The following is a 57,671-nucleotide window of genomic DNA, read 5'->3' on the forward strand; positions in this document are numbered from 1 at the left end:
TAACCGTGGATAACGTCTGCACCTACAAGTAGAGGTATTTTCAACCGACTTTCTTCTACCGCAAGGTGTTGCAGGGCACTAATTTTCTGGATCCCCTTGACATTGAAGAAGCCACCTATTTCCTGTTTGCGAATCATATCGCTAAGTTCACCGTTCATCACCGAACCTGTCACGAGATCACCGCCCGAAGGCAGGTTCAGTTGTCCGAGTTTCTCACGGAGAGTCATCCGCTCCATTAAGTCGGTAATGAAACAGTCCATTTCATTCTCGTAATGATTCTGTGATAACAGAGTCGGTATTAATAATATATTATATATAACTAAAAGACAACATCTTTTCATTCTTCTCATCATTGACATGAATTCTTTAATTAATTACCTTACTTCTAATCAGTGACTTCTTTAAACAGTTCAAATTTATCCAAAATAGGTCCTCCATTCATTCCCGGAGTAATACACAAGACACTTTGTCCTTTGGGTAAATTGATATAGATTTCTGTTTCTTCAAATTTATCATACCAACCACCTGTATTCGGACAACGGATTACCTGACGTGAATTCCCTATTTGCAAATTAAGACCCACATCTTCTCCGCTCGTATAGCGTATCTTAAATAAGTACTCACCAGCATTTTCAGTAACGACATTAAAGATCAAACTACAATTACCAAAGAAATCCTTCACCACCTCACCATTTGAAGCATAAGGGTTGGCAATAATAGAAAGAGAGCTTCCAATCATTTCGCATTTCTCTGCCTCAATCAAACTTTTTTGTTCCCAATCCCTAATATCCTTACCTTGCAGAATAGCGAGAAGAACACCATCTTTTATGGTTTTATCCGTGTTACAAAAACCAAAAATAGATTTGTAATCCCAGCATGCATAAGCAACTTTCTTTTTCTGAAATATGGAGATTAAATCTCTGTACCAGTTATAACGTGAAGCATGGTTTCCAAACGGTAGACAGCCGAATTCTCCACAATATAATCTTACTCCATTTTCTTTAGCCACTTTTAATGCCTGTTCTATTTCATGGGCAATGGTCCTTTTACTATACATTCTTTTATAAGGAGCAACAATCTTTTTCTCTTCATCAGACAATTTCTCAAAATCCTTTTCATTAATTAAATCACCTGGATATGTCAATGCGATATCAAGTTTGGCAAAGTCTGTCCACGACGCACGATAATGGGTCAATAGATAAGGCTCATAACAATGGAATGTCAACATGATATTACGATCACCCTTAGGTATCTGCAAATCTTTTATCGTATTAACACTATTATAAGAATTAGATCCTAATATAAGCATACGCTTGGATGCTACTTCCCGTAACTCCTTTATCAGGCGCTTTGCCAGTTCATTCCAAACCCCATTTTCCGGAGCTACCGGCTCATTCAATAATTCATATGCCAGTAAACTCTCCGGATACTTTTCCAATTCCCTATTTATAAGTTTCCACAAATGAATAAACTTGTCCTGTTCAATGGGATCTGTCCATAGAGGTCTCTCATTGTTACCAAAATGATGAGAACGAAGAATATGAAAATCAACAATTATCCGCATTTGAAACTCACGGCACCAACTAATTGCCTGATGTATCAATCCCATCGTTTCTGTATCTATATCCCCTGAAGGAGTAAATAACTGTTCTTCATCAACCGGCAAACGTAAATGATCAAATCCCATCTTTTTAAGAAAAGCTACTTCGTCCCTGCCAAACTTACTTTTCCGCAACTCACCCCTATCTTTACTTTGAGAAAGCCAGTGGCTAATATTCACTCCCCTCGTAATTTCGAAATTTGACTGTAGACTCTCCATCCGGACATTTCCCCATATTGTATGGTTAGTCCACATCACCGCAACTATAATTAATAATACTGTAACTCTCATTCGAACAATCTGATTCATCATTTTCTTTCTATCTTTACAACATTTACTTTATCCAGGTTAGGTCCTCCATTGGCTTCCGGAGTTATCACGATAGTATTTTCCCCTTTTAATAGTGTCACTGTCATTCCTGCACATTGTAACTTATTCCACCAACTACCGGATGCAGAACAATTCAGATTCTGTTGTACTCCTCCATTTACTTGAATCCGGACGGCAGCATCCACCTCACTCATATAGTAGACACTCAATTCATATAAGCCTTCCTCTTCTACCACTAAATTCAAGTTCAAACGTGCATCTCCATAAAAATTAGTAAGAAGTCGCTCGCCTGAAGCATACGGATTATCGCTCAAAGCCACTGATGTGCCACTTGAAGTTCCACTTTCGACCTCAACCATATAAGTCCCTCCGATATTGCTCTCACCCCTAAAAGGAATCAAGGGTAACCCCGCCTTGTTTCGCATATATCCCAACATAAAATTACGGAAACAATAACGGATATACTTAGGAGCAGCAACCTTATCTGAAGAGACTGTGACTACATCACCATCCCCAAATGATATATCCGATGCCGGATAGAAAACATAACATCCATCGACCAGTGTTTTTCCATCTGACAGCTCGAAATTTTGAAGCACACTATTCTTATCAATGTCCATCCAGCCACCACCTACATTTTTAAAAGTTAGTAGAACTCTACCATCCTCCATACACATTCCCTCAAAAGAAGGACTGGCGGAGATTATTTCACCATGCTCGTAAGTTTGGTTCAAAGCCAAATGTGCCAGACGCATACCTACTCCTTTTTTATTTGCCGGATGTATCTGATTCTCCTCTAATAATGCAACCAAATCATTTGTACAAACCATACCAGCCGGCATAATCTCTTTCTGAACTTCATATTGGACCTCACGCAAAAGAGCAGAAACAATTCCTGTGGCTCCATTATCTTCCGGCAAAGCATACGGTGCTATCTCGGCATAATAAAAAGGCATATTTTCACCCGTCCCCAAAGAGCCTTCCCACAATGAACGCCACGATTTTACCAACTCTTTCATATTCTTCTGATATTCATACCATTTCCAGACATTCGATTCTCCTTGATACCACAGAAATCCTTTAGCTGCATACTTATGGCATGGATAAAGCATACCATTATATTTATCTCCACCGGGTAGCCATGATTCTATATCAGAACCACCCCAGGCAGCAACCACCAGTCCAACAGGAACATTCAACTTCTCCTGTAGCTCCAATGCAAAATAATAAGCAACAGCACTAAATCTTTTTACTTGTCCGGAAGAAGCAACCAGCCAGTCTCCTTTCAATTCATTTTGGGACACAGTTGCACTGTTACGTTCAACCGTCAACATACGAATTTCCGAATGTTTATCAGCATTTGTCACAGCCTCTTCCATATTATCTACAGGACATCCCTCCCAGCCTCCTAAAGGCATCTCCATATTCGACTGTCCGGAACATATCCAAACTTCCCCGATCAATATATTCCGTACGATTAATGGGGCGGAAGCGCCATCATCAAACGAAAGTGTCTGCGTTTCAGGACCACCGGCAGGCGTCATAATAGACGCCTGCCATTGCCCTTTACCATCAACATTCACTACTATATCCTGCTTTATCCAAGAAGCTGATATTGTAACTGTACATTTAGGTGTAGCTTCTCCCCACAAAATTACTTTTGAGTTTTGCTGCAATACCATGTTATCACTAATCAAATGAGGCAATTTTATTGAAGTAGGAGCCTTACTCACAGGGATATCATCATTAACAGATGTCTCCGAATCTCCACACCCATAAGCGAAGCCAGCTATCCATAGAAAAAACAGAAATATATATTTTGCCATATACCTACTTACTTCTTTATTTTACAAACCTCAAATTTATCAAGGATAGGACTTCCCGTTGGTTCCGGAGTGAAAGATATTGTGTTTTTACCAGCCGAAAGATTTACGACAGTCTTTGCATCTGTAAATTCACTCCACCAACCTCCGGAGTTCGGACAAGGTATCATTTGCTTCACCCCGCCATTCACTTGGGAGTAAATCCACACGTCAGTACCACAAACATAACGAATCTTCAAATAATAAACTCCCGCCTCTTCAACAGTCACATCAAATTTTAAATTAGAATCTCCCCAAAAATGATTCACATGTTTTCCTCCTGAAGCCGCAGCGTTGTCTTCTATAATCATAGTACCTCCGCCTTTTTCACAATCCTCTGCCTCAACAGTATAGATGGTAGTCAGTTCCGCTCCTTCTCTCCCTAACAATATATCGACTAAAGTGGCATCCTTCAATCCTCCGTCAGGAGTACAGAAACCAAAGATCGCATTGTATTCCCATACACCATACGAAATCTCGGTCTCATTAAAAATAGAAACTAAATCACGATACCACGCATAACGTGAAGTCAGATTAGAATAAGGCAGGCAACCAAATTCACCACAATACAATTTCACTCCCTTTGCCCGAGCAGCCGTAACAGCCACATTGATGTTATTCAAAATAGATTCACGGGTATATTCCTGTTTATAGGGACGCACAATCTCCTGTTGATCGGCAGGAAGATTATTGAAATCTTCATCTCTGACCAAAAGTCCCGGATAATTCAACGGTAAATTAAGATTGGCAAAGTCTGTCCAACTAGCATGATAGTGAGTCAACAAGTAAGGCTCATAATAATGGAAAGTCAACATTATATTTTTATCTTCACTTGGTATCTGCAAATCACTTATTGTAGACACGCTATTCCACAAGTTAGAACCAATTATCAACATTCTTGCTGGGGCAACTTCACGCAATTCTGTTATCAGGCGATTCACTAACGTATTCCAAATATCACTGCTGGGAGCTACAGGTTCATTCAGTAACTCATACGCTAACATATCATCAGGATATTGTTGAAGCTTGTCATGAATTGTTTTCCACATCCGTACAAACTTATCCTGCTCTTCCTTACTAGTCCATAGAGGTTTATTATCCGCTTCATAATTATGAGACCGCAGTATATGAAAATCAAAAATTAATCTCATATTATACAATTGACACCAATCTGCAGTTTTATATATCAGATTCAAAGTTTCTTCATCGACTTCACCTGATTCTGTAAACAACTGCTCTTCATCCACCGGTAACCGCAAATGGTCAAATCCCTGTTGACTTAAAAATATAGCATCGGTTTCCTTAAACTTATTCTTCCTTTCTTCTCCTCTTGCACTACTTTGTGAGAGCCAATTACCAATATTCACTCCTTTGTGAATTTCAAAACCAGAAAACTCTCCGCCAGTACCCGTTGAATATACATTAAGATTCACTTCCCGAGTGGTTTCATAGCTGGTAGTACTTACAACCAACTTCAAATGATAAATTCCCGGAGTCTCATTACTGTATTTAAATTCATCTCCGGTTCCCTCTTGTACTCCATCCACATACCATACAGCTTCTGCATATTCAAAAGGAGTATAAATAGCCTTTATCGTAATTGTCTCCCCCTGCTTTACATTGAGCTTTCCCAATTCCCCATTTTCACCTTTCATCGGTAATGTAGGGCTTGTCGCAATGATGCGAGGATAATTATCTGCCGAAATAGATTCTTCTGCCGCATCATCATTGCACGCGGCTATTAGTACATAAATACTAATAAAGAAAATTGATTTTATAATATTCCATGTTTTCATAATCATAGTATTTTATTCTTTGTCCCACCAAATTCTACAATTCCAGTTATCTTCTCCTCCCATTCTTCCGACTGCTTCATAATATCCGGTCGGATTATAAGTCTGCTCAAATAACGGGTACTTCAATCTTCTGGGAATAGTACGGGAGTCTTTGACTGCTGCGCCATATTCTGTTGAAGGTTTCAATACAGGATATCCCGAACGTCTCCAGTTAGAATAAGCTTCTGACGGATTAATCAAATGTAAAATCCATAATTGCTCATTGATAAACTGTAATTGTCCATCTTTATCTGATGGTAGCGGATTCCGGGACAGATAACTGGCCATTTCCGTATTGGAGACTTCTTCTCCCAGATCAAAGTTTTTCAGTAATCCCATGGCCGCCTTTACTCCATTTGAATAATGAGTCTCTACTGTTTTACTGTCATTGATGGCCGGCCAGCGTAGTTTTGCTTCTGCCAGTAAAAGTTCAGTTTCTGCATAACTCATAAAGATGGCCGGAGAATCTCCCTTTATAAATCCCTTGTTCAGTTGTGGACGACATTCCTTTCCGTAATACGTATCTCCATCCATAAATCCAGCAGGCCAATTATCCCACCAGTAGAATCCCGGTTTTATTGCTTCTATTGATTCCAGTTGCTTCGGAGCCTTCTCTATAATAAAGTCCGTCAAATCTGTTCTTAAAAATGGATCTGTTGAATCTTCGGCATAACATCTTCCTAAAATCAACAGACGGGGATCATTGGTCGTTTTTAACTTATCCCACATCGTAGTACAGAAATAACACATAGGAGCATTCTCCCGGCTACGCCACAACTGCGCCAAGCCATTACGCCTGAACTCCGTTTCGTCCCAATCCAATAAATCCATATAATGAATTAATGCATCATCTCCAACTCCCAAAAGACCCGATTCAATATTACAAATAGCAGTCACCCATTCTTCTGCAAGCTCCGGAGCTACTTTAACCAATCTCATGGCAATACGAAAGTTTAAAGTATTGGCAAATTTTCTCCACTTCTTTAGATCACCACTATAAATTATATCACCGGTCAGTTTATCAGCTTTTTCATCCAGTTGCTCCTCCGCTTCCAGAAGTTCTTTATGCATGTCTTTATAAATCAGTTCCTGCTCATCAAACTTTGGGGTAACATTTCCTGTTATATACCCCTGCTCTGCCTCAAAATATGGAATATCACCATACATATCAGTCAGGATAAGAAAAAAGTAGCATTTCAGAATCCTGGCCACCGCATTTATATTTTTCTGTTCAACATCTGCCTCCGTTCTCCAAAGAATATCCGCCAGATTTTTCAGATGACAAGTATAAATACGCTCCCATGGTTGTTGAAACTGTGCATCATCAATCAGGTATTCGCCACCAAAATGCGTTGCCGACCAGTCACCTTGCAGTTGTTGAACAAAACCTGAATAATAATAGGCAAACGGTTGTTCCATCAGCCAATCACCACCCATACATAATTGTATGTAGGATAACTGTGAGTTCGGATCGATAGTCGTAGCCACTACTGGATTTTTATTAAAATCCTCATAGTCTATGCAACTACTAAATCCCATCAAAAGGACACTTAACAGCAAAGAGTGCATCCACTTTATATTCAATATTCTTTTCATAGTCGGACAATTTAAAATTTAATATTCACATTCAATCCAAAACTTCTTCTGGAAGGTAACGAACCATATTCCAAACCTATAGCAGAAGTATTATAATTTGAGTCCGGATCAATATTCGGTACATTCTTATAGATAATAAAAGGATTTCGCGCAACAAATGAAACACTTAACGACTCAACATAACGCTCTATCAACTTTTTGGGAAAGGTATATCCGAACGTTAACTCACGCATCTTGACGTAACTATTATCATAGATAAAAGGCGAAGCTGTCTTATCACAGATATATCCCCAATAATCGTATGGAGCAATCGCTTTGGTATTTTTCACCCAAGATACATTGCCTGCGGCATCCACTTGCTTAACAACTCCTTCTGCAACATACCCACCGGTAGATTGCCAGTTTCCTTCAGCAACTCCAGCTTCCAAACGCTGTTCTTCCGATTTATGCCATTCGTCACGTCCCCTTACAGTATATGCTGCTTTACCTGATTTGGCCAAGCCACGCGCTGTCATAGAATAAATATCTGCTCCTACTTTAATATCAAAAATTGCCGATAAAGTAAATTGCTTATATCTGAAAGTAGTCGTTAGTCCCCCTGTCCAGTCCCAGGTTGCTTTCCCTAACTTTTTCATATCACTGGTTATTTCAGGCAAACCGGAATCAGCATTGATAATCACGTCTCCCTGTTCATTTCTCAAGAAGTCCTGTCCCATAATTACTCCGTATTCTTCTCCCGGAACAGCCAGTACTTTTACTCCCAGCCAACGGGCAGCTGCCAATTCCAGACTCTCGATTCCTGTTGACAAGGACTTCACTTTGTTACTATTATTCGAAAAGTTAAAATTAAAATCCCAAGAAAAATCTTTCGTTTGAACCGGTGTCGTATTCAATGCAATCTCTACTCCCGAATTTTCTATTTCCCCTGCATTTATCAGTTTGGTACCATAACCTGATGTTACTGATGTGGCAACATTCATAATCTGGTTATTACTGTTTTGTTTATAGTAAGTAAAATCCAGTCCGATCCGGTTATTCAGAAACTTCAAATCCACTCCAATCTCAAAAGAATTGGTTTTGGATGGTTTCAAATCTTTATTAGGAATAGTACCCGTACTAATATATCCCGTAGAATAATTACCAAAGGTTTTATCCGTCATAATGTAGTTCAAATCCAACATGAAAGGGTCTGCATCACTACCGACTTGTGCCCAGGAAGCTCTTAATTTACCAAATGAAAGAATCGGATTCGGCTTAATCAATTCTGAAAACAAGAAGCTTCCACCAACTGAAGGATAAAAATAAACGTTATTGTTTACCGGCAGTGTGGACGACTGATCCCGTCTTAACGTCACATCTGCATACAATAAATCTTTCCAGGAAAGGTTTACCATTCCAAATAACGAATTAATCTCTTTACGCCAGCTACCTTCAGTAATCTCTTTTTGCAGGAAACTTTGCAGAGCCACCGTCTCACGCATTGACATATTTTTAGCTGTTATGGTATGCGACTTATTATCTACGTGATACACATTCCCTCCTAATGTAATTCCATAATTGAAGCGTTTGAAGCTATTTTGATAATTAGCTATAAACTCCACATTATAAGACTTATTTTCAAAAGTACTTTTTTGTAATTGTCCCAATAAAGTACTAGGGGTAGAATATGGAATATAATCCATAAATGAGAAGTTCACGTTCTCACCACCACCGGTCAATTTGAAATACAGATTCTTATTTACACTATATTTAAATGAAGCGACTGCAAAATACTGGTCTTTCTGTGTCGTATTCTTCATTGCATATTGCACCCAATAGGGGTTGATATTCCAGACATCTCCTCGGTTCCAGTCGTAGTAGGTTCCATCCGAATGCATATAATTATCCTTCAACCATACCTGATCAAAGTTTCCTGCCAGGTTCATCAGATTGTTAGCTACATTCGTTCTTGAGTCTGCTAATGCCGGACGGTTCTTTACATATTCATTTACGTAATTGACTTTGAAATCAACTTCCAGTTTCTCTGCAAGCTTAAAGAATGTTCTTAAATCAATCGTATTCCTGCTTATCTTGGCATTAGGCATAATATCCTTATTAGTCAGATTCGTATACGACAATCTTATGCTATTGTTCTCTTTGGCAGAACTTAGAATCAAAGAATTTGTGGCTGTAACACCTGTGTTAAAGAATCCCTTTATATTGTCTTTCCTGTATATAAAAGGACGAGTCACTCCGTCGAAATACTTAAAAGCAATTCCTTCATCGTATCTGGGTCCCCAACTGGCACAAGCCGATTTTGCATCATCATCATTCAGATTAATTCTTCCATCCCATCCCTGGCCAAATTCTGTCTGAACATCATCATATTCTGTAAGTTGCTTTTCAAAAGTAACAGTTGAGTTTACCTCCACTCCTATCGCCCTGCGATTCTGATTCTTTTGTGCCTTCTTGGTCGTTATAAGAATAACTCCATGTGCAGCACGACTACCGTACAAAGCAGAAGCAGCAGGACCTTTCAACACAGACATGGATTCAATATCATCGGGATTGATGGACGAGATTCCATCTCCCAAATCATATCCTCCATAAGCACCGGCCGAACCGAAATTAGAATTATCCAACGGTACGCCATCTACTACATAAAGAGGTTGGTTGCTACCAGTTAAAGAAGTATTACCTCTAATAATTACTCTCGTACTTCCGGCAGGACCACCAGCCGTTTGAGAAATGACCAATCCCGGAATCTTACCGGCCAATGCGTTTATAACATTGGTCTCTTTCGCTTTTTCGAGTTCTTTTCCTTTCACGTCACTGACGGCATATCCCAAAGCTTTCCTGTCACGTTTAATACCTAAAGCAGTCACTACCACTTCATCAAGTCCGGCAGTTTCCTCTTTCAATACAATATCATAGGTACGCTGTGAATTGATTTTCAGTTCTTGTTCTCTATAGCCGATATAACTTATAATGAGAACACCACCGGGAGGCAGCACGATCTCAAAATTACCATTAACATCGGTTACCGTACCATGTGTCGCATTCTTAATTTTCACAGTCGCCCCTATCAGTGCCTCTCCTTTCTCATCAGAGACTTTTCCTTTAATCTTCCAATATTGCTGTTGCTGGGAACTACCCGTGTTTTCCAGAGTAGTATTTGCATAACTTCCTTCAGACCAAAGAAAAGCCAGCAAGGCACAAGCCATTAAAAATCTTAATTTTTTCATATCGTATTAAATTTATAAGAGTTATTCTATTCTATCACTAACGTAATGCATTACATATCTTCTCATTAATTTTCCGTAAGCGTTCTTCATCAAGCTTTACAACCTTACGGTCATAAGTCAGTAAGCCATTTATTTCAATCTCAACATCAGAGGTTTGTGTGTAAACAGCAGCAGAAAAACCTCTCGGAATAAGTTTATACAGCATATCCGCATATTTCTGATATTCGTCTGTTGCCTCTTGAGAAGAATTGAATTGGACGTATCCCCAATTCTTATCCGGTTCCCACAGATGTTCTTTACAGATCATACCAATTCCACCGAACTCTCCTAAAACATTTGCTCTTTGGGCATCATAAAGATACATTTCAGGAGCCGGATAATTATGTAAGTCAAGCATGTCCCCACATGTATAATGGTTGCCGCCACTTGCCGGATTTACTAAACGAGACGGATCATATTGTTTGGTCCAAGCTGCAATCTCCGGTGTTTTAAACTGTCCCCAAGCCTCATTAAACGGAACCCAGACACCAATACAAGGATAAGAATATAAGTAATCAATGACTTCTTTCCATTCCTTACGATAAACCGCTTCCGATTCTGGCGAACGTTTAAAATCAATACCATCAAAATAAGTCCGGTTCTGCCATTCATAATTACGATCACCACTTGGCATATCCTGCCATACAATAATCCCTAACTGGTCGCAATGTGTATACCATCGGGCCGGTTCCACTTTGATGTGTTTACGAATCATGTTAAAGCCAAAGTCTTTTGTCTTTTGAACATCATAACGCAAAGCCGCATCACTGGGAGCTGTATAGAGTCCGTCAGGCCACCACCCCTGATCCAAAGGACCAAATTGAAATAAATCCTGATTATTCAGCTGCAACCGTACTATGCCATCCTTATCCCGTCGGGTTGAATATTTCCGCATGGCAACGTAGCCATTCACTTTATCCACTATCTTGCCATTGTTCTCCAAAGTCACCTCTGTTTTATAAAGAAAAGGAGATTGAGGTGACCATAGTTTAGCATTTTCGGGCATTGTCAGTTCTATTGCCTGTTTGTTTACGGCCAGCCCTTCGGTAACCAATTGTTCACCATCAAAAACTTTCACTCTTACCCGGTCGGTAAAGTTCTCACTAGTAGTAACGGTCACATTGATCCGGCGTAGATCAATATCAGGCGTAGTACGCACGTTTGTGATGTGACATACAGGCACAGGCTCCAACCAAACAGTCTGCCAAATACCTGTAACTGGAGTGTACCAAACACCTTCCGGACGTTCTACTTGCTTTCCACGTGGTTGTACTCCTTTATCTGTCGGATCCCAGACACGAACAGTCAGTTTATTTCCTCCCTTTTTCAAGGCGGAAGATATATTAAATGAGAAAGGAGTGTATCCACCTGTATGTTCTCCTACTTTCATGTCATTTACCCACACATCGGTTTTCCAATCTACAGCTCCAAAATGAAGAAGAACATTCATACCATTCCATTTCTCGGGTACATTAAATACACGGTTATACCATACTTCCTTTTCACCTCCCACTCTTTTCCCTACTCCGGACAGCGAGGATTCAACGGCAAAAGGGACTAATATCTTACCATCGTATACAGCAGGAGCTTCCATTCCTTTAGGAACAATAGCATAATCCCAACAACCGTTCAGGTTCATCCATTGGGTACGCTCCATGATGGGACGCGGATATTCCGGTAATACATTATTCGGGTCTATCTGCTCTCCCCATTGAGTTTTTATTTTATCGCCAGCCGGCGACCATTGCGCAAATGCCGCAACATTAAAAATCAATATAAATAAGAATAAAAAAATAGGCCGGATGAAGTTCTTCATAAATTGCTTCGTTTAAAGTTAATAATAGATTTGATACTTTGTTCACGTATCCAAAAGTAGCCACTACCCTCTAAATTCAGTAGAATTATTGAAGCTATTCATATAACAATCGAATCAAATGAAGATTTTGATTCGATAATTGCCTATGTAGAAAAGATAATTGCAGTGAAAGGTTGGTTACATCTCTACAAAATCCTTTGGAAGTACTCCAAATTGTTTTTGGAAGCACTTTGCAAAATAAGAAGGAGTACTAAAACCAACAGCATAGCAGACTTCATTTATCTTATAAGATTTATCTTTGAGAAGTACAGCCGCCTTCTTTAGGCGCTCTACCCGGATATAATCATTGGGAGTCATATCAAGTATTCCTCTAATTTTCCGGTTCAAACTCGAACGGCTCATATTCAGCAACTGTGCCATACTATCCAGATTAAAATCCGGATCTTGCAAATTATCATAAACAATCTTATTCAGTTCTTCCAGAAAAATCTTATCGGCGTTCGTCTGTGCCATCGTTGCAGTAAATACAAAAGGAGAATGACAGAATGCCTGCCTTAGCTTCTCTCGGTTACAAAGTAAACTTTCAATGGTAGCTATCAAATATTCTACCGAGAAGGGCTTCTCAATATATGCATCTGCCGCCAGTTTCAATCCCTCAATCTTTGATTCAAGATTTGTTTTAGCCGTCAACAGCACTATAGGGATATGACTATATGTAAGGTCTGTCTTCAATCGATGACATAATTCCATCCCGTCCATCCGAGGCATCATAACATCACTGATTAATAAATCAATATTTGCATCTTCCAATATTTCAAGAGCCTCCACCCCATCTTTTGCTTTCAGAACACTATAAGCCGAAGATAATTGTTTGGCTATGAATGTCAACATATCCTGATTGTCTTCTACCACCAGAATAACAGGGAGATGAGTTCCTTTTTCCTGCTCTTCCGCCATCGGATTTTCAATGCCTGATATCTTATCTTCCTTTTCTGATACATTTTCTTGCAGTTCTTGCACCTCCTCTACATGAGTGACCGGAATTTCCAGTACAAAACAATTGACTCCTTGCATATCCTCAAGGTACACGGTTCCATGATGTAACTCTGCCAAAGAACGTGCCAAGGCAAGGCCAAGGCCTGTACCGGAAGCATATTCTTCGTTATTCTGAACCTGAACAAAAGGTTGAAAGATTTCCTCCCTCATATTAACAGGAATAACAGACCCGTCATTACATACTTTTATTATAAAGCTGCCTGTTGCCTCATTATATTTTACTGTTATAGTTATATAGGTAGCTGCATATTTTACTGCATTACTCAACAAATTACTTATAATTTTAATCAATGCTTCGCGATCGACGGCTGCAGAAATATCTTCCTCCGGCAGATCAATAGAAAGCTTTATATTTTTCTGTCGCGCCAGAGATGTAAAACGAATATAGACTCCAGATACTATTTCCTGAATATTACACTCTGATAAAATTAGTGTGAAACTATTATTGGCCGTTTTGCGGAAGTCGAGTAATTGATTGATAAGATTCAATAAGCGATCCGAATTTTGCCTCATAATAACTAGATCCTCCCGTACGTCATCCGCCAGAGGCTTATCTTTCAAAATACACTCCAAAGGACCTTTGATTAACGTCAGCGGAGTTCGTATTTCATGTGCTACATTCGTAAAAAAGTTTATCTTGGCAGAATAAAGCTCACGTTCTTTCCTTTGCTCAAACTTCTCCATCTGCCTCATGTGCTTGCGAGCCATACGACGTTTGGAATATCGTATAATAAAATAAAAAATGCACAATGATAAAAGAACATAAACAGCATAAGCCCATCCCGTCAAATAAAATGGCGGACGAATATAAATATGTAATTTTAAAGGTGCATCATTCCAGATTCCATCACTATTCACTCCTTTCGCATAAAGGGTATATGAGCCATAAGGCAAATTAGAATAACTGATTAATGATCCTCTTGCTTCATACCACTCTTTATCAAATCCTTCCAACTTATATAATAGTTTATTCTGATCCAAAGTAGAATATCCCAGTGTTGCAAAGCGAAATGAGAAGGAGTTTTGAGATGCGGTCAGTTCTATAGAATCTGACACCGTTATACTCTGTTTCAAAGGTGAATCTTTGGTATTCGGCACTACTTCTTTATTGAATATCATAAAATCCGTAATCACCAGAGGAGATACATAATCATTATCAATAAAAGTAGATGGATCAAAAGATATAAGCCCTGCAATACAACCAAAATAGATTCTTCCATCCACCGTTTGATGACTTGAACGATAATTAAATTGATTGCTCAATAGTCCATCGGCAATAGTAAAGTTTTTAATGACTTTTGTTTCCGGCTGAAAACGAACCAACCCTTTATTAGTAGTCAGCCAGAAAATACCCCGCTTATCTTCTACAATCTGATGAACAACATCACTTGGTAATCCGATAGAATTCGAATCATAGTGTTCGAAAGTCCCAGAATCTGAAACTAACCGGCAGAATCCCCCACCTTCGGTAGTAAACCATAACTGGTGACGGCTATCCTCGAATATACTCAAAACTTTATCATAAGGTAAACTCAATGAGTCATTTTCCTTATGATAGAAATGAATACACTTTCGTTTCTCTGTTTCCAACTTATACACACCATTAAAAGTTGCCAGCCAAAGGTGTCCTTTTAAATCTTCATGCAAATCATAGATCAAAGTCGGTGGAACTGATTCAACTCGCGAAAAGCGGTCATTCTCATTATGATATTCAAATAGTCCGTCAGCAGTTCCCAAATATATTTTGCCGGACGCCGTACGTCGAATCACAAAAATATCATTGGAACTCAATCCGCAGGAATCTTTTTTCCGGTAAGTTTTCACTGTATTTGTCTGCAAATTGATTCGATTAAGTCCTCCTGAAAACGTACCTACCCATAAAAAGCCATTCTCCAGACATAATCCATGGACATTATGGTAAATAGACTGATGATGGAATGGTTTCAATTCCTTCGTCACGGGATTATAATGAAACAAGCCCTTATCCTCCGTACCGATCCATAAATTTCCTTTTTCATCTTCCACGATTTCACGAACACGTTCACCTAATTCTTCCATCCCTTTATGAGGATATATTTTCTCAAAGAACGTATATTGTTTAGGATAATAGTTTATTCCTCCAAAATAAGACCCAATCCACATTCCTCCTTCTTTATCTTTATATAAAGAATAGACAACATTATCCGATAATGCATAGGAAGTTCCCACCAAACTTTGGATATGGGTTATAGCACCATTCTTGATATTATAAGTATAAATACCGGATTCTGTACCAATCCATAACTCGTTTTCAGAGTAAAGTGCTATTTCCCGTACATAAATATCATCTCCTTTATCGTCTACAGATAGTAAAGTGCGGACTTGCCGGGTTGCCAGGTTGATCTCTTTCAATCCTTTAGTCAAACCGACATATAACAGATTTTCTTCCCCTTTAATTATTTTATTGACTACTTCATTCTTAAAGGGCTGGGTACCATCTTGAGCAGCAAAAGGATATACCGTATTGAAATCATCAAGAGTAAAATATAGATTGTCTGCATAAAAAGCTCCCCAACAAGTCCCTTGGTCGAACAAAAAGTTTTTCATACCGGCCCATGGTATTTTCAACTGTACCATTTTTTGTTGTTGTGGATGAAAGCAAAAAAATCCATCGGCAGAAGATATATAAATACACCCTTTATTCTCACCAATCATATATACAGAACGATTGATACCTAAACCATCAGCAGTTTTTACATCAAAAAAATATGAGTTTTCCCTGGAAATAGAATAGATATAAACTCCGGTATCGGTACCTATCCAAATAGATCCCTCCTTATCTTCATAGAGTGCAGTAACACAATTATTCCCCAGCATACCGTTAGCCTTGCAATATACTTGAAAAGAAGTACCATCAAAGCGATTTAATCCGTCCTTGGTACCAAACCACATAAAGCCAAGATGATCTTGCAGAATAGCATATATACTATTTTGCGATAAACCATCGTTGATGTTCCATGAACGAAAATAATACTGATTACTAGTCATTAAATTAGCGAATAGCAATACCGGATAACTAATTAATACTAATAACAAAAGTCTTTTCATAATATTAGACATTTAAAAATAAGCCTCCATCGCATGGCGAAATCACTCTGCATAGTTAATCCCTCACCTTTACAAATATACAAAATATTAGTAACCGACGACTATTTCACTATTATTTCCTATTAAATAATTGGAGAACTCCTTTCCTTTTTTACAAAAAGTCACTACTGACACTTTGTAATTCTTACTCTATCAGGAATCGTTTCTTTCCACCCTTTATCTGGAAAGAATATTTTTCTGTCACTACAGAAGTATTTTCCCAAGTCATTAGTCCAGGATCAAGCGTAACATATCAACATTATGATATATTATTTAGCCTTTATACAACCAAATCATCATCATTTACATTCATGAGACCTCTTTTTGTTCTTTTCTATTTGCTATTACCAAAGATAGAAATAGAGAAATCAAAGGAAAGAAAGTAGAAAATACCAACATTTTTTATAGCATAGCGACACTATCCTAATCGTTTACTTACTTTATCCATAGCTTTTGGTTACACTATCCGCAGCTTTTGCTTACTTTATCCTTATGTTTTTCACAAATATAACGGTGCTTTTTATGCAAATATGCAGCGTTTTTGTAAAAAACAAGCATAATTTTTCAGTAATTCAAAGGTGTTTTCTTGCTAACAGAGGAAAATTATAAAACATACGAGATAGTGAATTTCTCAATTACATATACAAATATCAGGATAATCAGTTTTTTAGCAACTTTATGTTGAAAGCCAGCCCATCCCGATCAATACCCAGAGTTCCAATATACAAAGCGGAAACCACATTGAACATGCCAACCACACCGGAATTCCTTTACACCATTCACTACGGCGATAATGAATCATAAGGGCAGAACGACGTTTGGTTCGATAACGTAACATGCAAAATACGACCGGTGGGATAATACAAAGAAAGAACAGACCAATGATATGCCAACCATCTGTACGTGATACTATTGAAACCGAAGAAAGGTACATACACAATGGCAGGATAATACAAAAACTCCAATATGAAAAGAGTACAATCATTCCGCTCGCCCTTGCTCCTTTTCCTTTCTCACTCCATTTCTCGCCACAATAATATATATAATCGAAAAAGTAATAATGGTACTTCTTTGGATGCAACTTTTTCTGTTGACGTTCAAAATAGTTTAGTGGCTTTTTCTTAGGAGGGTAATATTTCATGTCCGTTCTATGTACAGTTTATATGATGTATATGATGTAAAAAAGACGATTAATATCGGGAAAATCCTTCGTATTAATCGTCTTTCTATATTCAGGAGAATTATATTATACTGATCTTTTATAAAATCAATAGCTTAGTACTTTATAACCTTATCACTGCTTACAGTATTATACCAATCAGTATTTGTACTTTGATCTTGCGCCCAGTTGGTAAATTTAGAATATGCATTCGTTATTACCGTCGTTTCCGTTGGATAAGCAAATTTATCCGGAACACAAAGAGCCCATGTATTATTGATAGCTTTGATCACATCCAGTACAGAACTATCCGCCAACTGACCATTTGCAGTTGCGGAGTTAAATCGATTCAAATGAACTTCCGTTCTCTTCTGACCTGTGGTTGGATATGCAATAAAGAAGTCCAAATCATTCGTCGCACTAGGAATAGATATCGCATTCTTCAGTTTAACTGTCACTTCAAGAGTATATATATCTACAAGAGGTTTAGTCATATTTCCTGTATTTAACATCGGACGCCGCGTTCCTGTAAATCCATATATATGATGGGCATCTCCAAATAAAGGAATCACAAGTTCACTTCCATTTGTTTCGTAAGCTGCATTTTCAAATATACCAGAACTCAAAGAGTTGCTACGTTGAGTAGCACCTGTCCCGAAGCTGACTTCTTCTACATTGCTCTTATTTATTCCTTTTATTCTCAATCCGGCACCCAGTTGCTTCACAGCACCAACTGCCCTAAGAACAACTGTGTATTTCAATTCTTTCACATTATTACCGGCAGCAGGCAAAGTTACATTCAATACAATATCATTGAAGTCATAGTCTCCTGCTTTCGGGTAATTATCTTCAAAAGCATAAGAATAAACAGCATTTCGAATCTCCACATCGTCCGGAGTTTCATCAGAACCATATCCCTCTTTAATACATTCGCCGTCAGCAGGAAGCATAAAGTCAGCCTTACCCGGATTACAATGAGTAGCGCCTTGCTGCAATCCTTTATTCACTAACCACGCAAAAGGAGACCAGTCATAGTGCGCTTCACCTTTATATGTTTGATCCGTAATTTCACAAATAATATTATTCGTCACTTTAGAAGTAGATTGAGCCAAACCATCAGTATTAGCAATCTCATTAATTTTCAATAAAGCAGTACCAACGGTTGGACCGGTAACCGTTCTATATAAGCTGGCCTTACCTGTACAAGTCAACATGGATTGTGCCTCCATTACAATGTCATTGTTATTACCATTATTCCCAAGTTCCTCGCAAATAGCTTCGGAAGTATTTCCCATAACAAGTGTACCAAATTGGAATTTATCAGTTTTCAGATAACAACCATTTTTTATATGGGTATTATTATTACCATCAATAGTTACAGCCTCAATCGTTCCATGATTTGTCAGTGTTGTACCAGCTGTAGAAGCTCTGTAAAAATTCAATTTAAGTGTTCCATAATTCATAAAATCAACTCCACTTCCACCTCCATCAATCTTCAATAAACCACAATCAATTATACCTGCGTTATAATTAGTAAATCCGGCCGAACTATTTGTCATATAGATAGTTCCTTTCCCCATAATACTTCCACCTGGCATTACAGTTATATAAGAAGCCTGTGTCAATATCAAAGTCGCATTTTCAGCTATCTTTATTATTCCACCATTCTCAACTATAATCTCTGTGATATTATCAAATTGATTACTATTCTCAATCACCCACGTACTTCCTTGTGGAACAATTACTTTGATAGCCTCAGCTCCACCACTGGTTCCAGTAGTAGTAAATCCTTTATTAAAAGTACCACTCGGAATTTTAAACCAACGTTCTTTTTCTTTGAATACAGGTAATTTAGCATATTCAAACCATCCGGAACCTGCACCCAAATCCCAACCAGCTTGAACTTCAGTAGCTATTGCTTTTTTACTACTAATATCACCAGCCGTATAAGGAGCTTTCATAGTCGGTATACCTGTAGTTGTTACAGCTCGCGACATAGAACGCGTAGATACATCCGTATATCCAAGATGTGCTGTCACTTCTCCATTTTCAATGACCACCGGCTGCACCATATAATGTTTATGCTCGTCTATACGTGCTACAAACACTTTATTCAAGGCAGTCGCACAATCAAAGGCCACAGTAAGTGTTGTTCCTTGAGTTGCATCTTCTTCCGCTAAAATTTTTGCGGTACTTTCCGAACTTAATGGATCGGCATCGAATATCCGTATCTTGTAGTTTACTCCCTCATAGCCATTAACTAAGATATGCGCAGTTACACTCCGGGAGAGTGTCCAATCACCGTCAGGATCAATATTTTTTACAGGAAAGGTTTCTTCGTAAATTTGTTTTAATTGATCTGCATCAAACAGATTTTTCTCATTATCAACACAGCTGATAAAGCTGATGGAGGACGCCAACAACGAAAAAGTGAAGACTTTTGCAATGTTCTGTTTCATAATCTTTGAATGCTTAAGTTTGCTTTATTTGCACAAAATACAAATCACCACTAATCAACAATCAGTAATGAACACACAAAGATAGTTGTATTTATAGATAAAAGACAGTTAAAGTTGTATTTTTCGGCACATAGTTAACATCTTTTAAAAGATGAAAATCTAATTATTTCTATTGAAAGATAGGTGGCTACATCATTGAATATAAAAAACTTAGAAGTATAAACATTGCAGTATGCAGCAAAAAACAAAGAGTTGCATATTCTATGCAACTCTCAATTAAACGACAAAGATTCAGTACTACAGAGCACTACAAAATCCCGAGTTCTTTCATTTCCCTATTGAAAGGATAAAAACTAAAAATTAAAAGGGGAAAATCAGAGGTAAAACAAAAATCATCACAATCCCCATAATAATCTGCAATGGTAATCCTACTTTTACATAATCCATAAAAGTATATTGACCGGCAGGCATCACCAAGGCGTTAGGCGGTGTAGAGAATGGAGAAGCGAAACACATACTTGCACCTACCGTCACAGCAAACAAGAAGGGAACCGGACTTACTCCGATCTGTATGGCACTTTGCAGAGCAATCGGTGCGAGTAAGACAGCCGTAGCTGTATTGCTGATAAACATCGTCATCAACGAAGTCGTAAAGTAAATACCTGCCATCAACGCAACAGGTCCGTATGATCCCAAGCCGTTAACCAGCGTATTGGAAATGTATTCCGAAGCTCCCGTTTTCTCCAATGCCAGAGACATAGGAAGCATAGCTGCAATCAATACAATACTCTCCCAGTTGATCGTTTTATAAGCTGCTTCTACATTACGGAAACATCCGGTTAATACCATCAATATACCCGCTATCATAACAGCCGTAACCGGAGCAACCGGAATAAAATCGAACACCATCATTACTACCATTAATACCATAATAGCAGCCGCTACCGGAGCTTTATAATCTAATGTAACTTTAGCCGCTTCCGCCAAAGGTTGTCCCAAAACAACCCAATCAGAATCTTCCTTGCTAAGACGAGCTATATTATTCCACGTTCCCTGAACCAGAAGCACATCACCACTATGAATCCGCTCATTTCCCAAATCCTGCAACAAGTATTCCTTTTTACGACGGATCCCTAATACGTTCACATTAAACTTATCACGAAAACCGGCTTCCTTAATTGTTTGGTTTATCAAATTAGAAGCTGGCATCAACACTATTTCAGCAATACCGATGTCATAAAAATCCAGAGAGTTAGTTGCGCTTTGAGTTTCTTCCGTTGCATGGTCACCTAAAATCTCTAGCAGGAAATCTTCTGCAAAAAGCTGTACCTTATCAAATTCTCCTGTCACATACAAAATATCCTCGGCCTGCAACATCGTGTCCGGTGCAGCAAACTTCTGGGTAATCGTTTTCAGAAAACGATGTTGCGATGCATCACCACGACGTACTTCCATGATATTCAAACCATATTTGCGACGAATATCCAAGTCAATAATCGTCTTGCCCAAAAGCCGGGAATCTTTTATTACCTGCAAACGAAACAGATTGCTGGAAAGCCCATATTCATTTACCAACTGTTTCAGTGACTTACCCGAACGTTTATTATCATCTTTCTGGCCTTTTTTAGAAAGAAACCATTTGCTAAGTGGCATCAATACCAGCGTACCGACAATCACACAAACAATGCCGACAGGCAGGAAAGAGAAGAAGGAAAGCGGTTCAAGTCCGGCAGAAGTCAACGTATTTTGTATCACAAGGTTCGGCGGAGTACCGATTAAAGTCATCATACCTCCCATACTACTTGCAAAAGCCAACGGCATCAACAGCCTGCTCGGATTCATACCGGCACTCATTGCCAGACTGACAACAATAGGAAGCATCAGTGCCACCGTTCCTGTGTTACTGACAAACGCACCAATGGCCGAAGTCACCAACATCACCAACAGAAATAACCGGATCTCACTGGTTCCCGCAAGTTTAAGAATACGGGAACTAATCATCTTTGCCAATCCCGTTTGAAAGATAGCCCCTCCCACTACAAACAATCCGATCATCATAATGACTACCGAATTGGAAAAACCGGAAAGTGCTTCATCAGGAGTTAATATCTGAAAAATAAGTAAGGCTATCAGTGCACACAGTGCCACAATATCCGAACGAACCTTGCCGTTCACGAAAAAGACAGCCGAAAGAACGAGAATAATAATGGTTATTAGCATACGTAATTAAATGATTGTTTTATTTTGACTCTATCAAAACTTATTTAGGTGAACAAAAATAGAAAATACTCCAGCGTTATTAAAACAAATTAGAAATGATTTTAGTTCATGAGACATCATTTAATATTTTAATACATTTTCCCTCTGAAAAAAGACTCGAAATCAAGCAAAATATGATACTATATAAGAACTAAAGGATACCATATATCCACTATTCCTTCATCACATATAATTACAGCCTCACAATATGATATTGAAAGGCAATATATTTATGTATTATTTTTTGAAAGTTAAAGAACAATTCATATCTTTACACCTCATTTATATCAAACATTTTATGGCAAACAATATTTTGTTAAATTATTGGATTAACGAAGTTCATTGGGGTTATAATTATTTACTGGTAATTATTCTGCTCCTTGTCATCAGCATCTTACTATATAGAATCCGTAAATTGCAAAAAACGATTAAAAAGACCAATCATTCCTACCGTTTCTCCTTTGATATTCTCGATAACCTTCCTTTTCCTATCTTTGTAAAAGATATAACAAACGATTTCCGATACTATTACTGGAATAAAGAATCAGCCGCTCAATCCGGCATTAGCAGTGAAGAGGCCATCGGACATACTGATTATGAGATTTACGGAAAAGAAAGAGGTGAAAAATACCGGCATATCGACAAAGAACTCATACAAGAAGGTAAAGTATATCGCAAGGAAGAGAAATACACCACTCCCGATGGAATCACCCATGATACTATTGCTGTTAAATCTATTATTTCATGGGAAGGAGAAAAGAAATGGCTGTTGGCAACCCGGTGGGATATCACACAACTCAAGAATTATGAAAGAGAATTAGTTGCCGCCAAGGAAGAACTGGAAAAAGCATTGAAGAAGCAAAAACTAGCTCTAAAAAGTATCGACTTCGGACTTATCTATATTGATAAAAATTACCGCGTACAATGGGAGGAAACAAGACAAATAGCCAGCCTGGTAAAAGGCAGACGATACATACCGGGAAAAATTTGCTATCAGACCAGTGCACTTCGTAATGAACCGTGTGGACAATGTGCTTTCAAGAAAGCTATCGAACAGGGCAAAATTATCCGGCATACCATCAGAGTAGACGATGTAGATTTTGAAGTGACTGCAACACCTGTATTCGGTGACGAAAAGGAAACTGAAATTATTGGAGGATTACTTCGTTTTGAAAACATCACTGAAAAATTAAAGATGGACAAAATGCTGCAGGAAGCAAAGGAAAAAGCCGAAGAATCCAATCGGCTCAAATCTGCCTTTCTCGCTAATATGAGCCATGAAATACGAACCCCGCTAAATGCAATTGTAGGATTTTCCGAAATGGTTTGCCAAACGGAGGAAGAGGAAGAGAGAAAAGAATTTGTAAAAATCATCTCCAGCAACAATATCTTATTATTGCAACTGATAGACGACATCCTCGATCTTTCTAAAATTGAAGCCGGTACTATGGAATTCACATTTGCACAGACTGATATCAATGAATTGATGGAAGGTATTTGCAGACAAATGCAAGAAAAGAATTCTTCCCCAGACGTTCAAATCTTATTCACAGAGAAAGCAGATCAATGCATGATGTATACCGACCGCATACGTCTATCACAGGTTATCATCAACTTTACAAATAATGCTTTGAAATTCACCCCTAAAGGTTCTATCGAAATGGGATACCGGATTGAAGAAGCCAAAGATGAAATATACTTTTATGTAAAAGATACAGGTATCGGAATTCCTGCTGACAAGATAGATAAAGTGTTTGAACGCTTCGTCAAACTGAACTCCTTTATTAAAGGGACAGGACTCGGACTAGCCATCTGCCGCGTCATTGTAGAAAGACTGGGCGGGGTTATCGGAGTGGAATCTAAAGAAGGAGAAGGCTCTCGCTTCTGGTTCAGAATTCCAAGGTCAGAGAAAATTGAGAAATAATAAAAAGAAAAGAGGATATTGTGAAAAGTATGTTCCAATATCCTCTTTATCCTATATTTTTAATGTAAGAGTATGCTTAAAGTGCAGTCTCTAATATCCTGCGGGCAACAGCACCCGTTACATTTCCATTCTCTCCATATTTAGCACCACGCTCATTGAATCGGCGTTCGATTTCCAGAATAGTATCCTGTCCGATGTTCTCTTCATGCAAACGTGTAGTCAGCCCAAGTGAACGGAAGAACTCTTCGGTATGACAAATCGCTTCATCAATCCGTTCTTCTCGCGTACCGGAAGTAATTCCCCAGACTCTTTCACCATACTGCAAAAGTTTATCTCCTTTTTCTTCATGAAGCACCTGTAAAGTGGCAGGAAGAACAATGGCTAACGTATGACCATGTGTCAATCCGTGCAAAGCAGTAATTTCATGGCCAATCATGTGAGTTGCCCAGTCTTGCGACACTCCCATAGCAATAAATCCATTCAATGCCATTGTAGCCGAAAGCATAAAATCAGCCATCAGTTGATAATCATGCTGGTTTTCACGAATTTTCGGAGCTATTTCTACCAAAGTTTGTAAAATGCCCTCCGCCCAACGATCCATAATGCGGCTCTGTCCGGGAGTAGTCATATATTGCTCCATCACATGAACAAAGGTATCAGCCAAACCACAGGCCACCTGATGAGGAGGCAAGGTAAAGGTTACTTCCGGGTCAAGAATAGAGAAGATTGGATAGTTGGCATAAAAAGGATATTTCTCTTTTGTTTCACGACGGGAAATAACTGCCCCGTTATTCATCTCCGAACCGGTAGCGGGCAAAGTCAATACAGTGGCAAGAGGTACAGTATGAGTGACTGGTCGTCCGGCAAGTACCAAATCCCAAGCATCACCATCATACAGGATTCCTGCGGAAATCAATTTCGTACCGTCAATAACGGAACCACCACCAACAGCCAGCAGATAATCCACTTTCTCTTCTTTTCCCAAAGCAATAGCTTTACGGAGAGTTTCAATAGCAGGATTGGGTTCGATTCCCCAGAATTCTACCGTAAAATGGTTCTTCAGAGCTTCTTTTACCTGATCGTACACTCCGTTTTTCTTCACGCTTCCGCCGCCAAAAGTAATCATAATACGTTTGTCGGACGGTATTTCTTTAGCCAGCCGGGCAATCATCCCTTTTCCCATTATCAGTTTCACGGGATTTTGAAAAATAAAATTTTCCATATCTTAGTCTATTGTTATTATTTTGGTTATTAGTCACTATCCTTGCAAAGATACATGATTTATCCGAACCCTGTCAGAATCAAGCGAAGAATTGTTGTGCCACGGAAGGAACCATAGCCGACAACCAAGGTTTCATATCCTCTGCTACCAATAACCAATACAATAATAATATAATGAAAATGGCAATAGCAATACCTACTAAAACTTTTCTCTGTTTCATAATTGTTTTTGTTTAAATATTCAATATTTATAAGAACAGTTCAGGTTGAAAATTGTTCTATATCAGAAAAATGAAGGCAAAAGAGAAAAAAAGTCATTTTTTGTTTGCTGTTTCAAACAAAGTGTCTATATTTGCCCCCATAAAATTACAAAAGACAATGAGAACAATGTTAGTAAATACATATTGGTGGTGGCACCCGTTACAACTCCGACAGTCGTAAGGGAGCAGCGCTCGTATGTATATACCTCATTAAAGATATAACAGATTTGAAAGAGCCCTGTCGCAACTTGCGGCAGGGCTCTTTTTATTTGCCCATTTTCGAACAGATTTAGATAATAACATAAAAAATAGATAGGATTATGAAAAGTTTTTTAGTTGACCAGGATGGCTATTACGGAGAATTCGGTGGTGCTTATGTACCGGAAATCCTCCACAAATGTGTTGAGGAACTGACGAATAAGTACCTCGAAGTGATTGAAAGCGAAGAATTTAAAAAGGAATTCGAGCAGTTGTTACGCGACTACGTAGGACGCCCTTCCCCCCTCTATCCGGCAAAACGCCTTTCCGAAAAGTATGGTTGCAAGTTGTATCTGAAACGGGAAGACCTGAATCATACCGGTGCACACAAAATCAACAACACCATCGGACAAATCTTGCTGGCACGCCGCATGGGAAAGAAGCGTATCATCGCCGAAACCGGAGCCGGACAACATGGAGTAGCAACAGCTACCGTATGCGCATTGATGGATATGGAATGTATCGTTTATATGGGAAAAACGGATGTAGAACGCCAACACATCAATGTGGAGAAAATGAAAATGCTGGGAGCTACCGTTATTCCCGTTACTTCCGGAAACATGACCTTGAAAGACGCAACCAACGAAGCGATCCGCGACTGGTGTTGCCATCCTGCCGACACTTATTATATTATCGGCTCTACCGTAGGCCCTCATCCTTATCCTGATATGGTGGCACGCCTGCAATCTGTTATCAGCGAAGAAATAAAAAAACAACTGCAAGAAAAAGAAGGACGTGACTATCCGGATTATCTGATAGCCTGCGTTGGAGGAGGAAGTAATGCTGCCGGAACGATTTATCATTATATCAATGATGAACGGGTAGGCATCATTCTGGCGGAAGCCGGAGGCAAAGGAATAGAAACCGGAATGACCGCCGCCACCATCCAACTCGGTAAAATGGGAATTATCCACGGAGCGCGTACTTACGTCATCCAAAACGAAGACGGACAGATTGAAGAGCCTTACTCGATTTCCGCCGGACTGGATTATCCGGGCATTGGTCCGATACACGCCAATCTTGCCGCACAAAGACGTGCCAACGTTTTGGCAATCAATGACGACGAAGCAATAGAAGCCGCTTACGAACTGACTAAACTCGAAGGTATTATCCCTGCACTGGAATCCGCCCATGCATTAGGAGCTTTGAGAAAATTGAAGTTCAAACCGGAAGATATCGTTGTATTGACTGTTTCAGGACGAGGAGACAAAGATATTGAAACCTATTTATCGTTTAATGAACAGCAATAAGTAATTAGTAAACCATCATTCGTAATCAATAATCAAGCAATTATAGAAATGAAAACATTTAATTATACAACTCATAGCAAACAAGTGCTCGGAGATATGCATACTCCCGTCAGCATTTACCTGAAAGTGCGCGACATGTATCCGCAATCTGCATTAATGGAAAGTTCCGACTATCATGCCGGAGAAAATTCCTTGTCATTTATAGCCCTCTGTCCCCTGGCAAGTATCGGTATAAACGGCGGTATTGTCACTGCCAACTATCCCGATAACAGCCGCACGGAAGAACCCCTGACAAAAACCTTCCATGTAGAAAAGGCCATGAACCGGTTTATCAATCAATTCCAGGTGACCGGGGATAATAAGAATGTATGTGGACTTTACGGATACACGACGTTCAACGCTGTGAAATACTTCGAGCACATCCCAGTGAAAGAAAGTCACGATGAGCAAAATGACGCTCCGGATTTGCTATACATATTATATAAATATGTCATTGTTTTCAATCATTTCAAAAATGAATTGACACTCGTTGAAATGTTGTCCGAAGGAGAAGAAAGCGGCTTACCGGAACTGGAAGCAGCCATCGAAAACCGGAATTATGCTTCTTACAACTTCTCTGTAACAGGTCCCGTTACCAGCCCTATCACCGACGAGGAGCATAAAGCCAATGTCCGCAAAGGAATTGCGCACTGTATGCGTGGAGATGTTTTCCAAATCGTACTTTCCAGAAGATTTATCCAACCTTATGCCGGAGATGATTTCAAAGTGTACCGCGCACTCCGCAGCATCAATCCTTCTCCTTATCTTTTCTACTTCGATTTCGGAGGATACCGCATCTTCGGTTCTTCACCGGAAACACATTGCAAAATCGAAGATGGTCGTGCTTACATCGATCCGATTGCCGGAACTACCCGCCGTACCGGAGATGTAGTAAAAGACCGGGAACTGACAGAAGCTTTATTGGCCGACCCTAAAGAAAATGCAGAGCATGTCATGCTGGTTGATCTTGCCAGAAACGACCTTTCCCGTAATTGTCATGATGTACGCGTACTATTCTATAAGGAACCACAATATTATAGTCATGTCATTCACCTGGTAAGCCGTGTCAGCGGTGTGTTGAATGAGGGCGCAGATAAAATAAAAACGTTTATTGATACGTTTCCTGCCGGCACATTAAGCGGTGCTCCCAAAGTACGCGCTATGCAGTTAATCAGCGAAATCGAACCACATAATCGTGGAGCCTATGGTGGCTGTATCGGTTTTATCGGATTGAACGGCGAATTAAATCAGGCTATCACTATCCGTACTTTTGTAAGCCGCAACAATGAGCTCTGGTTCCAAGCCGGAGGAGGTATTGTAGCCCGCAGTCAGGATGAATATGAACTGCAAGAGGTGAACAACAAACTGGGAGCACTGAAAAAGGCGATTGATTTAGCTGTCAAATTAAAAAATTGAAAGCAGAGACAGTATTTGAACAACCATTTTACAATGACAATAAAAATGAAAATATTACTTTTAGATAACTACGACTCTTTCACTTATAACCTACTGCACGCAGTGAAAGAATTAGGGGCTACAGATGTAGAAGTAGTCCGCAATGACCAGATAGAGCTTGATGAAGTAGACCGATTTGATAAAATCATCCTGTCTCCCGGACCGGGCATCCCCGAAGAAGCCGGACTGCTATTACCTATTATTAAAAGATATGCTCCGACCAAAAGCATTCTGGGTGTCTGCCTCGGTCATCAAGCCATCGGCGAAGCTTTCGGAGCACGTCTGGAAAATCTCAAAGAAGTATATCATGGGGTACAGACTCCGATTACCATCCTTCAACAGGACCTGCTTTTTGAAGGGTTGGGAAAAGAAATCCCTGTTGGAAGATACCATTCCTGGGTAGTCAGCCGGGAAGGTTTTCCCGATTGCCTGGAAATAACGGCAGAAAGTCAGGAAGGACAAATCATGGCAATCCGCCATAAGACCTACCATGTACATGGTATTCAGTTCCATCCCGAATCAGTATTAACTCCGCAAGGAAAAGAAATTATTAAAAACTTCTTAAACGATTAAACTTATGAAACAGATTCTATACAAACTTTTCGAACATCAATATCTGGGACGCGATGAGGCTCGCACCATTTTACAGAACATCGCACAAGGAAAATATAATGATGTACAGATAGCCTCTTTAATTACCGTCTTTCTGATGCGTAATATCTCTGTAGAAGAATTATGCGGTTTCCGCGATGCATTGCTTGAAATGCGTATTCCGGTTGATTTAAGTGAATTTGCTCCGATAGATATCGTAGGAACCGGAGGTGATGGAAAAAATACATTTAATATTTCTACAGCTTCCTGTTTTACTGTTGCCGGAGCCGGTTTCCCGGTTGTGAAACATGGTAATTACGGAGCAACATCAGTCAGCGGTGCCAGTAATGTGATGGAGCAACACGGTGTAAAGTTCACCAGTGACGTCGATCAACTGCGCCGTAGCATGGAGAAATGTAATCTTGCCTATCTGCATGCTCCTTTATTCAATCCGGCATTAAAGGCAGTTGCTCCGGTTCGTAAAGGATTGGCAGTGCGCACTTTCTTTAATATGCTCGGTCCGTTGGTTAATCCGGTATTACCGGCCTATCAGCTTTTAGGAGTTTACAACCTCCCGTTACTTCGCCTCTATACCTATACTTATCAGGAAAGCAAGACGAAATTTGCCGTTGTTCATAGTCTCGACGGATATGACGAAATCTCTCTGACAAATGAGTTTAAAGTGGCGACCAGCGATCATGAAAAGATTTACGCTCCCGAGAGTCTCGGATTCTCCCGCTATAAGGAAACTGACCTGGATGGTGGACAAACACCGGAAGATGCAGCTAAGATTTTCGACCAGATCATGAATAACACGGCTACGGAAGCTCAAAAAAATGTAGTGGTAGTCAATTCAGCTTTCGCCATCCATGTGATTTGTCCGGAGAAGACTATTGAAGAATGTATTGCTCTCTCCAAAGAGTCATTGGAAAGTGGACGCGCATTAGCTACCCTAAAAAAATTCATTGAATTGAACAGTTAATGTTTTATTTTTGCAAATCCATCATTTACAATTAATAATCCCACATCAATGAAAGATATATTATCAGAGATTATAGCAAATAAACGATTTGAAGTTGACCTGCAAAAGCAGGCTATCTCCATCGAGCAATTACAGGAAGGTATCAGTGAAGTTCCGACCTCTCGTTCTATGAAGCAGGCATTAGCCTCTTCTGCATCGGGGATTATCGCTGAATTCAAGCGTCGGTCTCCATCCAAAGGATGGATAAAGGAAGAAGCATGTCCGGAAGAGATTGTTCCCTCCTATGCAGCAGCAGGAGCCTCTGCCCTTTCCATCCTCACCGACGAGAAATTTTTCGGAGGAAGTCTGAAGGATATCCGCACTGCACGCCCTTTGGTAGAGATCCCCATTCTTAGGAAGGACTTCATCATTGACGAGTACCAGCTTTATCAAGCTAAAATTGTCGGTGCCGATGCCGTACTTCTTATCGCAGCTGCATTAGAACCGGAGAAATGTAATGAACTTGCAGAAAAAGCTCATGAACTAGGTCTGGAAGTTCTTCTGGAGATTCATAGCTCCGAGGAATTAATATACATCGACAAGAAAATAGATATGGTAGGAATCAACAATCGTAATCTGGGTACTTTCTTCACTGATGTAGAAAACTCTTTCCGCTTGGCCGGACAGCTTCCCCAAGATGCTGTATTGGTATCCGAGAGCGGCATCTCCGATCCGGAAATAGTAAAACGACTTCGGGCAGCCGGATTCCGTGGATTCCTGATCGGTGAAACATTTATGAAAACACAGCAACCGGGAGAAACTTTACAGAATTTCCTGCAAGCAATCCAATAAACTAATTATTCAAAACGGACAGCCCTATGATTAACGGAAAAATTATCAAAGTATGCGGTATGCGTGAAGCTGAAAACATACAGGACGTAGAGTCTATCGAAGGCATAGATATGCTGGGATTCATCTTCTATCCTAAATCTCCCCGATATGTCTACGAGCTTCCGGCTTACTTGCCCATTCATGCCCGGCGTGTCGGAGTTTTCGTCAACGAAGACAAGCAGACAATCAGCATGTATGCTGATCGTTTCGGACTGAATTATGTACAGCTCCACGGAAATGAATCGCCGGAATACTGCCGGTCCTTACATTCCACTGGATTGAAAATCATCAAGGCCTTTTCAGTAGACCGTCCCAAAGATTTGAGAAAGGTATATGACTACGAAAAAGTCTGTGATCTTTTTCTGTTCGATACCAAATGCGAACAGTATGGTGGTTCGGGAAATCAATTCGACTGGAGTATTCTGGATATGTACAATGGACATGTACCCTTCCTTTTGAGTGGAGGCATTAACTCATACAGTGCCAATGCCCTGAAAGAGTTCAAGCATCCCCGGCTTGCCGGATACGATCTCAACAGCCGTTTTGAATTGAAACCGGGAGAAAAGGATCCGGAGCGTATCCGGACATTTTTAAACGAATTAAAATCATAATCTAAAAATTCCAACGTCATGAATAGAATTAATCAACTTTTCAATAGCAACAAGAAAGACATACTTTCTATTTATTTTTGTGCCGGTACTCCTACTTTGGATGGTACCGCTGATGTAATCCGCACGCTCGAAAAGCACGGAGTGAGTATGATTGAAGTCGGCATTCCTTTCAGTGATCCGATGGCAGATGGCATTGTTATTCAGAATGCCGCTACGCAGGCATTACGCAACGGTATGTCTCTAAAACTTCTTTTTGAACAATTACGGGATATTCGCAAGGACGTGAAAATTCCACTTGTGCTCATGGGATATTTAAACCCCATCATGCAATTCGGATTTGAGAATTTCTGCCGTAAATGTGTGGAATGTGGTATCGACGGCGTCATTATCCCTGATCTCCCTTTCCGTGATTACCAAGAACATTATCGTATCATTGCCGAACGCTATAACATCAGAGTGATTATGCTCATCACACCGGAAACCAGCGAAGAACGGGTACGCGAGATAGATACACATACCGACGGATTTATTTATATGGTTTCATCAGCAGCAACCACCGGAGCGCAACAGGATTTCAACGAACAAAAACGGGCTTACTTCAAAAAGATTGAAGATATGCATCTGAACAATCCGTTGATGGTGGGATTTGGTATCTCCAATAAAGCAACATTCCAAGCAGCTTGCGAACACGCTTCCGGAGCTATCATCGGCAGTAAGTTCGTCACTCTGCTCGAAGAAGAAAAAGACCCGGAAAAGGCGATTACCAGACTGAAAGAAGCCCTGAAGTAAGAGCCTCGGATGAAAATCTCCGCAGGCCGCAGGGCTATTTCCGCAAACCGTGGGGCTATTTCTGCAAGCCGTGGGGAGGCCGTACTTCACCCGTGGGACGAGCAGAGACGAGCCGTGAGCTGAACAAAAACAAGACGTGGACTGAACAGGATCGAGGCGTGGGCTTACAATCTCATTGCCCCTGTCATTCACCGAATCCGAAGTCCGAACAACAACAGCAGCAGTCTTCCTTTCCTCGCCAATATTGCTGCTGTTGTTTACAACAGTAGTAATATTTCTCTTCTCTTCTACTCTACTCTCTTGGGTTTCATTCGGTTTTCGCCCTTTATCCATCGGCGTTTCAGAGGTTTTTTCCACTGCACTTTTTCCCACTGTTTTTTGCATACTATTAACCACTGATTTGCTGTAGTCATTCTTTGCACACAGATACAGCAACAACACATAAATCCCTACAAGTTGCACTCCCCCTATCTGATACATCATGACGCTCAAATTGTCGTCTGCCCAAAAACAGATTTCTAACGGAAAATACCGGTCATTTTTCATTTTCTCTTTCGTTTTTTATTTAAAGCCGGACACTTCGTCCAACCTGCCCCAAAGATGAGGACATTTTTTCATACTACATATCGCAAAAATGCAACATAGATATTTTTTATAGCCTTGTCCTTCCAACTTTATATAATTCGTCGTTTACCACTCATTATTCGCATTTAATCCGTATCTTTGCCAATGTTTTAACAGTAATTCAACAATTATGAGAGCAGAAACTCCTTCCGTTTTGTTAATTTACACGGGTGGGACTATCGGAATGATAGAGAATCCGGAAACAGGTGCCTTAGAAAATTTCAACTTCGATCATTTGCTTAAGCACGTCCCCGAACTGAAAAGATTCAACTACCGCATTTCCTCCTACCAATTCGATCCCCCTCTCGACTCTTCAGACATGGAACCTGCCTACTGGGCAAAACTGGTAAAGATCATCAATTACAATTATGATTATTTCGATGGTTTCGTCATCCTTCACGGAACAGACACAATGGCTTACACTGCCTCTGCACTAAGTTTCATGCTCGAAAATCTAAGCAAACCTGTCATCCTCACAGGTTCCCAGCTCCCGATCGGGACTTTGCGCACAGACGGAAAGGAAAACCTCATCACAGCCATCGAAATTGCAGCAGCTAAAAATCCGGATGGTACGGCCATTGTTCCGGAGGTTTGTATTTTCTTTGAGAATCATTTGATGCGTGGTAACCGTACCACCAAAATCAATGCGGAGAATTTCAATGCTTTCCGCTCTTTCAATTATCCGCCATTGGCACGGGTAGGTATCCACATTAAATATGAGCCTAATCTCATTCGGAAACCAGACCCGACAAAACCGTTAAAGCCGCATTACCTGTTTGACACCAATGTGGTTATTCTAACACTTTTTCCGGGCATTCAAGAGAGTATCGTGACTTCTCTGCTTCATGTTCCGGGATTGAAAGCGGTTGTCATGAAAACCTTCGGTTCGGGAAATGCTCCGCAAAAAGAATGGTTCATCCGCCAACTAAAGGAAGCTACCGATCGTGGAATTATCATTGTCAACATTACACAATGTGCCTCCGGAGCAGTAGAAATGGGACGTTACGAAACAGGAATGCATCTTCTGGAAGCAGGTGTAATCAGTGGATATGACAGTACCCCCGAATGTGCCATAACAAAGCTCATGTTTTTATTGGGACATGGATTACCCAACAAGGATATCCGATATAAAATGAACTCCTGTTTAATAGGAGAAATCACCAAGTCTTAAGTTAAATCCATCTATTGTAACCCCCTGATTTTCGTTTTAAACAGTTGTATAAAAGTGAAAATCAGGGGTTTTCTCTTCTTCATCATCAAGGCCGAATCAAACCTAAAAGAGCCAAAGAAGAACCAAAACGGAAGTATAGTTGTTTTCACTCTATAAAATAACAGAAAAAACATTTCCAATAAAAGATATGCAGTTATTTTTGTGATGGATTTGGTTACAAACAATCAAGCAATAATACATTATGATGAAGAAAACAGTTCAATTTGTACCCATCATTGCAATAGCAATGGCAGGTACTATGTTTAGTTGTGTGGACTCTGGAAAGGATCTCTATGATCCGTCTTACGAAACACCTAACCCGATGGGAGACGGCTTTGCTGCTCCTAATGATATCGATTGGGACATGATAACCACTAAAAATGTCTCGGTCGAAGTGAAAGATGAAGAAGGAGGACTATTTGCTTATTTAGTTGAAATATATGCAGAAGATCCTTTGACTAATGAAAGCGCTTCCGTGCTCGCTGCAAGGACAGCTAATAAAGAAAACAACTTTAAATTTACAGCTGCTGTCAGTCTGCTCCCAACTCAAAAGGGCATTTATGTGAAACAAACCGACCCCAAAGGACGTGAACAGGTATATCAGTTCGATGTACCCGAAAACAGCGATAATATTACCTGTAAACTCTATTATGCAGAATCTGCAGCACAGAATAGAGCGTTAATGAGTCGTGGCGTTGCTACAAGAAGTCTTGCTTTTGAAAAACCTGATTACTCTTCCATACCAGCCGATGCTAAGGAAGTTACAGAAATGACCGGAACGACTTTGCTGCGTAATGCTAATTACAAAATCACCTCTGACTATAACGGTACATTCAAATTTGACGGATATGACGGTGATATCGCAACCAGAGTTTATGTAGATGCCCAATGGACTATTCCTGCAACTTTCCAATTCCAAAACGGAATTGAAATCATTGTGATGAACAATGCAAAGATTAAAGCATCAGGAACCATGACGTTCATAAGAAACTCCATGCTGACTATCATGGAAACAGGAGAAGTAAATGCAGACGATGTATCATTCACCAATGGAGCACCTGCCGCATTTAGAAATTGGGGTACACTAACTGTTGCAAACAAAATGACGCTACACTCCGGCGCAACACTCTACAATGAAGGAACCATAACAAGCAAGGATATCTCAATCAATTCTAACACAAAAATTGTGAATGACAATAAGATTGAGTTAAAAGGCGAATTAAATCTGCCGTCCAACTTCTCATTGGAAAATAACGGAGAGATTTATGGAGAGAAATTAATTGCAAATTCCGACGCTGTTGCTACCAACAACAACATCATGAAGTTTACAACCATCAGTCTCACCAACACGACTGTCAACAACGCTTGTAGCATGGAAGCAACTACTTCTTTCTATGCCAACGGAGCGACGTTTAACTTTACTCAAGGATACCTAAAAGCTCCTAAGATGGAGTTTGTCAATGGAACAGTAAACTTAAGCAATGGTTCTATGCTGGACGCAACTGTAAGTATTTATATGAACACCGGTCATGCTAAGTTTTATGGAAAAGGCGAAAATACTTCCATGATAAAATCTCCGGTTATAACCGGACAAGGTTTCACGTATGATGGTAATTTAGTCATTGAATGCGATAATCATGTTGAAAAAAGCCCATATTGGAACAACTTCTACGTGCAAAATGGTGCATACTTTACTAAAATGGGAGAATCCAAAGTTACGATAGAAGTCTGCACGGGTAAAAAGAATAACGGAAATGAAGGAGGAGATCCTGAAGATCCTAAGTTCCCGATCATCATGGATGATAATCGCAATTATGCTTATCTGTTTGAAGACCAATGGCCTTTATATGGAGATTACGATATGAACGACCTTGTTCTGATTATCAAGGAAAGAAAGATCTCCATCAATAAGAGCAATAAGGCAGAAGAATTCACGTTAAGTCTTGATTTATCGGCTGCCGGAGCTACCAAGAGCATCGGAGCTGCTATCATGCTGGACGGTGTTCCTGCCAGTGCTATCACACAGCCGGTGGTATTCAGTGATAACTCTCTTTTTAAAGGTTTCAATGTGAATAGTAATCTGATTGAGAACGGACAAGACTATGCGGTTATTCCATTATTTGACGATGCTCACAAAGCATTGGGAAGAGACCGTTACGAACAGATCAATACGATTGCAGGTCACTCTGCCAATACGAGTCCTAAAAATATCAGTTTCACTATAAAGTTCAGCAATCCTATCTCTGTGGATGAGCTTAATATCAATAAACTGAATGTTTTCATTTTCGTAGAAGGAAACAGAAACCAGCGTAAGGAGATTCATATTGTCGGTTATCAACCAACTAAGTTGGCAAATACAGACTTGTTCGGAGGAAACAACGACGATAGTTCTACTTCCCGCAAGAGATATTACATCAGCAAAGATAACCTGGCATGGGGAATCATGGTTCCGACAGACTTCAAATGGCCTTTGGAATATGTGAATATCAAATCAGCTTACTCGTTATTCGAAAGTTGGGTGACCAGTGGCGGTACTAAGAATGAAGAATGGTGGAAAACTTTTGATTCATCAAGAGTATATAAATAAGCCTAACAATTAATCTTTAACACGGATTCCACAAAAACTGGAATCCGTGTTTTTTCATTAAGATGCTGTAAGTCGCAATTAATAGAAAAAAAAGATATATCACGAATTTTACTCTCCAGATTGGGGATTATTCTAAAATAATATCTATATTTGCAGTGTATCACAAATATTATGTGACAACAATCTTAATCTATAAATCAAATAACAAAGCAAGCGATAGAAAGGTCTATTCGTATGAAGAAAAAAATATTACTAGTCGACGATAAATCGACAATCGGAAAAGTGGCCGGTGTGTATCTAGGAAAAGAGTATGATTTTACCTATTTGGAAGATCCCATCAAAGCAATAGAATGGCTTAATGAAGGCAATGTACCTGACCTCATTATTTCAGACATTCGTATGCCTCTCATGATGGGGGATGAATTCTTAAGATACATGAAGAACAATGAATTATTCAAGTCAATTCCTATCGTTATGTTATCCAGTGAGGAAAGTACAACGGAAAGAATCAGACTATTGGAAGAGGGAGCAGAAGACTATATCCTGAAACCATTCAACCCTTTGGAACTCAAAATCCGAATCAAAAAGATTATTGACTAATACCGGGTCTTCTACACATGCAATATTTTGTTTATATAGGCAGAGATAGCAAAACAATAGAACTACTCTCCCGACTAAGTATTGGGGTATTCTATGCTGCACCCAATTGTAGCAAAGCTGTCAAAGTATTGGAGAAAATACGCGAAAAATATGACGCAGCTCTATTTTTCGAACAAGTGAACATATCCAAAGATATTGCAGATATCCAATACATGCGTAAAAAGTATCCAGGGCTTTATATGGTACTCGTTATCGACTCCTTATCTAAGGAAGAAGCATCCGAATATCTTAAAGCCGGTATCAACAATACGATAAAATATGAAACAAGCCAGGAGGCTTTAAAAGATTTATCAACTTTCCTTAAACGAAGAAAAGATCAGAAAATAAAGGCACTTCAACTTAAAGCACAAAATATAAATGCTTTCCGCCTGCCTTTATGGAAAAGAACTTTTGATATTTTCTTTTCAGGAATGGCGATATTATGTCTTTCTCCTCTCTTAATATTTACTGCACTAGCTATCCGGATAGAAAGTAAGGGTCCTATTATCTACAAATCCAAGCGCGTAGGGAGTAATTATCAGATATTCGACTTCCTTAAATTCCGTTCGATGTATACTGATGCAGACAAGCATTTAAAGGATTTCAATGCCCTTAACCAATATCAGCAGGAAGATGAGGATATTTGGGGAGAAGAACCGGAAGCGGAAGTGAATGAAGAAATCGATGAAGAAGAAATCCTCTTGATATCTGACGATTTCGTAATCTCCGAAGAAGACTACATTAACAAGAAGTCCAAGGAAAAAAGCAATGCTTTCGTTAAGCTGGAAAATGACCCTCGAATAACTAAGATTGGACGTATTATACGTAAATATAGTATTGACGAGTTACCCCAGCTTATTAATATTTTAAAAGGGGATATGTCAATAGTAGGCAACCGCCCTCTCCCACTCTATGAAGCCGAGTTGCTGACAAGCGATGAACACATCGACCGTTTCATGGGTCCGGCCGGATTGACCGGTTTATGGCAGGTAGAGAAAAGAGGCGAAGCCGGTAAACTTTCTGCTGAAGAACGCAAGCAATTGGATATCACCTATGCAAAGACATTCTCTTTCTGGTTGGATATAAAGATTATTCTGAAAACAGTTACTGCATTCATTCAAAAAGAGAACGTATAATCTCCTTCCAGATGATAGACTCTTATATCTACATAATAGATGATCTGGTATTCTTCTGTACAGGGCTTTTGCTCCTATACCTATTTGTGATGGCCATAGCCTCACATTTCAAACATATCACCTACCCGAAGGCTCAAAAGGAATATGGTTGCGCCATTCTCGTTCCGGAGGGAAGTATTCTTCCGGATATGTATAAAGAAGAAGCGTACGAGTTTATCACATACAGCGATCTACATCAGACAATCAACAGTTTAGACCAGGAACGATACGACCTGGTTCTCTTCCTGTCCAATACAGCATGCGCTTTATCTCCACAATTCCTGAATAAGATATATAATGCCTATGATGCCGGTGTACAAGCCATCCAACTACATACGATAGTAGAAAACCGCAAAGGCATCCGTAATCACTTCCGGGCCATACGTGAGGAAATAAAAAACAGCCTCTGTAGAGCCGGCAATACACAATTCGGACTGTCATCCAATTTATTGGGGACTAATATGGCAATCGACCTAAAATGGCTGCAAAAGAACATGAAAAGTTCTAAGACTAATATCGAACGAAAATTATTCCGACAGAATATATACATTGACTACTTGCCGGATGTGATTGTTTATTGCCAGTCCGCACCCGTCTGTCCTTACCGTAAACGTATCCGGAAAACAACTTCCTACTTACTCCCTTCCATATTTGAAGGAAACTGGAGTTTCTGCAACCGGATCGTACAACAATTAACGCCTTCTCCGCTTAAATTATGTATCTTCGTAAGTATCTGGGCTTCGTTGATTACCATATATAATTGGACCTTATCATTCGGATGGTGGATTGCACTCTTCGGTCTATTAATCACTTATAGCCTGGCAATTCCTGATTATCTGGTAGAGGACAAAAAGAAGAAAAAACATTCAATATGGAGAAGAAAACACTTAAACAGCGAATTAAAGAAAACCCCGGCTTAAAACAGGCTGTACATCGTTTTATCATGCATCCCGTTAAAACTCGCCCTAATTGGTGGATACGGCTCTTCGATTTCATATACCTGAAACGCGGAAAGGGTGCTGTCATCTATCGGAGTGTACGCAAAGACCTCCCTCCTTTCAACCGATTCTCTTTGGGTAAATATTCTGTTGTCGAAGACTTCTCCTGTCTGAATAATGCAGTTGGCGACTTGACAATCGGAGATTATACACGCATCGGATTGAGAAACACAATCATAGGTCCGGTTAATATTGGCAATCATGTCAACCTGGCACAGAATGTAACGGTCACAGGACTCAACCATAATTATCAGGATGCAGAAAAGATGATTGACGAACAAGGTGTCAGCACCCTGCCTGTTGTCATCGAAGATGATGTATGGGTAGGTGCCAATTCGGTCATTCTACCGGGAGTAACTTTAGGGAAACATTGCGTAGTGGCTGCCGGAAGTGTAGTCAGTCATTCCGTCCCACCCTATTCAATATGTGCCGGATGCCCTGCAAGAATCATAAAAACATACGATTTCGAGACTAAAGAGTGGAAAAAAGTAGAGAAAACACCTGCTACTAACCATAAATAGTGAGAATAGCTACAGAATATACCTCATAAAGGTGATTGTGACACATTCTGAAACGCATTATCTTTGCAGTATCAGAATTGAATTAATTAGTCATAATTTTATTACGTAGCCACATTTAAGTAAAAAATGAAATAGAGTCCCGCCGAAGCGATTTCGTCGGGATTTTGTTTTTTATTACCTTAATCCAATCCACAGACTTAAATCCCATATAAATAAAAAACGAGCTAATTCTTTTTATAGAACCACTCGCCACTGCATCAGAAAAGCCTAAAGGCTTTTCCATAGTACCTCAAATTTCCTGAAAACTAATCTTCTTTTTACCTAAAAACGTCTTACCTATTGTTATCCTTTTACCTTCTACTAAAAACTTATCCTATTGAACTAAACTAAAAAACTTTTAATACCTTAAACTGTCTAATCTAATACCTTATTTAATATTTTCTTTTACCTTATAAACTAACAGCAATTTCTCAACTGCTTTGCAAAGGTACGAATCTTTTTCGTGTGCGCAAACGGTTTTATATTTTATAACACTTCCGCAGGCTATAAATCTTTCACATCGCTCAATGCAACCAGCTTATTTACAATAGCATAGATAGTCAAACCGGCAGCACTATGTATTTGCAATTTTTTGCTAATATTTCTTCGGTGTGTAATCACCGTATGAATCGACAAAAAAAGCTTTTCCGCTATTTCCTTATTTGTCATTCCCTTCACCACACAGATGACGATTTCTTTTTCCCGCTGGCTAAGCGTATCCTGATTATCCATCTCTTCTTCTTCGGAAACCACATTCAATAAACCTGCAATTTTCTTAGAAAGAGTTTCCAAATCATCGAATATCGAAATAGACTCATCATACTTACCCAATAATGAAGCATCTACGAAAGAAGTAACCAACGCTATTAAACGTATTCTTTTACCGGATATTTCTTCTCGAAACTTAGCTACATCAAAGTAATCACCAAAAGTAGGATTGACAATCAACATCTCGGGACATTGTGTTCGGACGCAATCGTGCAAAGCTTCAACAGACAGTAATTCTATTGGTTGTACTTTTACGTTAGAAAGACGCTTCAATGCAGCAGTCAACCCACCACGAATAATTACAGAGGTCTCTGCAATAGCTATTCGAACTACTTCGTTATTTTTCATTTTCCCTAATCCTCCTTTCCAAATTCAGAATAGCAGGAACAAAAATATAGTCCTCAACCTTGCAATGAGATTCCAGTCCGGCTTCGCAAGCATATATATCGAAAAGAGCCGCGTTCAGAAGATTCTCATTTGCTTTGGCGGGGCAATATTTAATAATGATATTTTTCAGTTCAGTCAATTTCTCCCCTACCTGATCGTGATGCTTGGAAAATGTACTGATCTGATAGTTTTTGGGAGCAACTCCTTTAATCAACGAATCGACATACTTAAATACGGTTTTCTCCTCATAGTCCATGTGCTTACGCACTTCTCGCGTATATTCATCGAAAAACTTAAGGATGAGAAAAGCAACATCGTCTTGCGAACAGTCGATTGCCTCGATCAGTTTACGACGGATAGCGGGAAGAGAAAAATCCAGAAAATAAATATGTGCCTGCCGCAAATAATCAATCAATGCAGGTATGGAAATATAATCTTTATCTCCATCGAGCCGGGAAAAGCCTTCAGCCATAAAGTTGACTACAATCAGAAAGGTCCGGCAGTCTACTCCATTCAGTTCACAAACCTCTTTGACTGTCTTGTCACCGAACCCCAACGAAAGCCCAAAACGACTCATCACTTGCAACAAAGAATAATTATCGCTGATGAGATCGATCATCTTATCAGTTGGCTTATATTTTTGTAAATTATCCATCATACCTATTTATATTAGAGACTGCAAAGGAACGGAATATTTTGCTGAAATGCAATCATCATTTATAGGTATTTTAATTCGCCGGAAATAGCCAAATACTAATTATATGCTACTATTTTGTAGCGTAACTTTAGGCAAGCTAGTCTTTTTTTAGTAATTTTGTCGCTATCAATTTGTAATTAGTAACTCGTAATTTGTAATTAATAAAATGGCAAACGAACTCGAACTGAAATACGGCTGCAACCCTAATCAAAAGCCTGCCCGTATCTTCATGAAAGAAGGCGAACTCCCCATCGAAGTATTGAATGGACGTCCCGGTTATATCAATCTATTGGATGCATTCAACAGTTGGCAACTTGTAAAAGAACTGAAAGAAGCTACCGGACTGCCGGCTGCCGCTTCTTTTAAACATGTCAGCCCTGCAGGTGCTGCTGTTGCGGTAGAAATGAGCGACACGCTGAAGAAGATTTATTTTGTCGATGACATGAAACTATCTCCATTGGCTACAGCATACGCCCGTGCACGTGGAGCAGACCGTATGTCGTCTTACGGAGACTTTATCGCATTGTCCGACACTTGTGACGAAGAAACAGCACGCATCATCAACCGTGAAGTATCCGATGGCGTCATTGCTCCTGACTATACTCCCGAAGCGTTGGAGATTCTAAAGAATAAAAGAAAAGGAACCTATAATGTAATAAAGATAAATCCTGCATACCGCCCGGCTCCTATCGAACATAAAGATGTATTCGGAGTAACTTTCGAACAAGGAAGAAACGAATTGAAGATCGATGAAAGTCTTTTGAAAGAGATGCCTACGCAGAACAAGGAAATCCCGGCTGATGCAAAACGCGACTTAATCATTGCCTTAATCACTTTAAAATATACACAATCCAATTCTGTATGTTATGCCAAAGACGGACAGGCAATCGGTATTGGCGCAGGCCAACAGTCACGTATTCACTGTACGCGTCTGGCAGGAAATAAAGCAGATATCTGGTATTTACGCCAACACCCGAAAGTAATGAACCTGCCATGGATTGAGAAAATCCGTCGTGCAGACCGTGACAATACGATTGACGTTTACATCTCGGAGGATTATGACGATGTACTGATTGACGGCATCTGGCAACAGTTCTTCACTGAAAAGCCGGAAATACTGACACGCGAAGAAAAACGGGCATGGCTGGATACGATGACAGGCGTAGCTTTAGGATCGGATGCATTCTTCCCATTCGGAGATAATATAGAACGCGCACACAAGAGTGGCGTCAGCTATATTGCACAACCGGGTGGATCAGTACGCGATGATCATGTGATTGGAACTTGCGACAAATACAATATGGCAATGGCATTTACAGGCATCCGCTTGTTCCACCATTAAAAATATCGACAGTTTTTATTCCATACATCCCCATTTATAATGAGAAGGAGACAAATCTTCCATTATAAATGGGGATTTCCTATTTCTTTAAGACCCTCTATCTTTGCAGCGTTACTTTTAAAAACGAATCAAAGATGAATAAAATTGGTGTATTTTATGGTTCCACAACCGGAACAACAGAAGACCTTGCCCGTCGAATTGCAGAGAAATTAGATGTACCATCGGCAGATGTATTTGATGTATCCAAGCTAACAGAGGCATTAGTCAATGAATATGACGTATTGGTGCTCGGCTCTTCCACATGGGGAGCAGGCGAACTTCAAGACGACTGGTACGATGGAGTAAAAGTTTTAAAGAAGTGTGATTTATCCCACAAATCTGTAGCCCTGTTCGGTTGCGGCGACTCTGACTCGTATAGCGACACATTCTGTGACGCAATAGGTATTCTCTATGAAGATCTGAAAGATACCCACTGCAAATTCTGTGGAGCAACAGATACTGCAGGCTATACCTTCGATTCCTCCATTGCCGTCGTAGACGGTAAGTTTGTAGGTCTTCCACTTGACGAAGTCAACGAAGATAGCAAAACAGACGAACGTATCAGCGCATGGGCTGAACAAGTGAAACAAGAAATTAGCTAATTTTACCTTAACATAAAAAGAATACTTTGCATCATGGCAACTGAAAGAATCATCCCCGGCGAAATCCGAATTTTTCTTAATCATATTTATGAGTTTAAGAAAGGCGTACGCAACATGGTACTTTACACAATGAGTAAAGAGCACGAAGAATTTGCCATCCGCCGATTGAAAAATCAAAAGATCAGTTATATGATACAGGAAGTAGGTACCAATAAAATTAACCTGTTTTTTGGAAAGGCAGAATGTATGGAAGCCATGCGGCACATCATCATCCGTCCTTTAAACCAACTGACTGCCGAAGAAGATTTTATTTTAGGAGCTATGCTGGGATATGACCTTTGCCAGCAATGCAAACGATATTGCAGTAAAAAAGAAGGTATAAAGATGGCAGTTTAAGCGATAACCTTAGCATAAGTTTAGCTTTGTTTGTATGTAGTTTGTCTGAGTTGAATCGTTTCTGAAAAGGTAGTTTCCTGATGGTAGATATACTCAAGGAAACTGGTTGTAGAAGAAACGATTCGCTCAATTACAAACAAAATCGGTGACACTATGAAATAATAAAGACAACTCTACACACTAACAACAGACAAAGGTGTATATCAGTAAAAATTATCATACTGAAATACACCTTTGTCTGTTTTATTTTATCTACTACTATATTTTTTTTACTCTTTAGATTAAAATTACCTACATATACTGAATTTAAGAAACAACTATGCCTAATATTAGGTATTGCCACATTTTTTAACCTCATCTAACTTTGCAGCCGATAAAATTATTAAAAAGATGAGAAAAATAACAGCAATCGTTATTCTTAGTCTCCTACCTTCTCTTACAATTCCAGCACAGGAGACAAAAGAAATTTCCAAAAGTAGTAATTCTTCTTCTATAGAAGAATATACAAAATTCCGTTTTGGAGGATACGGTGAAATGGTCGCTAATTTTAAAGATTATGGCATCAACCGTTTCTATGGAGGAAACGATGGTAATCCAAAGAAAAACAGGAATACCATTTCAATTCCCCGTTTCGTTTTAGCTTTTGATTATAAGTTCAATTCCAAATGGATACTCGGTGCAGAGATTGAGTTCGAATCTGGTGGAACAGGTACAGCTTTCGAATTAGAAAACACCGAAAACGGTGAATACGAAACAGAAGTTGAAAAAGGAGGTGAAGTAGCTATCGAACAATTTCACATCACACGTTTAATTCACCGCTCCCTCAATGTACGTGCCGGACATATTATTGTTCCGGTAGGATTGACTAACGCACACCATGAACCGATCAATTTCTTCGGAACTTCACGTCCGGAAGGTGAAACAAGCCTTTTGCCTTCTACCTGGCATGAAAATGGTCTGGAAATCTTTGGTTCTTTCGGAAAAGGGTATGCAAGCTTCGATTATCAAGCTATGGTGGTAGCAGGCCTGAATCCTAATGGATTCGGTCGTAACACATGGGTAGGTAGTGGCAAACAGGGAATCTTTGAGGAAGACAACTTCACTTCTCCCGCGTATGTATTTCGTTTAGATTATAAAGGAGTTCCCAATTTACGTGTAGGTGCATCATTTTATTATTGTGCAGATGCAGGAGCCAACTCTGATAAAGAACAGACTTATGCAAGCTATGGAAAAATTCCGATAAGAATCTTCACCGCAGATGCACAGTATCGCAATAAATATGTAACGGCACGCGGTAATATCTTATATGGAAACTTGGGAAATTCATTAGGAGTAAGTCAGGCAAATGTCAAATTATCCAATAAATCGCCTTACAGCCGTCTGGCTCCGGTAGCGAAGAATGCCGTAAGTTATGCAGCAGAAGCCGGCATTAATATCCGCTCGGTCTTCGGAGGCAATAAAAAGATTCCGGTAATCTATCCATTTGCCCGCTATGAATACTACAACCCACAAGAGAAAGGGGAAAAAGGGCAAACGATGGAAAAACGTTGCCAAGTAAGTATGTGGACAGCGGGATTAAATTGGTACGCTTTGCCAAACTTAGTGATAAAAGCAGACTATGCAACCCGCCAGATTGGTACAAATAAAGTTTTTGGCGTATCAAAGTCATACAACAGTGAAAACGAATTTTCTATTGGAATTGCCTATATAGGATGGTTTATTAAGAAATAACAAATAATCAATTATTTAATTTTTATATGATGAAAACAAAATTCTTTTATGTCGCAGCCCTAATATTGGGATTAGCATTCACAACAACTTCTTGCAGCAGTGATGATGACAACCCAACAGTAGATCCTGCTAATATTGATTACACTCCTGAAAATGCATCAAGCTGGCATAACTACATGAGAAATGTAGCAGCACTTCTAAAAACAGATGCAACCAATCTCTACAACGCATGGAATTCAAGCTATAAAGGAGGTGAAAGCTATGCTTCCCTGTTCAAGGCTCATAGTGGCTCTCCTTACGCAAGCGCCTTGAGCTGTGTGGAAGAAATCGTGGATAAATGCGCGGAAATTGCCAATGAAGTCGGTACAGCCAAAATTGGTGACCCATACAACTTGTATAAAGCCGGAAATACTGAAGAAGCATTATATGCTGTGGAATCCTGGTACAGCTGGCATTCTCGTGATGACTATACCAATAACATTTATTCCATCCGGAATGCATATTACGGTTCTTTAGACGGTAATATAAATGCCAATTCTTTATCTACTGTTATCGCCGGTGCTAATTCATCATTAGATACCAAGATAAAGAATGCTATCCAAAAAGCGGCAAAAGCCATTCAGGATATTCCGCAACCTTTCCGTAATCATATTCCCAGTAACGAAACGGTAGCAGCTATGGATGCTTGTGCAGAGCTGGAAAGTATACTGAAGAATGACTTAAAATCCTATATTGCAAATAATAGCAACAATATCAATACGGACGCAGTACTTAATCCTGTAGTAACACAATATGTAGATGCAGTAGTAGTGCCTACCTACAAAAGTTTGAAAGAAAAAAATGACGCTCTCTACAATGCAGTAATAGCCCTTGCAGACAATCCGTCAAATAGTGCTTTTGAAACAGCTTGTGATGCTTGGATCACTGCTCGTGAACCATGGGAAAAGAGCGAAGCTTTCTTATTCGGTCCGGTAGACGAAATGGGACTTGATCCTAACATGGACAGCTGGCCTTTGGATCAGAATGCTATTGTACAAATACTGAATTCTCAAAGTTGGAGTGATCTCGAATGGAGTGAAGGTGATGATGAAGCTGCTGTCGAATCGGCACAAAATGTACGCGGTTTCCACACATTGGAATTCCTTCTCTACAAAAACGGTGAACCACGTAAAGTACAATAAAGCTTTATCTTAGCTAAGATATTATTGAGAAGTAAAGGTTGGAATTCAATGATCCACCTTTACTTCTTTGGTATGTTTAAAACATATTATTGAAACAAAGTCAATAAACAATGAATCACTTTCTAAAATATTCATTCTCTTTCTTTTGCCTGTTGGCATGCTCTGCCTGTGATGATGACGGAATTGACATATTGGATATCGAGATTCCGGAGGGCTATGCTCTATCAGCCGGAACATCAACTATTTTCTTGAATTCGTCTGTTGCTTATGACACGCCTGCAGATTGGATAACAGGAGCATACGATGTACGTTTCACCCGAGGCGACAGGCTATATGACGATGTACGTACAAGCAACAACGGTCATGGCGGTGGACTTGGCCCCGTTTATGCCGGTTATTCGTGCGGCAGTTGCCACCGGAATGCGGGACGTACCAAACCCTCTTTATGGACAGAGGGTGGATCGGGCAGCTATGGATTCTCTTCCATGTTAGTCTACATATCCCGTAAAAACGGAGCTTTCTTTCAAGATTATGGACGTGTGCTTCATGACCAGGCAATCTATGGAGTACAACCGGAAGGCAAACTGTCTGTGGAATACACTTACGAGACATTTTCTTTCCCTGATGGAGAAGCCTACACACTTTGCAAACCTAATTATACTATATCCGAATGGTATGCCGAAGAAATCAAACCGGAAGATTTGTTTTGTACCGTACGTATTCCATTACGCCATGTAGGCATGGGGCAAATGATGGCACTAGATCCTGTTGAAATTGAAGCACTTGCAGCAAAAAGTAATTATCCCGAATATGGAATCAGCGGACGATGTAATTACATTACCGAACGCGGAGTGAGAAGTCTGGGATTGTCCGGCAACAAAGCTCAACATGCCGATTTAACTGTAGAATTGGGATTCTCCAGTGATATGGGCGTTACCAACAGCCGCTATCCGGAAGAAATCTGTGAAGGACAAATACAAGTAAACCAAGGCAGCATGATGGGGCTTTCTTACGACCAACTGGATGTCAGCACAGAAGAGATGGAAAACGTAGATCTCTATATGCAAAGTCTTGGTGTTCCCGCCCGGCGTAATGTAAACGATCCGCAAGTAATCAAAGGGGAACAGAACTTCTATAAAGCCAAATGTCATCTCTGTCATGTGACCACTTTACACACTAAAACACGTGGTAGTGTTTTATTAAATAATACTCAACTCCCGTGGTTAGGCGGTCAAACGATTCACCCTTATTCTGATTATCTATTACATGATATGGGTTCTGAAATTATGGGAGTCGGACTGAACGACAACTATGTAAGCGGGCTGGCACGTGGAAACGAATGGCGTACTACCCCTCTTTGGGGAATCGGCTTACAAGAAAAGGTCAACGGACATACTTATTTCTTGCATGACGGACGTGCCCGCAATCTGACAGAAGCCATCATGTGGCATGGCGGAGAAGGAGAAGCATCAAAGAACTTATTTAAGAATATGAGTAAGGAAGACCGGGATGCGCTGATTGCATTTTTAAATTCACTTTAAACTAAAAGTAGTATATATAAAGTAATTATGAAGAGATTTATAATCATTGCCATGCTGACTGCCATAATGCCTTTGGCCGCTATGGCACAACATGAAGAAGATACAGAAAATGGTGTAGTATCATTAGCTGGAAGAGAAGGATTCACTATCGAAACCAAGAAAGGAGATTTTGTATTCAAACCCTATCTGCTCGTACAGACCAGTGCAAACTTCAATTGGTACGACGATGAAGGACTGGATAAAGCATACAATCAAGATAACATAGCCAACTCCGGATTTTCAGTTCCTTACGCCGTACTCGGATTTACCGGAAAGGCTTTCGATAAAGTATCTTTCAACCTTTCCATAAATGCGGCAGCCAGCGGAGGCGCATTACTTCAACAAGCCTGGTTTGATGTTCAACTGAAAAAGCAGTTTGCCATCCGGGTCGGTAAATTCAAAACTCCGTTTTCACATGCCTACCTGACAACACTGGGAGAAACATTGTTACCTAGTTTGCCAGTATCACTGACTGCTCCCGTTATCCTCCCCTATTCTTTGAATGCGGTAACACCCAATATTGGCACCGGATTCGATTTAGGTGTAGAGATTCACGGTTTGGTAGCTGATAAATTCGGGTATGAAATCGGTTTATTCAACGGTACGGGTGCAGCGGTAAATACAGCAACAAAAACATTTAGTGATGACTGGCACATTCCGTCTTTACTGTACGCCGGACGTTTCACCTATATGCCTAAAGGAGTGATGCCCGCTACACAGGGAAATCCGAACAGGCTGAATGAAGACAAAATCATGTTTGGTATTTCTACCTCTATCAATGTAGAAAGTGAAAATGAAAGTACCAATGATTATCGTGCCGGATTGGAGTTTGCAATGCTAAAGAACAAACTTTACCTCGGTGCTGAAGTCTATTATATGAATGTTGGCTTCACAAAAAGACAAAAGATTTCCGAGTCATATAATTACCTGGGCGGCTATGTACAAGGTGGTTACTTCGTTGCCCCCCGTCTGCAAGCAGCTGCACGCTATGATTTCTTCAATCGTAACGGAATGGACACCAATGGTTTTCTAAATATGCCAGCCGTGGGTATGAACTATTTTTTCAAGAACTGTAATCTGAAGTTACAAGCGATGTACCAGTATATTGCCCGTAAAGGTCATGATACCCAACTTGATCGGGATAACGACGATTTAGGTTTGGCAGTACATTCGGCCAGTATTCTACTTCAGTATACATTCTAAATAGCACAAGAAAGGATTTGTTTATGAAAAAATACATTCTTTTCGGGGGTTGTCTACTGTTATTGGCATACATCACATCATGCGATGACGGACGTATTTACGAAAAGACAGAGACCCTATCAGAAGAAGGACGCACGCTGAAGATGAGCGGTAAGATCAATGGTATCAGTAAATGGCCCGATGGTTATAGTGTTGTAGTGGCAGGCTTCAGTGATGAGAGCGAGTATGCCGTTGTCACCAAAACAATTCCGGCGGTCGAAGATGATGAGATCCAGGTTACGATGACAGGAGTCAGTGATAAAGTAACCACTATTGAATTGTGCGTTATTAATAAATTGAGAAAACGAGTTATCAGTTTTCAGTCAATGGACGACCTTACAGCAGTTGACGACACCATCCTTATGGATGTGGGAACTGTAAATGTAGGTATGTACCATGGCATTCAAGAAAAAGTATTTAATACGACATGCGCACACTGTCATGGTGGAGGTAGTTCGGCAGCAGCCAACCTGTATCTGACAGAAGGCAAAAGTTACGAGGCACTGGTCAACCGCCCGTCGAAGAAAGTAGATGGCATGTTACTCGTCAAGCCGGGCAGTGCGCAAGAAAGCGTATTGCACACATTATTGAACACCACTATTAGTTCAACCTGGGGATACGATCACTCAAAAGAAATAGTATCATCCCCGATTTTGACCCTTATTGACGACTGGATCAATAACGGTGCGCAAGAATAAATAGTTATTTACCCAACTGATATGAACAACAAAAAACAACAGAATATTCAGTCTGAAAAGACGCTAACAGAGATTTTTAAATATAATGCAGGAGGAGAAGCTTCAGAGTATCATATTATCATTCATTCTACTAAACCGGAAGATACATACGAAGAACAGCTGAATGCAGTATTAAACACCTACGATTATTTACTTACCCAAGAATTGAAAGGAGCAGTTGCCATCCTCAAACGTTATTTCCTTAGTGACGCTGCCAATCAGGCAGATACACTACTGGTATTGACAACCGAAGGTTCGGACTGCGCACTTTCCATTGTGGAACAGCCCCCGCTGGACGGAACAAAAATTGCCTTATGGGTTTACCTGTTGACAGATGTACAGACACAAGTCTTACATAACGGGCTTTTTGAGGTGAAACACAGTGCCTATCGCCACTTCTGGGGCGGTAGTGCATTCAATCGTGCCGCCAATTCGGAATACCAGACCCGTCTATTATTGAACGACTATGTGATGCAACTCATGGAACAAGGTTGTAAACTGGCAGACAATTGTATCCGTACATGGTTTTTCGTGCAAAATGTAGATGTGAATTATGCCGGAGTAGTGAAAGCACGTAATGAAGTTTTCGTCACCCAAAACCTGACAGAAAAAACACATTATATTTCCAGCACAGGCATCGACGGCCGGCATGCCGACCCGAAAGTACTAGTACAAATGGATACTTACGCCGTAGCAGGACTGCAACCGGAACAGATTCATTTCCTCTATGCGCCTACCCATCTGAACCCAACTTATGAATATGGAGTAAGCTTTGAACGTGGCACGTATGTAGATTATGGCGACCGCCGACAGGTATTTATTTCAGGAACGGCAAGTATCAACAACAAAGGCGAAGTGGTATATCCCGGCAACATCCGCAAACAGACAGAACGAATGTGGGAGAATGTGGAAACCCTGTTGAAAGAAGCGGACTGCACGTTTGAAGATTTGGGACAAATGATTGTATATCTGCGTGACATAGCCGACTATACAGTTGTTAAAGCAATGTATGACAAACGTTTCCCACATACTCCCAAAGTATTTGTTCATGCTCCGGTATGCCGTCCCGGATGGTTGATTGAGATGGAATGTATGGGAGTGAAAGAATGTAAGAACAAGGAATACGCTCCATTTTAATATCATAAAAGATTATACAGTTGAAAAGGTTACTTATTATCTTATATATCTGTCTGGTGGGACTACTCGCTGTGACTACTTTCGTAGAACAAGCGTATGGGACAGATTTTGTAGAAAGAAATATATATCATACATGCTGGTTTTGTTGTTTGTGGGGAATAATTGCCACCATTGCACTTGTTGCTCTCATCCGACGCGCTTTATGGCGACGGTTCCCCATATTGTTGTTTCATGGCTCCCTCCTCGTTATCTTGGTGGGGGCCATGATTACGTTTATCGGAAGCAAAAAAGGATACGTACACTTGCTTCCGGGGGCAACAATAGACAGTTTCCAGGAATCGGAAAGCGGCAGAAAAGCTGATCTGCCATTCACAATACAACTAGATAGTTTCCGTATAGCATACTATCCCGGAACAGAAGCACCGGCAGACTACATCAGCTATATCACCTACTCTCTTCCCGGACAGAAAAATGTTCTATTACACGAACAGATTTCAATGAATCGTATATTTACATCACAAGGTTTCCGTTTCTATCAGTCATCTTTCGATGATGACGGAAAAGGGAGCTGGCTGACTGTCAATTATGATCCATGGGGAACAGGAGTGACTTATGCGGGATATATCCTGCTCGGTCTCTCCATGATTTGGCTACTATTTTCCCGCAGTAGTGATTTCCGACGCCTGCTAAACCACCCGCTACTTAAAAAAGGAGGTGTATTTATACTGTTTATTTTCTGCCTTGCAGGTAACATGCAAGCACAAAAAAAACTCCTTCCTGCATTGAAACGAACACAAGCGGACAGTTTAGCACAGGAACAGGTTATTTATCACGACCGGGTAGTACCTTTCAATACATTAGCCCGTGATTTCATTCAGAAACTGACAGGAGAAGCTTCATATAAAGGATTGACACCTGAACAAGTGATAGGTGGCTGGTTACTTTATCCGGAAGTGTGGAGAAATGAGCCATTGATATACATCAAAAATACAGAATTACAGCATTTATTAAACTTACAAACACCTTATGCTCGATTAACTGATTTATTTGACGGTTCTGTTTATCGTCTCCGTGAACATTGGCAACGTGAACAAGGACAACAAAGCAAACTCGCCAAAGCAATCCAGGAAACAGATGAAAAAGTAGGCCTGATCCTGATGTTGGAAAAAGGAACATTCATCCATCCATTACCCACTGATGGCAGCGTGCAACCTCTCTCCGAACTGGAAGTGAAAGCAGAATTACTCTACAACCGGATTCCGTTCAGCAAGATTCTTTTTATGATAAATCTGTCATTGGGAGTGTTGTCTTTCCTACTTCTACTTCATAACAGCCTGCAAAGAAATACCCTCTCGCCCAAAGCCAAAACGATTTCCCGCATGGCAGGAACTTTCTTTTCTGTTGCACTCTATCTTGCTTTCATATTCCATTTAGCAGGATATTGCCTGCGCTGGTACATTGGCGGTCGTATTCCACTTAGTAACGGTTACGAAACCATGCAGTTTATGGCTCTTTGTATTCTTTTGATAGCCTGTCTGCTCCATCGAAGATTCTCATTTATACTTCCATTCGGATTCCTCCTCTCCGGCTTTGCTTTGTTGGTCTCCTATCTGGGACAAATGAATCCCCAGATAACCCCATTAATGCCGGTGCTCGTCTCTCCATGGCTAAGTATTCATGTTTCATTGATTATGATGTCTTATGCCCTATTGGCATTCATCATGCTAAACGGAATACTGGCATTATGCCTCCGGAAAAAAGAATCGAAAAACAATGTCTCCGGAAACGACGCTATACAAGACAACCGGATAGAACAGTTGACGCTAGTCAGCCGTTTGCTGCTCTACCCTGCCACCTTCTTTTTAGGAGCAGGCATCTTTCTGGGAGCAGTTTGGGCAAACGTTTCCTGGGGACGATACTGGGCGTGGGACCCGAAAGAAGTATGGGCACTGATTACTTTTCTGGTATATGGAGTAGCCTTCCATTCACAAAGTCTGCGCATTTTCCGCAAGCCTCTATTCTTCCATATCTATATGATTCTTGCTTTCCTGACCGTCTTAATGACCTATTTCGGGGTAAATTATGTTCTTGGAGGGATGCATAGTTATGCAAACGCCTGAACCACTATATATAGCTAGTAATTGATAGAAGAATACCCATTTTAGGGGATTGCGGGAAAAGCGGAAAGCCCCTATCTTTGCAGTATCAGAATTAAATTAATTAGTCATAATTATATTACGTAGCCACATTAAAAATACATAGAAATCGGCCGAAGTGATTCACCCGCATTTCTTTTATTTGGTTGTTAAGTTGAAAAAACCATATAATGTATTCATTTTGGAATATGAATAGATGACATATTCTAAAAGAGGCAAGGACGTCCGGCTTGTGAAAGCCGGACGTTTTTTTATATCAGTAAGAGAATAAAGTGAGAGAGCTCATGCATTCATGAGCTCTTTCCAACCAGCCGTTTCAAAAGCGATATACTCCGCTATAAACTTCTCCATCTCTTCTTTCTTCACAGGATGCAACACCAGCTCTTCGAGCAGGGCAAACAACCATACCGTATTCAGGTGAATAAAGAAGTTAGTTATTGCTATATTGATATGCGGATATTTCTGCTTCATCCCTTGAAAAAAAACAGAAATCGTACGCGTCATCAAATCTGTATATTCAGAACGGAAGTTCTCCAAAACAGAACCTTGTGCCTGAAAAAGCAGCAACCGCAAACGGTCACGATGTTCAGAGACCAATCTGATATATTCCCGTACAGACATTTTCTGATAATCCGAATCCATAAAGACGTCTATCGTCATCTGATCTGCATCGTGATTATAAATCATAGCATACAGATCATTCAATACCGGTTTCAGAATCGTACGGAATATCTCATCCTTATTGGTGAAATAATGATAGATATTACTCACCGTCACCCCTGCCCTCGAAGCTATTTCACGCATAGAGGCATCCTTGTATCCCTTTTCCAGAAACACTTCTTCGGCTGCCTTCAAGATTCCCTCTTGTATATCTCCTTTCAAAAATTGCATAGTATCGCTGCTATTTATCAATTCATATTTGTAACCTGTCTGTTCACCATCCGGGCAAATATACCATTTTTCTTTTTCAATTCCTCCGGTGTTCCCATTTCAGCAACACTTCCATTCTCCAATACTACAATTTTGTCGGCATTGGCAACGGTTCGCATACGGTGCGCAATAATCAGCACCGTTTTGTTACGTACCAATTCAGATATACCTGCCTGTATCTTGGTTTCATTCTCAACATCAAGCGAAGCCGTAGCCTCATCCAACAGAACAATCGGAGCATCCTTCAACAAAGCGCGGGCAATGGAAATACGCTGACGCTCACCGCCGGATAATGTTTCTCCATTCTCACCGATAATCGTCTGGTATCCCTGCGGCATTTTAGTGACAAACTCATCACATTGTGCCAAGCGGGCAACTCTCCGGACTTCCTCATCCGTAGCATCCCGTTTGCCAATACGGATATTATCCATAATGGAAGCATTGAAAAGAACTACATCCTGAAAGACAACGGAATAGTTTTTCAACAAAGTTTCAGGATCAATCCGACTGATATCCTGCCCGCCGAGGGTAATCTTTCCCGACTGGATATCCCAGAAACGTGCCGCCAACCTGGCCGCCGTACTCTTGCCACTACCCGAAGGACCAACCAAAGCCGTTTTTTCACCTTGCCGGGCAATAAAAGACAAGTTATTCAGAATTTGTTTTCCCTGCTCATAAGCAAAGTCTACCTGTCTGAATTCGATATCATAACCTTGAGGAGTGAATTCGGTAGTCCCGTTTTGTACCGGCAATGCTTCCATCTCATTCATTCTATTGATACGCACATCCAAATAGAACAAAGCGGCAATATTATTCATCACCTCACTGACCGGAGCATACACACGCGACCCGATAACCATAAATATAAGATAGGTAAACAAATCAACCGTACCCGAAGCCAAGAGATTGGCACCAACGATAATAACGCTTGCCAGTCCGAGTTTCAATACACTTTGGGAACCGTTTACCAACATGCCGAGCACCAGTTCATTACGAGTCAATACCTTTTCATAGGTATCAATGCTCGCATCCAGTTTTTCCAGATAGTCTCTCTCCTGATTGTAGGATTTTATCTCCTGAATGGTATCGAGTCCTTCCTGGATATGCTCGGTCACCATCCGTTTGTTCAGATAATTACTTTCATTGCTTTTCTGTATTTCCTTCTTCGAGAAAAAAAGGATTGCGGCGGCAAGCGGCACTACCCAGAACAAAGCAATCGTCAACTGCCAGTTATAAAATGCCATACCGACGGTAATAAGCAGAATACTGATAATGGAAGCAAACAACTGGGGAACTGCATGCGAGAAAGTATGCTCGAGATCAGTGCAGTCATCCATAATCGTGGCGGTGAGGTCGGAAAGATTCTTTTCGCCAAAGAAAGCCAGAGGCAACTTGCGAAGTTTTTCCGCCAATGAGATACGCCGGTTTGCACTCTCATCATAAACGGTGGTATAGGTACTACGATATTGCAATACCGCAAATATATACATGACTATCATAAAGACAATACCGAGTATGCTATAATAGAGAATACCATGCGTCACCGAAGCCGAAGGCTGAAACACAGGACGAAGATATTCCTCAAGAAAGAGAAAAACAAATACCGCCGGCAACATCAATACAATATCGAGCAGTGTAGTGAAAAACACACCTTTACAGAAATCTTTCGCTCCTTTAGTTGAAAGGGCAAAACGTCTTTTTATTACTTCAATCATTAGAAACCTCCTTTCCTATTGTCCAGCGAACAGATTGCTGGTATTCATTCCACATACGATAATAGATGCCTTGTTTTCCAAGCAGGTTGGCATGTGTACCTTGTTCCGCAATCTTCCCCTTGTCAATGACGAGGATATTGTCGGCATCAGTGATGCTTGAAAGACGATGAGCAATCATCAATACGGTTTTTCCTTTTGTCAGTTCTTTCAAGGCTTGCTGGATGAGATGCTCATTTTCGGGGTCGGCAAAAGCAGTCGCCTCATCCAGTACAATGATGGGAGCATTTTTCAGGATTGCACGTGCCAGTACGATCCGTTGCTGTTCCCCGCCGGAGAGATATGTTCCCTCCGTACCAATCTTCGTATTCAGTCCGAGCGGAAGTTTATTGATAATTTCCCGGCACTGTGCCATATCTACTGCCCGTTCCACTTCCTCCATTGCCGCGTCGGGATTACCATATTTGATATTTTCGAGCAGAGAAGTCTTGAACAGCTTTGTATTCTGGAACACGAAAGAAATATATTTCATCAGTTCTTCGGGAGCGATTTCTCTTACATTGATGCCACCTATTAAAACTTTCCCTTCCGTTGCCTCCCAGAAACGGGGAACTAGACGGGCAATCGTTG

General features: G+C 40.2%; 42 protein-coding genes (1 of these 42 running past the window's edge). 24 read left to right on the top strand and 18 right to left on the bottom strand.

All coding sequences use genetic code 11. The features are described 5' to 3' along the window. From DXB58_RS16975 to DXB58_RS17025, 11 genes are all read right to left on the bottom strand, one after another. The coding region (locus DXB58_RS16975; RefSeq protein WP_304650868.1) for a glycoside hydrolase family 3 N-terminal domain-containing protein at nucleotides 1-260 on the bottom strand (260 nt) is incomplete at its 3' end. A gap of 125 nt (nucleotides 261-385) precedes the next feature. Then, nucleotides 386-1,912, bottom strand: coding sequence for a cellulase family glycosylhydrolase (locus DXB58_RS16980; protein WP_122137635.1), 1,527 nt, complete (start codon nucleotides 1,910-1,912; stop codon nucleotides 386-388). Further along, nucleotides 1,909-3,756 carry a sialate O-acetylesterase gene (locus DXB58_RS16985; protein WP_122137636.1) on the bottom strand — a complete coding sequence of 616 codons (1,848 nt, stop codon included), beginning with the start codon at nucleotides 3,754-3,756 and terminating at the stop codon, nucleotides 1,909-1,911. The genes DXB58_RS16980 and DXB58_RS16985 overlap by 4 nt, the downstream gene beginning before the upstream one ends. Before the next feature lie 8 nt (nucleotides 3,757-3,764). Continuing rightward, entirely contained in the window at nucleotides 3,765-5,588 is a 1,824-nt protein-coding gene (locus DXB58_RS16990) for a cellulase family glycosylhydrolase (RefSeq protein ID WP_122137673.1), read from the bottom strand. Between the two features lie 12 nt (nucleotides 5,589-5,600). After that, a complete protein-coding gene (locus DXB58_RS16995; RefSeq protein ID WP_008999715.1) occupies nucleotides 5,601-7,223 on the bottom strand; it encodes a SusD/RagB family nutrient-binding outer membrane lipoprotein in 1,623 nt (540 codons plus the stop codon). Nucleotides 7,224-7,234: 11 nt separating this feature from the next. Then, on the bottom strand, nucleotides 7,235-10,447 hold the full coding sequence (locus DXB58_RS17000; RefSeq protein WP_122137637.1) for a SusC/RagA family TonB-linked outer membrane protein: 3,213 nt from the start codon (nucleotides 10,445-10,447) through the stop codon (nucleotides 7,235-7,237). Nucleotides 10,448-10,484: 37 nt separating this feature from the next. After that, nucleotides 10,485-12,302: a glycoside hydrolase family 2 protein gene (locus DXB58_RS17005; protein ID WP_122137638.1), complete on the bottom strand. Its 1,818-nt coding sequence runs from the start codon at nucleotides 12,300-12,302 to the stop codon at nucleotides 10,485-10,487. A gap of 177 nt (nucleotides 12,303-12,479) precedes the next feature. Continuing rightward, nucleotides 12,480-16,445 (bottom strand): hybrid sensor histidine kinase/response regulator transcription factor, encoded by a 3,966-nt coding sequence (locus DXB58_RS17010; protein ID WP_008999712.1) that lies wholly within the window; start codon nucleotides 16,443-16,445, stop codon nucleotides 12,480-12,482. A 715-nt stretch (nucleotides 16,446-17,160) separates the two neighbouring features. Continuing rightward, on the bottom strand, nucleotides 17,161-17,625 hold the full coding sequence (locus tag DXB58_RS17015) for a hypothetical protein (RefSeq protein ID WP_122137639.1): 465 nt from the start codon (nucleotides 17,623-17,625) through the stop codon (nucleotides 17,161-17,163). Between the two features lie 134 nt (nucleotides 17,626-17,759). Beyond that, the gene (locus DXB58_RS17020) at nucleotides 17,760-20,102 is read right to left on the bottom strand and encodes an LruC domain-containing protein (protein ID WP_122137640.1); all 2,343 of its coding nucleotides are present in this window, start codon (nucleotides 20,100-20,102) and stop codon (nucleotides 17,760-17,762) included. A gap of 360 nt (nucleotides 20,103-20,462) precedes the next feature. After that, the gene (locus DXB58_RS17025) at nucleotides 20,463-22,322 is read right to left on the bottom strand and encodes an SLC13 family permease (protein WP_004300098.1); all 1,860 of its coding nucleotides are present in this window, start codon (nucleotides 22,320-22,322) and stop codon (nucleotides 20,463-20,465) included. Nucleotides 22,323-22,659: 337 nt separating this feature from the next. Between DXB58_RS17025 and DXB58_RS17030 the strand changes: the two genes are divergently transcribed. Continuing rightward, the gene (locus DXB58_RS17030; RefSeq protein ID WP_122137674.1) at nucleotides 22,660-24,285 is read left to right on the top strand and encodes an ATP-binding protein; all 1,626 of its coding nucleotides are present in this window, start codon (nucleotides 22,660-22,662) and stop codon (nucleotides 24,283-24,285) included. 76 nt (nucleotides 24,286-24,361) lie between these two features. On the opposite strand, the gene DXB58_RS17035 is transcribed toward DXB58_RS17030, so the two are convergent. Continuing rightward, a complete protein-coding gene (locus DXB58_RS17035; RefSeq protein ID WP_004300100.1) occupies nucleotides 24,362-25,507 on the bottom strand; it encodes an iron-containing alcohol dehydrogenase in 1,146 nt (381 codons plus the stop codon). A 79-nt stretch (nucleotides 25,508-25,586) separates the two neighbouring features. Then, nucleotides 25,587-25,727: a hypothetical protein gene (locus DXB58_RS27970; RefSeq protein ID WP_004300101.1), complete on the bottom strand. Its 141-nt coding sequence runs from the start codon at nucleotides 25,725-25,727 to the stop codon at nucleotides 25,587-25,589. A gap of 359 nt (nucleotides 25,728-26,086) precedes the next feature. Between DXB58_RS27970 and trpB the strand changes: the two genes are divergently transcribed. The 13 genes from trpB (at nucleotide 26,087) to DXB58_RS17115 (ending at nucleotide 40,365) form a co-directional block, all read left to right on the top strand. After that, entirely contained in the window at nucleotides 26,087-27,274 is a 1,188-nt protein-coding gene (gene trpB, locus DXB58_RS17050; protein ID WP_122137641.1) for a tryptophan synthase subunit beta, read from the top strand. A 48-nt stretch (nucleotides 27,275-27,322) separates the two neighbouring features. Next, nucleotides 27,323-28,729, top strand: a complete 1,407-nt coding sequence (locus DXB58_RS17055; protein ID WP_004300104.1) for an anthranilate synthase component I family protein — start codon at nucleotides 27,323-27,325, stop codon at nucleotides 28,727-28,729. 45 nt (nucleotides 28,730-28,774) lie between these two features. After that, nucleotides 28,775-29,341, top strand: a complete 567-nt coding sequence (locus DXB58_RS17060) for an aminodeoxychorismate/anthranilate synthase component II (protein ID WP_122137675.1) — start codon at nucleotides 28,775-28,777, stop codon at nucleotides 29,339-29,341. A gap of 4 nt (nucleotides 29,342-29,345) precedes the next feature. After that, complete coding sequence (trpD, locus tag DXB58_RS17065) at nucleotides 29,346-30,341, top strand: anthranilate phosphoribosyltransferase (protein WP_122137642.1); 996 nt, start codon at nucleotides 29,346-29,348, stop codon at nucleotides 30,339-30,341. A gap of 48 nt (nucleotides 30,342-30,389) precedes the next feature. Then, the gene (trpC, locus tag DXB58_RS17070) at nucleotides 30,390-31,172 is read left to right on the top strand and encodes an indole-3-glycerol phosphate synthase TrpC (RefSeq protein ID WP_122137643.1); all 783 of its coding nucleotides are present in this window, start codon (nucleotides 30,390-30,392) and stop codon (nucleotides 31,170-31,172) included. Between the two features lie 26 nt (nucleotides 31,173-31,198). Further along, nucleotides 31,199-31,822, top strand: a complete 624-nt coding sequence (locus DXB58_RS17075; protein WP_004300108.1) for a phosphoribosylanthranilate isomerase — start codon at nucleotides 31,199-31,201, stop codon at nucleotides 31,820-31,822. A gap of 18 nt (nucleotides 31,823-31,840) precedes the next feature. Then, nucleotides 31,841-32,611, top strand: a complete 771-nt coding sequence (gene trpA / locus DXB58_RS17080; RefSeq protein ID WP_004300109.1) for a tryptophan synthase subunit alpha — start codon at nucleotides 31,841-31,843, stop codon at nucleotides 32,609-32,611. 754 nt (nucleotides 32,612-33,365) lie between these two features. Next, nucleotides 33,366-34,406, top strand: a complete 1,041-nt coding sequence (locus tag DXB58_RS17090; RefSeq protein WP_004300111.1) for an asparaginase — start codon at nucleotides 33,366-33,368, stop codon at nucleotides 34,404-34,406. 241 nt (nucleotides 34,407-34,647) lie between these two features. Further along, nucleotides 34,648-37,032, top strand: coding sequence for an LruC domain-containing protein (locus tag DXB58_RS17095; RefSeq protein WP_122137644.1), 2,385 nt, complete (start codon nucleotides 34,648-34,650; stop codon nucleotides 37,030-37,032). Nucleotides 37,033-37,266: 234 nt separating this feature from the next. Next, nucleotides 37,267-37,632, top strand: a complete 366-nt coding sequence (locus DXB58_RS17100) for a PleD family two-component system response regulator (RefSeq protein WP_004300114.1) — start codon at nucleotides 37,267-37,269, stop codon at nucleotides 37,630-37,632. 17 nt (nucleotides 37,633-37,649) lie between these two features. After that, nucleotides 37,650-38,807, top strand: coding sequence for a sugar transferase (locus DXB58_RS17105; RefSeq protein ID WP_004300115.1), 1,158 nt, complete (start codon nucleotides 37,650-37,652; stop codon nucleotides 38,805-38,807). 11 nt (nucleotides 38,808-38,818) lie between these two features. Then, complete coding sequence (locus tag DXB58_RS17110) at nucleotides 38,819-39,766, top strand: glycosyltransferase family 2 protein (RefSeq protein WP_122137645.1); 948 nt, start codon at nucleotides 38,819-38,821, stop codon at nucleotides 39,764-39,766. Beyond that, a complete protein-coding gene (locus tag DXB58_RS17115; RefSeq protein WP_122137646.1) occupies nucleotides 39,718-40,365 on the top strand; it encodes a DapH/DapD/GlmU-related protein in 648 nt (215 codons plus the stop codon). Before DXB58_RS17110 ends, DXB58_RS17115 begins: the two co-directional genes overlap by 49 nt. Nucleotides 40,366-40,908: 543 nt before the next feature. Here DXB58_RS17115 and DXB58_RS17120 read toward each other — a convergent pair. Beyond that, nucleotides 40,909-41,520, bottom strand: coding sequence for a LuxR C-terminal-related transcriptional regulator (locus DXB58_RS17120; protein WP_004300118.1), 612 nt, complete (start codon nucleotides 41,518-41,520; stop codon nucleotides 40,909-40,911). Then, nucleotides 41,510-42,214, bottom strand: a complete 705-nt coding sequence (locus DXB58_RS17125) for a hemerythrin domain-containing protein (protein ID WP_122137676.1) — start codon at nucleotides 42,212-42,214, stop codon at nucleotides 41,510-41,512. The genes DXB58_RS17120 and DXB58_RS17125 overlap by 11 nt, the downstream gene beginning before the upstream one ends. Nucleotides 42,215-42,422: 208 nt before the next feature. Between DXB58_RS17125 and DXB58_RS17130 the strand changes: the two genes are divergently transcribed. The 10 genes from DXB58_RS17130 to ccsA all read left to right on the top strand — a co-directional run bounded on the left by DXB58_RS17130 (nucleotide 42,423) and on the right by ccsA (nucleotide 54,363). After that, nucleotides 42,423-43,598, top strand: a complete 1,176-nt coding sequence (locus DXB58_RS17130; protein ID WP_122137647.1) for a phosphoribosylaminoimidazolecarboxamide formyltransferase — start codon at nucleotides 42,423-42,425, stop codon at nucleotides 43,596-43,598. 134 nt (nucleotides 43,599-43,732) lie between these two features. Continuing rightward, nucleotides 43,733-44,239, top strand: a complete 507-nt coding sequence (fldA, locus tag DXB58_RS17135; RefSeq protein WP_004311873.1) for a flavodoxin FldA — start codon at nucleotides 43,733-43,735, stop codon at nucleotides 44,237-44,239. Nucleotides 44,240-44,272: 33 nt separating this feature from the next. Further along, nucleotides 44,273-44,635: a DUF2023 family protein gene (locus DXB58_RS17140; protein ID WP_004300123.1), complete on the top strand. Its 363-nt coding sequence runs from the start codon at nucleotides 44,273-44,275 to the stop codon at nucleotides 44,633-44,635. Between the two features lie 390 nt (nucleotides 44,636-45,025). Further along, complete coding sequence (locus DXB58_RS17145; protein WP_122137648.1) at nucleotides 45,026-46,366, top strand: hypothetical protein; 1,341 nt, start codon at nucleotides 45,026-45,028, stop codon at nucleotides 46,364-46,366. A 26-nt stretch (nucleotides 46,367-46,392) separates the two neighbouring features. Next, nucleotides 46,393-47,547 carry an imelysin family protein gene (locus DXB58_RS17150; protein WP_008776579.1) on the top strand — a complete coding sequence of 385 codons (1,155 nt, stop codon included), beginning with the start codon at nucleotides 46,393-46,395 and terminating at the stop codon, nucleotides 47,545-47,547. A gap of 110 nt (nucleotides 47,548-47,657) precedes the next feature. Beyond that, complete coding sequence (locus tag DXB58_RS17155; RefSeq protein WP_004303731.1) at nucleotides 47,658-49,088, top strand: di-heme oxidoredictase family protein; 1,431 nt, start codon at nucleotides 47,658-47,660, stop codon at nucleotides 49,086-49,088. Nucleotides 49,089-49,115: 27 nt separating this feature from the next. Beyond that, nucleotides 49,116-50,330, top strand: coding sequence for a porin (locus DXB58_RS17160; protein ID WP_004303732.1), 1,215 nt, complete (start codon nucleotides 49,116-49,118; stop codon nucleotides 50,328-50,330). Nucleotides 50,331-50,353: 23 nt separating this feature from the next. Further along, nucleotides 50,354-51,067, top strand: a complete 714-nt coding sequence (locus tag DXB58_RS17165) for a hypothetical protein (protein WP_117935773.1) — start codon at nucleotides 50,354-50,356, stop codon at nucleotides 51,065-51,067. Between the two features lie 21 nt (nucleotides 51,068-51,088). After that, a complete protein-coding gene (locus DXB58_RS17170) occupies nucleotides 51,089-52,243 on the top strand; it encodes a Rid family hydrolase (protein WP_122137649.1) in 1,155 nt (384 codons plus the stop codon). A 20-nt stretch (nucleotides 52,244-52,263) separates the two neighbouring features. Beyond that, nucleotides 52,264-54,363 (top strand): cytochrome c biogenesis protein CcsA, encoded by a 2,100-nt coding sequence (gene ccsA, locus DXB58_RS17175; protein WP_122137650.1) that lies wholly within the window; start codon nucleotides 52,264-52,266, stop codon nucleotides 54,361-54,363. Nucleotides 54,364-54,681: 318 nt separating this feature from the next. Here the strand turns inward: ccsA and DXB58_RS17180 are convergent, their stop codons facing one another. The 3 genes in view from DXB58_RS17180 to DXB58_RS17190 are tightly spaced (at most 17 nt apart) and all read right to left on the bottom strand, a layout consistent with a single transcriptional unit that may run on beyond the window. Further along, entirely contained in the window at nucleotides 54,682-55,290 is a 609-nt protein-coding gene (locus tag DXB58_RS17180; RefSeq protein ID WP_004300131.1) for a TetR/AcrR family transcriptional regulator, read from the bottom strand. A 17-nt stretch (nucleotides 55,291-55,307) separates the two neighbouring features. Then, on the bottom strand, nucleotides 55,308-57,044 hold the full coding sequence (locus DXB58_RS17185; protein ID WP_122137651.1) for an ABC transporter ATP-binding protein: 1,737 nt from the start codon (nucleotides 57,042-57,044) through the stop codon (nucleotides 55,308-55,310). Continuing rightward, nucleotides 57,037-57,671: the end of an ABC transporter ATP-binding protein gene (locus DXB58_RS17190; protein WP_122137652.1), read on the bottom strand. Its footprint extends 1,138 nt past the window's final position; 635 of the gene's 1,773 nt are visible here — the last part of the coding sequence; its start codon lies beyond the right edge, outside the window; its stop codon occupies nucleotides 57,037-57,039. The genes DXB58_RS17185 and DXB58_RS17190 overlap by 8 nt, the downstream gene beginning before the upstream one ends.

This window comes from Bacteroides sp. OM05-10AA, from assembly GCF_003439055.1.
In the GTDB taxonomy this organism is placed as follows: Bacteria; Bacteroidota; Bacteroidia; order Bacteroidales; family Bacteroidaceae; genus Bacteroides; species Bacteroides intestinigallinarum.

Excerpts from the sequence above, each read along its gene's own strand:
- DXB58_RS27970 (WP_004300101.1), bottom strand. The coding sequence starts at position 25,727 with ATGAAACAGAGAAAAGTTTTAGTAGGTATTGCTATTGCCATTTTCATT.
- DXB58_RS17160 (WP_004303732.1), top strand. The coding sequence starts at position 49,116 with ATGAAGAGATTTATAATCATTGCCATGCTGACTGCCATAATGCCTTTG.
- trpA (WP_004300109.1), top strand. The coding sequence starts at position 31,841 with ATGAATAGAATTAATCAACTTTTCAATAGCAACAAGAAAGACATACTT.
- DXB58_RS17140 (WP_004300123.1), top strand. The coding sequence starts at position 44,273 with ATGGCAACTGAAAGAATCATCCCCGGCGAAATCCGAATTTTTCTTAAT.
- DXB58_RS17010 (WP_008999712.1), bottom strand. The coding sequence starts at position 16,445 with ATGAAAAGACTTTTGTTATTAGTATTAATTAGTTATCCGGTATTGCTA.
- DXB58_RS17145 (WP_122137648.1), top strand. The coding sequence starts at position 45,026 with ATGAGAAAAATAACAGCAATCGTTATTCTTAGTCTCCTACCTTCTCTT.
- DXB58_RS17000 (WP_122137637.1), bottom strand. The coding sequence starts at position 10,447 with ATGAAAAAATTAAGATTTTTAATGGCTTGTGCCTTGCTGGCTTTTCTT.
- DXB58_RS16980 (WP_122137635.1), bottom strand. The coding sequence starts at position 1,912 with ATGATGAATCAGATTGTTCGAATGAGAGTTACAGTATTATTAATTATA.
- trpC (WP_122137643.1), top strand. The coding sequence starts at position 30,390 with ATGAAAGATATATTATCAGAGATTATAGCAAATAAACGATTTGAAGTT.
- DXB58_RS17180 (WP_004300131.1), bottom strand. The coding sequence starts at position 55,290 with ATGCAATTTTTGAAAGGAGATATACAAGAGGGAATCTTGAAGGCAGCC.
- DXB58_RS17060 (WP_122137675.1), top strand. The coding sequence starts at position 28,775 with ATGAAAATATTACTTTTAGATAACTACGACTCTTTCACTTATAACCTA.
- DXB58_RS17075 (WP_004300108.1), top strand. The coding sequence starts at position 31,199 with ATGATTAACGGAAAAATTATCAAAGTATGCGGTATGCGTGAAGCTGAA.
- DXB58_RS17150 (WP_008776579.1), top strand. The coding sequence starts at position 46,393 with ATGATGAAAACAAAATTCTTTTATGTCGCAGCCCTAATATTGGGATTA.
- DXB58_RS17005 (WP_122137638.1), bottom strand. The coding sequence starts at position 12,302 with ATGAAGAACTTCATCCGGCCTATTTTTTTATTCTTATTTATATTGATT.
- DXB58_RS16985 (WP_122137636.1), bottom strand. The coding sequence starts at position 3,756 with ATGGCAAAATATATATTTCTGTTTTTTCTATGGATAGCTGGCTTCGCT.
- trpD (WP_122137642.1), top strand. The coding sequence starts at position 29,346 with ATGAAACAGATTCTATACAAACTTTTCGAACATCAATATCTGGGACGC.
- DXB58_RS16995 (WP_008999715.1), bottom strand. The coding sequence starts at position 7,223 with ATGAAAAGAATATTGAATATAAAGTGGATGCACTCTTTGCTGTTAAGT.
- DXB58_RS17100 (WP_004300114.1), top strand. The coding sequence starts at position 37,267 with ATGAAGAAAAAAATATTACTAGTCGACGATAAATCGACAATCGGAAAA.
- DXB58_RS17125 (WP_122137676.1), bottom strand. The coding sequence starts at position 42,214 with ATGGATAATTTACAAAAATATAAGCCAACTGATAAGATGATCGATCTC.
- DXB58_RS17015 (WP_122137639.1), bottom strand. The coding sequence starts at position 17,625 with ATGAAATATTACCCTCCTAAGAAAAAGCCACTAAACTATTTTGAACGT.
- DXB58_RS17055 (WP_004300104.1), top strand. The coding sequence starts at position 27,323 with ATGAAAACATTTAATTATACAACTCATAGCAAACAAGTGCTCGGAGAT.
- DXB58_RS17115 (WP_122137646.1), top strand. The coding sequence starts at position 39,718 with ATGGAGAAGAAAACACTTAAACAGCGAATTAAAGAAAACCCCGGCTTA.
- DXB58_RS17170 (WP_122137649.1), top strand. The coding sequence starts at position 51,089 with ATGAACAACAAAAAACAACAGAATATTCAGTCTGAAAAGACGCTAACA.
- DXB58_RS17035 (WP_004300100.1), bottom strand. The coding sequence starts at position 25,507 with ATGGAAAATTTTATTTTTCAAAATCCCGTGAAACTGATAATGGGAAAA.
- DXB58_RS17095 (WP_122137644.1), top strand. The coding sequence starts at position 34,648 with ATGATGAAGAAAACAGTTCAATTTGTACCCATCATTGCAATAGCAATG.
- DXB58_RS17030 (WP_122137674.1), top strand. The coding sequence starts at position 22,660 with ATGGCAAACAATATTTTGTTAAATTATTGGATTAACGAAGTTCATTGG.
- DXB58_RS16990 (WP_122137673.1), bottom strand. The coding sequence starts at position 5,588 with ATGAAAACATGGAATATTATAAAATCAATTTTCTTTATTAGTATTTAT.
- DXB58_RS17130 (WP_122137647.1), top strand. The coding sequence starts at position 42,423 with ATGGCAAACGAACTCGAACTGAAATACGGCTGCAACCCTAATCAAAAG.
- DXB58_RS17020 (WP_122137640.1), bottom strand. The coding sequence starts at position 20,102 with ATGAAACAGAACATTGCAAAAGTCTTCACTTTTTCGTTGTTGGCGTCC.
- DXB58_RS17025 (WP_004300098.1), bottom strand. The coding sequence starts at position 22,322 with ATGCTAATAACCATTATTATTCTCGTTCTTTCGGCTGTCTTTTTCGTG.
- DXB58_RS17120 (WP_004300118.1), bottom strand. The coding sequence starts at position 41,520 with ATGAAAAATAACGAAGTAGTTCGAATAGCTATTGCAGAGACCTCTGTA.
- fldA (WP_004311873.1), top strand. The coding sequence starts at position 43,733 with ATGAATAAAATTGGTGTATTTTATGGTTCCACAACCGGAACAACAGAA.
- trpB (WP_122137641.1), top strand. The coding sequence starts at position 26,087 with ATGAAAAGTTTTTTAGTTGACCAGGATGGCTATTACGGAGAATTCGGT.
- DXB58_RS17110 (WP_122137645.1), top strand. The coding sequence starts at position 38,819 with ATGATAGACTCTTATATCTACATAATAGATGATCTGGTATTCTTCTGT.
- DXB58_RS17090 (WP_004300111.1), top strand. The coding sequence starts at position 33,366 with ATGAGAGCAGAAACTCCTTCCGTTTTGTTAATTTACACGGGTGGGACT.
- DXB58_RS17105 (WP_004300115.1), top strand. The coding sequence starts at position 37,650 with ATGCAATATTTTGTTTATATAGGCAGAGATAGCAAAACAATAGAACTA.
- DXB58_RS17165 (WP_117935773.1), top strand. The coding sequence starts at position 50,354 with ATGAAAAAATACATTCTTTTCGGGGGTTGTCTACTGTTATTGGCATAC.
- DXB58_RS17155 (WP_004303731.1), top strand. The coding sequence starts at position 47,658 with ATGAATCACTTTCTAAAATATTCATTCTCTTTCTTTTGCCTGTTGGCA.
- DXB58_RS17185 (WP_122137651.1), bottom strand. The coding sequence starts at position 57,044 with ATGATTGAAGTAATAAAAAGACGTTTTGCCCTTTCAACTAAAGGAGCG.